The organism is Spirillospora sp. NPDC052269 (assembly GCF_040679435.1).
Taxonomy (GTDB): domain Bacteria; phylum Actinomycetota; class Actinomycetes; order Streptosporangiales; family Streptosporangiaceae; genus Spirillospora.
Map to the genome: position 1 here is coordinate 1 of NZ_JBFAUU010000030.1, position 55,348 is coordinate 55,348.

55 protein-coding genes and 3 pseudogenes (1 of these 58 cut by a window edge) are annotated in these 55,348 nt (G+C 68.9%); 30 read left to right on the forward strand and 28 right to left on the reverse strand.

All coding sequences use genetic code 11. The features are described from left to right. Nucleotides 1-142: 142 nt before the first annotated feature. The 5 genes from AB0L06_RS40520 (at nt 143) to AB0L06_RS40540 (ending at nt 3,793) form a co-directional block, all read left to right on the forward strand. The gene (locus AB0L06_RS40520; RefSeq protein WP_500236742.1) at nt 143-742 is read left to right on the forward strand and encodes a hypothetical protein; all 600 of its coding nucleotides are present in this window, start codon (nt 143-145) and stop codon (nt 740-742) included. A gap of 94 nt (nt 743-836) precedes the next feature. Then, nucleotides 837-1,145: an ArsR/SmtB family transcription factor gene (locus tag AB0L06_RS40525; protein ID WP_500236744.1), complete on the forward strand. Its 309-nt coding sequence runs from the start codon at nt 837-839 to the stop codon at nt 1,143-1,145. Between the two features lie 11 nt (nt 1,146-1,156). Beyond that, nucleotides 1,157-2,251 carry an ACR3 family arsenite efflux transporter gene (arsB, locus tag AB0L06_RS40530; protein ID WP_500236880.1) on the forward strand — a complete coding sequence of 365 codons (1,095 nt, stop codon included), beginning with the start codon at nt 1,157-1,159 and terminating at the stop codon, nt 2,249-2,251. 61 nt (nt 2,252-2,312) lie between these two features. Further along, nucleotides 2,313-2,729, forward strand: a complete 417-nt coding sequence (locus AB0L06_RS40535) for an arsenate reductase ArsC (protein ID WP_500236745.1) — start codon at nt 2,313-2,315, stop codon at nt 2,727-2,729. Beyond that, nucleotides 2,726-3,793 carry an ArsO family NAD(P)H-dependent flavin-containing monooxygenase gene (locus AB0L06_RS40540; RefSeq protein WP_500236746.1) on the forward strand — a complete coding sequence of 356 codons (1,068 nt, stop codon included), beginning with the start codon at nt 2,726-2,728 and terminating at the stop codon, nt 3,791-3,793. Before AB0L06_RS40535 ends, AB0L06_RS40540 begins: the two co-directional genes overlap by 4 nt. 79 nt (nt 3,794-3,872) lie before the next feature. On the opposite strand, the gene AB0L06_RS40545 is transcribed toward AB0L06_RS40540, so the two are convergent. From AB0L06_RS40545 to AB0L06_RS40555, 3 genes are all read right to left on the reverse strand, one after another. Then, entirely contained in the window at nt 3,873-4,628 is a 756-nt protein-coding gene (locus AB0L06_RS40545; RefSeq protein WP_500236747.1) for a hypothetical protein, read from the reverse strand. 245 nt (nt 4,629-4,873) lie between these two features. Next, nucleotides 4,874-5,416: a DinB family protein gene (locus AB0L06_RS40550; RefSeq protein ID WP_500236748.1), complete on the reverse strand. Its 543-nt coding sequence runs from the start codon at nt 5,414-5,416 to the stop codon at nt 4,874-4,876. Nucleotides 5,417-5,637: 221 nt separating this feature from the next. Continuing rightward, a complete protein-coding gene (locus AB0L06_RS40555; RefSeq protein WP_500236750.1) occupies nt 5,638-6,513 on the reverse strand; it encodes a recombinase family protein in 876 nt (291 codons plus the stop codon). A 794-nt stretch (nt 6,514-7,307) separates the two neighbouring features. Here AB0L06_RS40555 and AB0L06_RS40560 point away from each other — a divergent pair. Further along, nucleotides 7,308-7,952 (forward strand): annotated as a pseudogene (locus AB0L06_RS40560) (recombinase family protein); the annotation flags it as partial. Nucleotides 7,953-8,034: 82 nt separating this feature from the next. Here AB0L06_RS40560 and AB0L06_RS40565 read toward each other — a convergent pair. Next, nucleotides 8,035-8,961, reverse strand: coding sequence for a recombinase family protein (locus tag AB0L06_RS40565; RefSeq protein ID WP_500236752.1), 927 nt, complete (start codon nt 8,959-8,961; stop codon nt 8,035-8,037). Between the two features lie 218 nt (nt 8,962-9,179). Between AB0L06_RS40565 and AB0L06_RS40570 the strand changes: the two genes are divergently transcribed. From AB0L06_RS40570 to AB0L06_RS40585, 4 genes are all read left to right on the forward strand, one after another. Next, nucleotides 9,180-9,314 (forward strand): hypothetical protein, encoded by a 135-nt coding sequence (locus AB0L06_RS40570; protein WP_500236753.1) that lies wholly within the window; start codon nt 9,180-9,182, stop codon nt 9,312-9,314. A 289-nt stretch (nt 9,315-9,603) separates the two neighbouring features. Beyond that, complete coding sequence (locus AB0L06_RS40575; RefSeq protein WP_500236754.1) at nt 9,604-10,128, forward strand: PadR family transcriptional regulator; 525 nt, start codon at nt 9,604-9,606, stop codon at nt 10,126-10,128. Then, nucleotides 10,125-10,871: an ABC transporter ATP-binding protein gene (locus tag AB0L06_RS40580; protein ID WP_500236755.1), complete on the forward strand. Its 747-nt coding sequence runs from the start codon at nt 10,125-10,127 to the stop codon at nt 10,869-10,871. Before AB0L06_RS40575 ends, AB0L06_RS40580 begins: the two co-directional genes overlap by 4 nt. 4 nt (nt 10,872-10,875) lie before the next feature. Beyond that, nucleotides 10,876-12,711, forward strand: a complete 1,836-nt coding sequence (locus AB0L06_RS40585) for an FtsX-like permease family protein (RefSeq protein WP_500236757.1) — start codon at nt 10,876-10,878, stop codon at nt 12,709-12,711. 250 nt (nt 12,712-12,961) lie between these two features. Here AB0L06_RS40585 and AB0L06_RS40590 read toward each other — a convergent pair whose 3' ends face one another. From AB0L06_RS40590 to AB0L06_RS40605, 4 genes are all read right to left on the reverse strand, one after another. After that, the gene (locus AB0L06_RS40590) at nt 12,962-13,168 is read right to left on the reverse strand and encodes a hypothetical protein (RefSeq protein WP_500236758.1); all 207 of its coding nucleotides are present in this window, start codon (nt 13,166-13,168) and stop codon (nt 12,962-12,964) included. A 301-nt stretch (nt 13,169-13,469) separates the two neighbouring features. Then, nucleotides 13,470-16,505 carry a Tn3 family transposase gene (locus AB0L06_RS40595; protein WP_500236760.1) on the reverse strand — a complete coding sequence of 1,012 codons (3,036 nt, stop codon included), beginning with the start codon at nt 16,503-16,505 and terminating at the stop codon, nt 13,470-13,472. 430 nt (nt 16,506-16,935) lie between these two features. Then, complete coding sequence (locus tag AB0L06_RS40600; RefSeq protein ID WP_500236762.1) at nt 16,936-17,406, reverse strand: nucleoside monophosphate kinase; 471 nt, start codon at nt 17,404-17,406, stop codon at nt 16,936-16,938. Nucleotides 17,407-17,689: 283 nt separating this feature from the next. Then, nucleotides 17,690-18,124 carry a hypothetical protein gene (locus AB0L06_RS40605; RefSeq protein ID WP_500236763.1) on the reverse strand — a complete coding sequence of 145 codons (435 nt, stop codon included), beginning with the start codon at nt 18,122-18,124 and terminating at the stop codon, nt 17,690-17,692. Between the two features lie 922 nt (nt 18,125-19,046). Between AB0L06_RS40605 and AB0L06_RS40610 the strand changes: the two genes are divergently transcribed. From AB0L06_RS40610 to AB0L06_RS40625, 4 genes and pseudogenes are all read left to right on the forward strand, one after another. Then, nucleotides 19,047-19,184, forward strand: a complete 138-nt coding sequence (locus tag AB0L06_RS40610; RefSeq protein WP_500236764.1) for a hypothetical protein — start codon at nt 19,047-19,049, stop codon at nt 19,182-19,184. A 108-nt stretch (nt 19,185-19,292) separates the two neighbouring features. Then, nucleotides 19,293-19,337 (forward strand): annotated as a pseudogene (locus AB0L06_RS40615) (hypothetical protein); the annotation flags it as partial. A 162-nt stretch (nt 19,338-19,499) separates the two neighbouring features. Then, nucleotides 19,500-20,225 (forward strand): hypothetical protein, encoded by a 726-nt coding sequence (locus tag AB0L06_RS40620; RefSeq protein WP_500236883.1) that lies wholly within the window; start codon nt 19,500-19,502, stop codon nt 20,223-20,225. Nucleotides 20,226-20,458: 233 nt separating this feature from the next. Next, complete coding sequence (locus AB0L06_RS40625) at nt 20,459-21,469, forward strand: aldo/keto reductase (RefSeq protein WP_500236765.1); 1,011 nt, start codon at nt 20,459-20,461, stop codon at nt 21,467-21,469. 764 nt (nt 21,470-22,233) lie between these two features. Here AB0L06_RS40625 and AB0L06_RS40630 read toward each other — a convergent pair. Beyond that, nucleotides 22,234-22,404 carry a hypothetical protein gene (locus AB0L06_RS40630; RefSeq protein WP_500236767.1) on the reverse strand — a complete coding sequence of 57 codons (171 nt, stop codon included), beginning with the start codon at nt 22,402-22,404 and terminating at the stop codon, nt 22,234-22,236. Between the two features lie 334 nt (nt 22,405-22,738). On the opposite strand from AB0L06_RS40630, the gene AB0L06_RS40635 reads away from it, so the two are divergent. The 5 genes from AB0L06_RS40635 (at nt 22,739) to AB0L06_RS40655 (ending at nt 27,576) form a co-directional block, all read left to right on the forward strand. Beyond that, nucleotides 22,739-22,999: a tyrosine-type recombinase/integrase gene (locus AB0L06_RS40635; RefSeq protein WP_500236768.1), complete on the forward strand. Its 261-nt coding sequence runs from the start codon at nt 22,739-22,741 to the stop codon at nt 22,997-22,999. A 131-nt stretch (nt 23,000-23,130) separates the two neighbouring features. Continuing rightward, nucleotides 23,131-24,246 (forward strand): tyrosine-type recombinase/integrase, encoded by a 1,116-nt coding sequence (locus AB0L06_RS40640; protein ID WP_500236770.1) that lies wholly within the window; start codon nt 23,131-23,133, stop codon nt 24,244-24,246. Continuing rightward, nucleotides 24,246-24,578, forward strand: a complete 333-nt coding sequence (locus tag AB0L06_RS40645) for a helix-turn-helix domain-containing protein (RefSeq protein ID WP_500236772.1) — start codon at nt 24,246-24,248, stop codon at nt 24,576-24,578. Before AB0L06_RS40640 ends, AB0L06_RS40645 begins: the two co-directional genes overlap by 1 nt. Continuing rightward, nucleotides 24,575-26,995, forward strand: coding sequence for a site-specific integrase (locus AB0L06_RS40650; protein ID WP_500236774.1), 2,421 nt, complete (start codon nt 24,575-24,577; stop codon nt 26,993-26,995). Before AB0L06_RS40645 ends, AB0L06_RS40650 begins: the two co-directional genes overlap by 4 nt. Continuing rightward, nucleotides 26,992-27,576 carry a hypothetical protein gene (locus AB0L06_RS40655; protein WP_500236775.1) on the forward strand — a complete coding sequence of 195 codons (585 nt, stop codon included), beginning with the start codon at nt 26,992-26,994 and terminating at the stop codon, nt 27,574-27,576. Before AB0L06_RS40650 ends, AB0L06_RS40655 begins: the two co-directional genes overlap by 4 nt. Before the next feature lie 157 nt (nt 27,577-27,733). Here AB0L06_RS40655 and AB0L06_RS40660 read toward each other — a convergent pair whose 3' ends face one another. Continuing rightward, nucleotides 27,734-28,027, reverse strand: a complete 294-nt coding sequence (locus AB0L06_RS40660; RefSeq protein WP_500236778.1) for a DUF1330 domain-containing protein — start codon at nt 28,025-28,027, stop codon at nt 27,734-27,736. 426 nt (nt 28,028-28,453) lie between these two features. Between AB0L06_RS40660 and AB0L06_RS40665 the strand changes: the two genes are divergently transcribed. The 3 genes from AB0L06_RS40665 to AB0L06_RS40675 all read left to right on the forward strand — a co-directional run bounded on the left by AB0L06_RS40665 (nt 28,454) and on the right by AB0L06_RS40675 (nt 31,562). Next, nucleotides 28,454-28,816, forward strand: a complete 363-nt coding sequence (locus AB0L06_RS40665; RefSeq protein ID WP_500236780.1) for a MarR family winged helix-turn-helix transcriptional regulator — start codon at nt 28,454-28,456, stop codon at nt 28,814-28,816. Beyond that, nucleotides 28,813-30,261, forward strand: a complete 1,449-nt coding sequence (locus tag AB0L06_RS40670; RefSeq protein WP_500236781.1) for an MFS transporter — start codon at nt 28,813-28,815, stop codon at nt 30,259-30,261. The genes AB0L06_RS40665 and AB0L06_RS40670 overlap by 4 nt, the downstream gene beginning before the upstream one ends. A gap of 1,010 nt (nt 30,262-31,271) precedes the next feature. Then, nucleotides 31,272-31,562, forward strand: coding sequence for a hypothetical protein (locus AB0L06_RS40675; RefSeq protein ID WP_500236783.1), 291 nt, complete (start codon nt 31,272-31,274; stop codon nt 31,560-31,562). A gap of 84 nt (nt 31,563-31,646) precedes the next feature. Here AB0L06_RS40675 and AB0L06_RS40680 read toward each other — a convergent pair whose 3' ends face one another. Next, nucleotides 31,647-32,570 carry a YwqG family protein gene (locus AB0L06_RS40680; protein ID WP_500236785.1) on the reverse strand — a complete coding sequence of 308 codons (924 nt, stop codon included), beginning with the start codon at nt 32,568-32,570 and terminating at the stop codon, nt 31,647-31,649. A gap of 1,135 nt (nt 32,571-33,705) precedes the next feature. Between AB0L06_RS40680 and AB0L06_RS40685 the strand changes: the two genes are divergently transcribed. Beyond that, the gene (locus tag AB0L06_RS40685) at nt 33,706-34,197 is read left to right on the forward strand and encodes a HEAT repeat domain-containing protein (RefSeq protein WP_500236786.1); all 492 of its coding nucleotides are present in this window, start codon (nt 33,706-33,708) and stop codon (nt 34,195-34,197) included. Nucleotides 34,198-34,257: 60 nt separating this feature from the next. Here the strand turns inward: AB0L06_RS40685 and AB0L06_RS40690 are convergent. The 7 genes and pseudogenes from AB0L06_RS40690 to AB0L06_RS40720 all read right to left on the reverse strand — a co-directional run bounded on the left by AB0L06_RS40690 (nt 34,258) and on the right by AB0L06_RS40720 (nt 39,267). Continuing rightward, nucleotides 34,258-35,329, reverse strand: a pseudogene (locus AB0L06_RS40690) (IS110 family RNA-guided transposase). Nucleotides 35,330-35,888: 559 nt separating this feature from the next. After that, nucleotides 35,889-36,353, reverse strand: a complete 465-nt coding sequence (locus AB0L06_RS40695; RefSeq protein ID WP_500236787.1) for a hypothetical protein — start codon at nt 36,351-36,353, stop codon at nt 35,889-35,891. 20 nt (nt 36,354-36,373) lie between these two features. Next, nucleotides 36,374-36,910 (reverse strand): barstar family protein, encoded by a 537-nt coding sequence (locus AB0L06_RS40700; protein WP_500236789.1) that lies wholly within the window; start codon nt 36,908-36,910, stop codon nt 36,374-36,376. After that, nucleotides 36,907-37,308, reverse strand: coding sequence for a recombinase family protein (locus AB0L06_RS40705; protein WP_500236791.1), 402 nt, complete (start codon nt 37,306-37,308; stop codon nt 36,907-36,909). The genes AB0L06_RS40700 and AB0L06_RS40705 overlap by 4 nt, the downstream gene beginning before the upstream one ends. Next, nucleotides 37,259-37,495, reverse strand: coding sequence for a hypothetical protein (locus AB0L06_RS40710; protein ID WP_500236793.1), 237 nt, complete (start codon nt 37,493-37,495; stop codon nt 37,259-37,261). Before AB0L06_RS40710 ends, AB0L06_RS40705 begins: the two co-directional genes overlap by 50 nt. A gap of 858 nt (nt 37,496-38,353) precedes the next feature. Continuing rightward, nucleotides 38,354-38,914 (reverse strand): hypothetical protein, encoded by a 561-nt coding sequence (locus AB0L06_RS40715; RefSeq protein WP_500236795.1) that lies wholly within the window; start codon nt 38,912-38,914, stop codon nt 38,354-38,356. Nucleotides 38,915-39,144: 230 nt separating this feature from the next. Beyond that, nucleotides 39,145-39,267, reverse strand: a complete 123-nt coding sequence (locus AB0L06_RS40720) for a hypothetical protein (RefSeq protein ID WP_500236796.1) — start codon at nt 39,265-39,267, stop codon at nt 39,145-39,147. A gap of 192 nt (nt 39,268-39,459) precedes the next feature. Here AB0L06_RS40720 and AB0L06_RS40725 point away from each other — a divergent pair, with 192 nt between their 5' ends. Next, nucleotides 39,460-40,092: an FMN-dependent NADH-azoreductase gene (locus tag AB0L06_RS40725; protein ID WP_500236797.1), complete on the forward strand. Its 633-nt coding sequence runs from the start codon at nt 39,460-39,462 to the stop codon at nt 40,090-40,092. Between the two features lie 519 nt (nt 40,093-40,611). Here the strand turns inward: AB0L06_RS40725 and AB0L06_RS40730 are convergent. The 3 genes from AB0L06_RS40730 to AB0L06_RS40740 are packed head-to-tail and all read right to left on the reverse strand — an operon-like array spanning nt 40,612 to nt 42,798. After that, nucleotides 40,612-41,820 carry an RNA polymerase sigma factor gene (locus AB0L06_RS40730; RefSeq protein ID WP_500236799.1) on the reverse strand — a complete coding sequence of 403 codons (1,209 nt, stop codon included), beginning with the start codon at nt 41,818-41,820 and terminating at the stop codon, nt 40,612-40,614. Next, a complete protein-coding gene (locus AB0L06_RS40735; RefSeq protein ID WP_500236800.1) occupies nt 41,817-42,140 on the reverse strand; it encodes a YciI family protein in 324 nt (107 codons plus the stop codon). The genes AB0L06_RS40730 and AB0L06_RS40735 overlap by 4 nt, the downstream gene beginning before the upstream one ends. Nucleotides 42,141-42,186: 46 nt before the next feature. Further along, on the reverse strand, nt 42,187-42,798 hold the full coding sequence (locus AB0L06_RS40740) for a dihydrofolate reductase family protein (RefSeq protein ID WP_500236803.1): 612 nt from the start codon (nt 42,796-42,798) through the stop codon (nt 42,187-42,189). A 407-nt stretch (nt 42,799-43,205) separates the two neighbouring features. Between AB0L06_RS40740 and AB0L06_RS40745 the strand changes: the two genes are divergently transcribed. Together AB0L06_RS40745 and AB0L06_RS40750 are read left to right on the forward strand one after the other, a co-directional pair. Beyond that, nucleotides 43,206-43,715, forward strand: coding sequence for a hypothetical protein (locus AB0L06_RS40745; RefSeq protein WP_500236804.1), 510 nt, complete (start codon nt 43,206-43,208; stop codon nt 43,713-43,715). A gap of 91 nt (nt 43,716-43,806) precedes the next feature. Then, nucleotides 43,807-44,739, forward strand: a complete 933-nt coding sequence (locus tag AB0L06_RS40750; protein WP_500236806.1) for an NAD-dependent epimerase/dehydratase family protein — start codon at nt 43,807-43,809, stop codon at nt 44,737-44,739. Nucleotides 44,740-44,960: 221 nt separating this feature from the next. Here the strand turns inward: AB0L06_RS40750 and AB0L06_RS40755 are convergent, their stop codons facing one another. Beyond that, entirely contained in the window at nt 44,961-45,920 is a 960-nt protein-coding gene (locus AB0L06_RS40755; protein WP_500236809.1) for a LuxR C-terminal-related transcriptional regulator, read from the reverse strand. A gap of 124 nt (nt 45,921-46,044) precedes the next feature. Between AB0L06_RS40755 and AB0L06_RS40760 the strand changes: the two genes are divergently transcribed. Continuing rightward, nucleotides 46,045-47,187 carry a sialidase family protein gene (locus tag AB0L06_RS40760; protein ID WP_500236811.1) on the forward strand — a complete coding sequence of 381 codons (1,143 nt, stop codon included), beginning with the start codon at nt 46,045-46,047 and terminating at the stop codon, nt 47,185-47,187. Nucleotides 47,188-47,314: 127 nt separating this feature from the next. Here AB0L06_RS40760 and AB0L06_RS40765 read toward each other — a convergent pair whose 3' ends face one another. The 4 genes from AB0L06_RS40765 to AB0L06_RS40780 all read right to left on the reverse strand — a co-directional run bounded on the left by AB0L06_RS40765 (nt 47,315) and on the right by AB0L06_RS40780 (nt 51,198). Next, nucleotides 47,315-47,899 carry a tetratricopeptide repeat protein gene (locus AB0L06_RS40765; RefSeq protein ID WP_500236813.1) on the reverse strand — a complete coding sequence of 195 codons (585 nt, stop codon included), beginning with the start codon at nt 47,897-47,899 and terminating at the stop codon, nt 47,315-47,317. A 429-nt stretch (nt 47,900-48,328) separates the two neighbouring features. Then, a complete protein-coding gene (locus tag AB0L06_RS40770; protein WP_500236815.1) occupies nt 48,329-49,069 on the reverse strand; it encodes an alpha/beta hydrolase in 741 nt (246 codons plus the stop codon). A 215-nt stretch (nt 49,070-49,284) separates the two neighbouring features. Beyond that, on the reverse strand, nt 49,285-50,520 hold the full coding sequence (locus AB0L06_RS40775; RefSeq protein ID WP_500236817.1) for an epoxide hydrolase family protein: 1,236 nt from the start codon (nt 50,518-50,520) through the stop codon (nt 49,285-49,287). Nucleotides 50,521-50,784: 264 nt separating this feature from the next. Continuing rightward, nucleotides 50,785-51,198 (reverse strand): VOC family protein, encoded by a 414-nt coding sequence (locus tag AB0L06_RS40780; protein WP_500236818.1) that lies wholly within the window; start codon nt 51,196-51,198, stop codon nt 50,785-50,787. A gap of 91 nt (nt 51,199-51,289) precedes the next feature. On the opposite strand from AB0L06_RS40780, the gene AB0L06_RS40785 reads away from it, so the two are divergent. Further along, nucleotides 51,290-52,228, forward strand: coding sequence for a helix-turn-helix transcriptional regulator (locus AB0L06_RS40785; protein ID WP_500236819.1), 939 nt, complete (start codon nt 51,290-51,292; stop codon nt 52,226-52,228). Nucleotides 52,229-52,284: 56 nt separating this feature from the next. On the opposite strand, the gene AB0L06_RS40790 is transcribed toward AB0L06_RS40785, so the two are convergent. Beyond that, a complete protein-coding gene (locus AB0L06_RS40790; RefSeq protein ID WP_500236820.1) occupies nt 52,285-53,556 on the reverse strand; it encodes a peptidase inhibitor family I36 protein in 1,272 nt (423 codons plus the stop codon). On the opposite strand from AB0L06_RS40790, the gene AB0L06_RS40795 reads away from it, so the two are divergent. Next, nucleotides 53,555-54,097: a hypothetical protein gene (locus tag AB0L06_RS40795; protein WP_500236821.1), complete on the forward strand. Its 543-nt coding sequence runs from the start codon at nt 53,555-53,557 to the stop codon at nt 54,095-54,097. The two genes, AB0L06_RS40790 and AB0L06_RS40795, sit on opposite strands and share 2 nt — an antisense overlap. Nucleotides 54,098-54,136: 39 nt before the next feature. Further along, nucleotides 54,137-54,544 carry a peptidase inhibitor family I36 protein gene (locus tag AB0L06_RS40800; RefSeq protein ID WP_500236822.1) on the forward strand — a complete coding sequence of 136 codons (408 nt, stop codon included), beginning with the start codon at nt 54,137-54,139 and terminating at the stop codon, nt 54,542-54,544. Nucleotides 54,545-54,728: 184 nt separating this feature from the next. On the opposite strand, the gene AB0L06_RS40805 is transcribed toward AB0L06_RS40800, so the two are convergent. Next, nucleotides 54,729-55,348, reverse strand: partial view of a hypothetical protein gene (locus tag AB0L06_RS40805; protein ID WP_500236823.1) — the 3' portion only. The gene runs 226 nt beyond the window's last position; the window shows 620 of its 846 coding nt (coding positions 227-846); its start codon lies beyond the right edge, outside the window; the stop codon is at nt 54,729-54,731.

A 55,348-nucleotide genomic window follows, 5' to 3' on the forward strand; every position in this document is an offset into this window, starting at 1 on the left:
CCGCTACGACAAACTCGCCCGCAACTACCGGGCAGCGATTGTCCTGGTCACCGCCCTGCTCTGGATCAACACATGATCCATCGGACACGGCCTAGCCGTCGCCCACGACCACCTACTCGGCCTTCGCCTCTCACTGCGCTCGATGCTGCCTGCCTCGCCGCAGGGCAACGTCCATCTGGCCATCCACACCCAGTACACGCTGATCCGCGCGGGAATCGAGAACGCCGCACGCGCGGTATGGCTGCTGCAGCCAAAAGATCGGGCCAGCCGCGTCACCCGGCGGCTGGTGATGCAACGCAACGAGATCCGCGCCGCCCACCGGCTCCGCGACCTGCTGAACCAGCCCGGCGCCACGACCAAGCAGCAGGCCCTCGCCGACCTGCACGCCCTGCTCGCCACCGCCCTCGGCGTCACCGCCACCGAAGCCGAACAGATCATGAAGACCACTCCGGCGTCCTACAAGGACATGGCCCGCGACGCCGCACCCGCCGCCGGATACACCTCCGACACCGCCGAGGTCATCTGGAGCATCTGCAGCGCCCTGGCACACGGCGACACCCACGGCACCCTCAGCGCCCTCGACAAACAGGTCACCGCCGCCCGCTCAGCCAAAGGCAACGACATCGCCGAGATCCACCTCACCAGCCCGGTCAGCGGCCTGTACTGGTGCACCCTGGCCGCAACCTCCATGCTCAGCGCGGGTTTTGAGCTGTATGCCCAGCGCGCCAGGGCCCCCTTCTAGCCTCCCCTGATCACCGCGCGATAGTGCGGGTCGGATCTCTATCGGCCCGGCAATTGCACAGGTCAGCGGTCTGGTAACCTATCATTCTGTGGTGATGTCAGTGAATAATGATGTGTTGCGGCTGCTGGCCGATCCGCTGCGCGCGCGCATCGTGTCGCTGCTCGCCCGCGAGGCGCTGTGCACGTGCCATCTGGTCGAGGAGACCGGGGCCAAGCAGACGAACATCTCCAACCACCTGCGCGCGCTCCGCCACGCGGGTTTGGTCGACACCGAGCCGTGCGGCCGCTTCACCTACTACCGGCTCCGTCCCGAGGCGCTGGAGGACCTGGCCGCGCAGTTGACCGGTCTGGCCGACGCCGCCCGGCAGGTGTCCACCGACGAGCGAAAGAGGCCATGTACGTGACCGGCACCGATTTGGACAGCACCACCGTCGGCCGCGATGAGTCCGGGGTCGTCGCGGGGCTGTCGACCCTCGACCGGTTCCTGCCGGTGTGGATCATCGTGGCGATGGCGGTCGGCCTGGGGCTCGGGCGCGCGGTTCCGGGCCTGGACGACGCGTTGTCCAAGGTCGAGGTGGGCGGGATCTCGCTGCCGATCGGCCTCGGACTGCTGGTCATGATGTACCCGGTGCTGGCCAAGGTCCGCTACGACCGGCTCGACACGGTCACCGGCGACCGCCGGCTGATGGTCTCCTCTCTGGTGCTGAACTGGCTGGTCGGCCCCGCGGTGATGTTCGCGCTCGCGTGGATCTTCCTGCCCGACCTGCCCGAGTACCGCACCGGCCTGATCATCGTCGGGCTCGCCCGCTGCATCGCCATGGTCATCATCTGGAACGACCTGGCGTGCGGGGACCGCGAGGCCGCCGCCGTGCTCGTCGCCCTCAACTCGGTGTTCCAGGTCATCGCGTTCGGCGCGCTCGGCTGGTTCTACCTGCAGGTCCTGCCGGGCTGGCTCGGCCTGGACACCAACGACCTGCACTTCTCCACCGGCAAGATCGTGGTGAACGTGCTGGTGTTCCTCGGCGTCCCGCTGCTCGCCGGATACCTCACCCGCCGCTTCGGGGAGAAGGCCCGAGGGCGCGACTGGTACGAGTCGCGGTTCCTGCCGCGCATCGGCCCCGTCGCGCTGTACGGACTGCTGTTCACCATCGTGATCCTCTTCGCCCTGCAGGGGAAGACGATCACCTCCCAGCCCGCCGACGTCGCCCGCATCGCGCTGCCGCTGCTGGCCTACTTCGCGCTGATGTGGGGTGGCTCCTTCGCCCTCGGACGCGCCGTCCACCTGCCCTACCCGCGGACCGCGACCCTGGCGTTCACCGCCGCGGGCAACAACTTCGAACTGGCCATCGCCGTCGCGATCGGCACTTTCGGCGTCACCTCCGGACAGGCTCTGTCCGGCGTCGTCGGCCCGCTGATCGAGGTCCCCGTCCTGGTCGCGCTCGTCTACGTCTCGCTGTGGCTACGCCGCCGCTTCACCCCCGCGCCCCAGCAACTGGAGAGCCGGGGATGAACGCGGCCGTCAACCCGCTCGTCACCGACCTGACCAGCGCCCTGAACCCGTGAGGAATCCGATGACCGACAAGCCCAGCGTCCTGTTCGTCTGCGTCCACAACGCCGGACGCTCCCAAATGGCCGCCGCCTACCTCACCCACCTGGTCGGCGACAAGGTCGAGGTCCGCTCCGCCGGTTCCGAACCCGCCGACCAGGTCAACCCCGCCGTGGTCGAGGCCATGCGCGAAGAGGGCATCGACATCTCCGCCGAGATCCCCAAGGTCCTCACCGTCGACGCCGTCCGCGCCTCCGACGTCGTCATCACCATGGGCTGCGGCGACACCTGCCCCGCCTTCCCCGGCAAGCGCTACCTCGACTGGAAACTCGACGACCCCGCAGGCCAAGGCGTCGACGCCGTCCGCCCCATCCGCGACCAGATCCGCGCCCGGATCGAGAAGCTCACCGCCGAGCTGACCGGCGCTCAAGGGCAGGCGTGACCAGCTCGTCTCCGTCCGGCCCGGTGCTGGACGTCGCCGTCATCGGCGGCGGCCAGGCCGGGCTCGCCGCCGGCTACTACCTGCGGCGAGCCGGCCTAGCCTTCGAGATCCTCGACGCCCAGGATCAGCCCGGCGGTGCCTGGCCGCACGCCTGGGACTCACTGCGTCTGTTCTCTCCCGCCCAGTACAGCTCGCTCCCGGGATGGCCGATGCCGTCCACCACACAGCCGGGAAACCCGCCCGCATCCCATGTCGTCGACTACCTGACGGCCTACGAGAAGCGCTACCAGCTCCCCATCACGCGCCCGGTCAAAGTCGAAGCCGTGACCCGGGACGGCGACCTGCTACGGCTGGACAGCGGCCCCCGGTCCTGGTGGGCGAAGCACGTGATCAGCGCGACCGGCACCTGGTGGCGCCCCTACCTGCCCTACTACCCCGGCCGACGCGACTTCCAAGGCCGACAACTCCACACCGTCCAGTACCGAACGCCCGAGGAGTTCCGCGGTCAACGTGTGGTCATCGTCGGCGGCGGCAACTCCGCCGCCCAGATCCTCGCCGACCTCGCACCCCGCGCCACCACCACCTGGACGACCCAGCACCCACCACGCTTCCTGCCCGACGACGTCGACGGCCGCGCCCTGTTCGACCTGGCCACCCGCCGATACCTTGCCCAGCAGAACGGCGATCACGCTGACGAAGGCATCGCCGGGCTCGGCGACATCGTCATGGTCCCGTCCGTCCGGCAAGCCCGCGACAACGGCGCCCTCCACGCACACCCCATGTTCACCCGCCTCACCACCACCGGCATCGCCTGGGCAGACGGCCGCACCCAAGAGGCCGACGCGATCATCTGGTGCACCGGCTTCCGCCCCGCCCTCAGCCACCTCACTCCACTCGGCCTCCGCGACCACACCGGCCGCATCCCCACCGACGGCACCCGCGCCCTTGCCGAGCCACGCCTCCACCTCCTCGGCTACGGCGACTGGACCGGCCCCGGATCAGCCACCCTCATCGGCGCAGCCCGAACAGCCCGAGACTGCGTCCGCGCCATCACACGAACGTGAACTGCCTCCACCAGACCGCGCGCCCACCCATCGCCATGCCCTTGGCCGACTCGGACCTGGGCACCACCGGTCGCGGTGACTAAGCCTCCGTTCGAGCCTCGATCGGAGGGACACGCGGGGAAGGCAGCTCCGGCTCCGCGCCCTGCACCCAGCGCGATCCGGGCCGAAGCGAACGCTGCTTGCTGGTGGAGACCAGCCAGTCCTGTCGCTGCAACTTCCTCACCAAGAACTGCCCCTGAGCCCGTCTCCACCCGAACGCCTGGAACACCTCACTCCACAGCGGCCCCTGCCCGCATTCCTCCACATAGCGGGCCACCCAGCCGGCGACCTCGGCCTCTCGGCCATCCGCTGCGCGCTCCTCATCCGGGGTGAGCGGAACCTCGGGGCTCGTCCTGCGGGTCAGCAGTTCCTGCATGGCCGCTTCGGTCGGCAGCGCCCCACGCCGGACCAGCCTCCTCCAGATTTTCGGGTGACGGTGTTCTCCCGAAACCAGCGGCGCCAGATCCCTGATCGCCTCCGGAGTGATCTGGCGACCTGCCTGATCCAGCTTGACCATCGCCCTGGCCTCCGCAGGCAACACGGTCTTGGCCCCACCCTTGGGAGATGGAGCGAACATCGACGCCACCCACGCCTGCGCCGGGCTTCGCCCCTCCGGGAACGCCTCGGCGAAATCCAGCAGAGCAGCCCGCCACACCTCCACCTGGCCGACGATCTCCGACCCCGTCGGCACCTTTCCCGTGGTCCTCATCAGATGACGGAACGCCCGAAACGGCCAGCTGCCCCACGGCACCCGCCTGTTCATCACCACCATCGCCTCGACCCGGTCCGGCGACACCGGCAACCCATGGCGCCGCAACCACACCTCAGCGAACCCAGCAGAACTCCCCATGGCCCAACAGGTACCCGAGCACCAGCCAGCACCCCAGAACTGACACGCGGCAGAGGAGATCACTGACCAACACACAACACCGGCACCGGCACCGGCACCGGACGATGTCTACGCCGTGAAGGGCAACGCCGGCACCCTGGCAGGAGGCCACCGACGTGGCCTTCTGCCGCCCCTTCCTCACAGCCGCCAGCTCACCCTTGTGCGTCACCGAGGGTGAGCTGCTGGCGGTGGAAGTCGTAGTGCTGGGCGGGGTACCGGTAGATGTCGGCCAAGGTCATGTAGTCGGCGAAGAACGGGTCCCACCGCGCCGGGTAGTGCATCCCGTGGTTGAGGCCGGCCGCGCCTTCCTTCTGGACTCGCCGGTGCAGAGAGGTAATGACACGGTCGAACTTGGCCACCATGCGTCGACGACCGTAAATGTGGACTGCCAGGCAGGGGCCCAGATAGTTGAAGAAGTCGAACAGCCCGGTCGCCCGGTTCAACAGGCGCATGCATGCCCGGCTCACCCCAGTTGGCAGACGCCCGAACACCCGAACCAGGCCCAGCAACGTCAACACGATGATGTAGCCGAACAGCATGTGGAACAGCAGCTGCTCGTTGTTCCACCGCGTCCCGTTCGTCGGACGCGCCAGATCCTCAGCCGTCGCATGGTCCAGAAGCTCGTGAAAATCCCGCCGCACACGCTCCAACTCTGCATGCACCGCCTGCGCATCCCACTCCGGAGCCACAGCCATCGCAGCCACCTCCCGCCGGCCGACGCAACACCGACCCACTCACCACGGTAGGCCGCCCTCCACAAGCGGGCCAGTAGCCGGAGCTGCCGCCAGCGATCACCGGCCATTCGGCCTTCGTGCGGCCGATGGAGACCGAACCTGATCGGCATGAACACCGACGAGCAGAGCCGCCCCTGCTGCCGATCGTGTGACCCGCAGGCCGCCTTGACGCGTCTCCCGACTCAGATATCGGCATCGACGGTCGTGAGGACGCGGGCATCGTGATCACGCAGCATCCGCATCACGGTCGCCGCCGAGGGATGGCGTCCCTTCTTCTTCCCGGTGGTGATGACCAGCCGGGCCGCGATGTCGCGCAGGCTCATGCCCTGCTCGCGCAGATGCAACGCCATCGACAACATCGCCTCGTCCGTGACGGCCGCACCACCGATGGTCTTCCCGCGAGTACGCGCGGACTCGTGCCCCTCCAACGTCCGGTCGCGGATGTACTCGCGCTCCATCCCCGACAATGCGGCCAGCACGGTGAACACGATCCCGGACGGATCATGCGAGCCCTGCAACTCGCCGGTCAGGAACTCCAGACCGATGCCGGAAGCCTTGAGCTGCTCGGCCAACGCCGCCAACTCGATGCCACGCCCGAGCCGCTTATGCTCGTGCACCACCAGCGTGACCGCAGCCCCGGACGCGCGGACCTCACGGGCGAGAGCAACCGCCTTGTCGAGCTCGGGCCGCGTCGTGGCGCGCGTGGAGATCTTCTCGTGGAAGACCCGCGAGATCCCAGCGGCCTTGAGCGAATCCAGTTGGGTGTCCAGAGACTGACGCAGCGTCGAAGCCCGCGCGTACCCGATTCGCACATGCCCGGACGGCCTCGCGTCAGCGGCTGCAGGACGGGGTAGTTCGACCCACGGCGCCCCCGGCCTACGGACAGGCGGCACGGGCACATTGAGCACCTTGGCCAACGAAGGCACCAGACGGAACCGAGCGGTGTGATACTGAACGGCCACCTGGCCACGCGAGGTGCGACACGGCGACCCGGCGGGCGCCGTGCAGGAAGACATCGGGCAGTCGTGCGTTTCCACGCGCAAGAAGTCGTCACTCACCCGCGAAGCGTTTCATGAGTCTGTTGCAGTCATCCAGTCGTATGCAACAACCCATGCAACAAAGAACGCCCAGGACAGCGCGTCATCACGCCCGTGTTTCATAGGTGACCGCCTATGAAACACCCCTGACCGGCGCCGCAGCCCCACGCTCGCCCGACATCCACGAGGCGGACAACAACTTGGCGCGACTGGCGCACAACTTGGCGCGGGGCGGACAACAACCTGGCGTCGCTCGGACATCTACCTGGCGCCCAACACGACCTGCCCTCGTACGTGAGCGAGGCCCCCCGAAGATTCAAGTAGATGATAAGGGTCATTCTCATTCACTCACATGGAACCCGTGGCTTGAGTTTTAAAGTATGCGTATCTAGTTTCGAGATTTGCGAAACACTATGAATGCTTGAGGTGGGACGAGGTTGTGCGCGTGAAGGGGCGGCGAGGGTTTCGGCGATGGCTGGGTGGAGTGACGACAGGCCTGGGGGAGGCCCTGCGTTGCCGGGCATGGCAGTCGGCTCTGTCGGATGCTCGAGGTGTCGGCGGTTCCGTGGTGAGGTGTCGGTCGACGAGCCTGTGGCGGCTCTGCCGCCTGGATGCGAGACGTGGGCGATGGTGGCGAACGAGCAACGGCTTCGGGACCGGCGAGTACGACCGAGGATCTGGCCCGCGTCGCCAAGCGCTGCGCGGCATGTCGGTCAGCGCCGTGATGAGTTCCGGAGACGACGACGTCCTGCGCGCCGTCACCGGCCGCGACGACCTCGGACGACTGTGATGGGACGGATCTCGCCTACGCGCGGGTCTCCACCCGCGACCAGAACCCCAGCTCCAACTCGACGCGCTGGAAGCCAGCGGCTACGACGAACTGGTCACCGAGAAGGGGTCAGGCAAGCGCGGGGTGGCGCGGCCCGAATGGGAGGCGCTGCTGCCACGCCCCAGGTCGGGGACACGTTGAAGTTCTGGAAGTCCGACCGGTGAGGCCGCTCGGTCGGGCACGTCCTGACCACCGTGACCGAGCTGCGCGAGCGCGGCGTGAAGGTCACCAGCCTGACCGAGAACTTCGACCTGGACACCAGGAGGGCCGGTTCATGTTCGCGGTCCTGGCCGCGGCCGCCGAGTACGAGCTGGAGCTACACGCCGAACGCCAGGCCGAGGGCATCGCCGCCGCAAAAGCGACGCGAGGCCGAGGGCCGGATGCTGCCCGGCAAGCAGCGCTTCGGCCGGCCCGTATCCCCGGCCCGGCGGAGCTGGACACGCTGCGCCGCTTGGTTCATGAAGACGGCTGGTCGGTGACCGAGGCGGCTCGCACGTTGAAGATCGGCCGCTCCACCGCCTACGAGGCAATGGCCCAGGCCGCCGTCTCGGATCAAGCTCTGCTCTGCCGCGAAAGCGGCGCGGGGATCACCGCACCCGAGGTCTGCTGCCCGAACTGGGGGTGCCGGTAAGAACCGTGTCATGAGCCCCAAACGAGCCCGCGGTAGCGGATCAGTACGGCCAGGGGCTGGTGAGCCCGGCGGGGCGGCGTGGTTAGTTGCCGGGTGTCTTCTGCTGTTGAGCAGCTGTGATGCGGGTGGCGTACACCCGGTATGCCTTGCGTTCGGCCGGTCCGGCGCCCTCGGCGGCGAGGGCTGCGCTCCGGTGCAGCGCGGCGTGGTGGAGTTCGAGCGGCACGGTGAGGCGGATGGAGTAGCCCTTGCCGCGGCGGATGGGCCGCCCCCAGATGAGCATCTTGCGGATGGTGTCGTCGCCGACGGCCCGCAGGTGGTCGGCGAGCAGGCCCGGCATGTCCAGCGTCACGGGCGTGTCCGCGGCGGGGCCGGACGGCTCCTGGGGAACGGGGAGCGCGTCGAGCTGGTCGGGAAGTTGGCGGGCGCCAGCGGCGTCCAGGACGCGGCGGATGGTCTTGGGCGCGACCTCGTGCTCGCGGGCCAGGGCCTTGACGGCGGCGCCGTGAGAGTAGGCGGTGACGATCTCGGCGGCCTTGTCGGGGGCGAGCGCGGCGGGGCGGCCGAGGGCCTTGCCGGAGGTCTTGGCGGCGGCGACGCCCTGGCGGGTGTTCTCGCTGATCATGTCGCGCTGGAACTCCAGCACCGAGGCCAGTACGTTGACCATCATCTTGGTACCGGGATCGTCGGCGGCCAGATCGATCCCCGACAGCAGCCCCGACTCCACCCGCAGGTGCAGGCCGCGGCGGGTGAGGACGGGACGCAGGGCGAGGATGTCGGCGACCGAGCGGAACAGGCGGGCGGCGTCGGCGATGCGGATGGTGTCGCCGACGGCGGCCTCGTGCAGCAGCCGGGTGAACCCGGGCCGGTCCAGGGAGAGCTGTCGGCTGGAGGTGGCGGGGTCGTCGTAGACGGGGGCGCCGGAGGCGATCAGCGCGGCCAGGGCGTGCCGCTGGCGGGCGTCGGTCTGCTTGTCGGTGGAGTGACGCAGGTAGACGCGGTCGGCCATGCCCGATCAGGTTCCTTCCCCGCAGGTGGCCCGAGAGGTGTCCGGCGGGCTCTGACGGCCACCTTAGGGGGCGAAAAGGAGGGGCGGAAGCGAGGATCGGATCCGATTGGATCGGCGTCCGGTTTCGGCAGGTCGGACGCTGGGTGCTGATTGGATCGAGCATGGGGGCGTAGTCGACCGATTCCGCCCCCACCGTTGATTGGCCGTCGACTGCACAGATGACCGGCTCAGACCTTGCGCGGCCACCCGGGCAGCACCGCGCCGCCGCCCAGATCGACCAGGGCGTCCGCTACACCATCACCCAGCGCTTGGAACTCCTCGACCCCGCCACCGGCCAACCCATCCCCGACTGAACACCACCCACCCGAACGGTGACGGCGACGGCAACAGGCCCGACCCGATGCCCTGACCAGCCCAACCCACGAGCCCCCGGGAACCCAAGATCACGGCGCCGGGGGTTCCGCCGTTCCCGCCCCAACCAAGCAGCCCCATCATCAACCTGCAGCTCAGTCCATACCGCTAATTCTCGGCCGGATAGCCCCAGGTCGCCGGTCATACGGGCCCCCGTGTGGCGAGCGCGGCTTGACGCTCCAATAGGTAACCGTTATCTAATTGGCTAACCGCTATTTTGCGGGAGGGGTTGTGCAGGAAGTGGTACTGGCGTTGCTGGCGAAGGAGCCATCGCACGGGTACGACGTGCGCGCCCGGTTGCGGCAGGCGCTTGGCCCGCTCGGTGACGGGATGAACGCCGGTCAGGTCTACGTCACGCTCGGCCGGTTGGAGAAGGCGGGGCTGGTGGCCTGCGAGCGGTCGGCGGGCCTGCCGGACCGGCCGGACCGCAAGGTGTACTCGCTGACGGCGGCCGGGCAGCGGCGGGTGGCCGACTGGCTGGGGGAGGTGAGTTGGCCCAAGCCCGACCTGGCGGAATTTCACCTCAAGCTGGTCGCGGCGGCCGCGGCGAGGCTGGCAGATCCGCTGACGATCGTGGATGCGCAGCGCCGTGAGTTGCTGCGCCGGCTGCGGGATGCTCAGCGCGCCGCGATGGCCGAGCCCGTCCGCTCAGATGCTGCGCTGCTGTTGGAGGGCATTGTGCTGCGGCTTCAGGCGGACCTGCGCTGGCTGGAGGCATGTGAACGGATTTGGACAGGTCGAAGGGACGCGTCATGAGCTACACGGGCACCGCATCGGTTCTGTACGCCCGCGGGTTGCGTAAGACCTACGGCGCGGGGGAAGGGCTGGTGCGCGCGGTCGATGAGTTCGACTTGGACGTCGCTCCTGGGGAGACGGTGGCCGTGACGGGGCCCAGCGGCTGTGGGAAGTCTACGCTGTTGCATCTGCTGGGGGGCTTGGACCGGCCCTCGGGCGGAGAGGTGCGGCTGGCGGGGCAGCGCATCGATCAGCTGGGTGAGAGGGCTTTGGCACGGCTCAGGCGGGACGCGATCGGTTTCGTGTTCCAGGCTTTCCATTTGATGGATGAGCTCACCGCTGTGGAGAACGTTGAGTTGCCCGCGCTGCTGGCCGGGCGTTCGCCCCGGGCGGCACGTCGGCGGTCCGCGGAGTTGCTGGAGCAGGTCGGGCTTTCCAACCGGGCTGGCCATCTGCCCTCGGCGCTGTCCGGCGGCCAGCGCCAGCGGGTCGCGGTCGCCCGCGCGCTGGTCAACGACCCGCTGATCGTTCTGGCCGATGAGCCCACCGGCAATCTCGACAGCGAGGCGACCCTGGAAGTCCTCCGACTCTTCGACAGCCTGCACGAAGCCGGGCAGACGCTGGTCATCATCACCCACGACCATCGGGTCGCCGCCACCGCAGATCGGTTGATCTCCATGCGGGACGGGGCGTTCGTCGATGAGACCAGGCTGACCGGCGGCACCACCGGAAACCTCGGCGCCCTGACCGGGCTGGAGGACTGACGGCATGGGACGGTTCCTGCTCGTCTGCCGCCTCGCGGCCCGCGACCTGCGCCGACGCCCCGCCGAGGCCGTGCTCCTGCTGCTCGCGATCACCGCTGCCACGACCACACTGACGCTCGGGCTCATCTTGCACGGGGTGACCGACCACCCTTATCAACAGACCCGGGCGGCCACGGCCGGACCGGACGTGATGGCCGTTTTCTACCCGCCCACGTCAAAGACGAACTCACCCGTCGACCTTGCCGGCCTCACTGCGCTGACCCGCCGTCCCGGCGTCACCGGCCATAGCGGACCGTATCCGGTCACGATGGCTGTCCTTCAGGCGAACGGTCACACGGCGGGAGCAGAGGCAGTAGGGCGCGACCGGGCACCTGCCCAAATCGACCAGCCGAGACTGACCCAGGGCAGCTGGGTAGGCGATGGCGGGGTAGTGATCGAGCGCAGCTTCGCCGAAGCTCTCGGGGTCCACGCCGGTGATCCGGTTACCCTGAACGGCCGGTCATTCCGGGTCGCCGGTGTCGCGGTCACCGCCGCAGTCCCGCCGTACCCGCAGGTGTGCACGAGCGGTTGTGAGCCGAATACGCCGCGACAGGCAGGATCCAGTACCGGCCTGGTCTGGCTCACCCAGGCCGAGACCCGCAGTCTCGCCACGTCGGCGCATCCCCTCTACTACTTCTTGAACCTGAGGCTGGCAGACCCGGCCAGCTCACAGGCGTTCGCCATGGCATACATGAATGAGGCCGGACAGAGCCTGGGAAGTACGGGACCGTTCCTGAACTGGTGGCAGGTCATCAGCGAACAGGACGCCCATCTGGTGAAGGGCGAGCAGCAGGTCCTGGTGGTCGGTAGCTGGCTGCTGGGCGTGCTCGCGGTCGCCAGTGTGGTCGTGCTGGTCGGTGGCCGGATAGCCGACCAGACCCGGCGCGTGGGGCTGCTCAAGGCGGTCGGCGGCGCACCGGAGCTGATCGCCGCGGTGCTCCTCACCGAGTACGTGGCCTTGGCCGTGCTTGCCGCGGCGGCCGGGCTGACCGGCGGATGGCTGGCCGCTCCGCTGCTCACCAGCCCTGGTGCCGGCTTGGTCGGTACTGCGGGTGCCCCATCGGTCACCGTTTCCACGGTCGTGTTGGTCGTCGCGGTGGCAGTGGCGGTGGCGGGGGCAGCGACCTTCGTTCCTGCCCTCCGAGCCGCACGCACCAGTACGGTCCGCGCACTGGCCGACGCGGCCCACCTGCCGCGGCGCAGGGCCCGGCTGATCGCAGTCTCGGCGCGGCTGCCGGTACCGCTGCTGCTCGGACTGCGGCTGGCCGCCCGCCGCCCACGCCGCGTCCTGCTGAGCTTGGCAAGTGTCGCCATCACCGCCAGCGGGATCGTCGCCGTACTGATCGCCCACGCCCGCCTGAATGCCCAGCAACTCAGCGGATCTGCTGGGCTGGACAACCCAGAGACCGACCGGGTGAAGCAAGTGATGCTGGGCGTCACGATCATGCTGGTCGTCCTGGCTGCCATCAACGCCGTCTTCATCACCTGGGCGACGGTGCTCGACACCAGACGTTCATCAGCGCTGGCCCGCGCACTCGGCGCGACCCGCCGGCAAGTCACCGTCGGGCTGTCCGCGGCGCAGGTACTGCCCGCGCTGGCAGGTGCGCTTCTGGGCGTCCCGGGAGGCTTCGGGGTGTTCCTCGTCGTGAAACATGGCGGGACGATGGCATACCCGCCGTTCTGGTGGCTCATCGCCCTCGTCCTGGGCACTCTGCTCGTGGTGGCAGGGCTCACAGCCATCCCAGCCGGCATCGGCGCCCGCCGCCCCGTGGCCGAAATCCTTCAATCCGAAACCACCTGACCTCGGCCAGGAAGACAGGAGACGGCGGAGAACCTCTCCGTCGTGAACGCCGCCCCTCCCACAACGTCGGCGACTACTCGGCGTACTACCGGGCCCGGCGCACCGTCATCCCCTCTCGCCAGGGCGTCCGTCTCGTCGCCGAACCCCTCAACCCAAACGGTCGACCGGAAGGGTCGGTACATGATGGGGATCGACCGCGAATCGAAGTCCGCCGGCAGACGGCGGCTGTCCATCAGACGATCGGCTGCCGTCACCCACCTGATCGAAGACGGGAGGCCACGCAGTTGCCGCTTCCTGCCGCGGCGATGGTGGCGAGATGGATGGCCTCGACCACGTCGCAGGTGTAGGTGGGCATGCCGTCCGCGCGGGCGGCCGAGGGCCCGGCGGCGTGGACGGGCCCGGCCGCCAGGCCGAGCACGGCGGCCGCCCCGGCCAGGACGGCGGTGACCTTACGCATGATCTGCACTCCCTTCCGGCGCGCCCCGACGGCAACACCCCCCTTCCACTGCCCTCCGCATCGGCCTGTAGGCCGAAAGTGACGGGGTGTTCCGCTCCGCTCCCGCCCGTCCCGCCGCCGTCCGGCTGGCGCGCGCCGACCTGGCCGCCCTGGCGGCCGCGCTGGCCACCGGACCCCACGGCGGCCGGCGAGGTCGGGGTCGTTGTCGGTGGGCCGGGAGGGCTTGCGTCGCCACCAGTTCATGGTGGCGATGCTGGCATCCGCCCGGCCGGGACGGGGCCGTCTTCTGTCGATCTCGGCGTTACTGGGAGGCGGGCGCCTGCCCGGTCTGCGCCTGCCCGCCGAGCGGTAGGCGCTTGGCCACGTCCAGCCGCACCTCGCCGTAGGGCTGGACGTGCTGCCAGAACAAGGGCGTCAGGCCGCGCCGGTCGGCGGGCTTGAGCAGTGTGGCCCATTGAGGATCGGCGAGGACGTCTTGCAGCATCAGGGTGTTGATGTAGACGAGCGCGGCCTGCAGGATGCGCAGGCACAGCACGGTCATCTCCAGTTCCTCGCGCCGGTTGGTGGCGATGTCGCCGCCCTTGCCGTAGAGGATGACCGAGTTGGCGCCGTTGGATGCCTCCACGACGTTCAGCCCTTCCTGGATCTCCCGCTGGAGTTCGCGTAGGCGCAGGTAGCGGGCGACGAAGATGGTCTTCTGCGCGCGGCCGACCTCCAGCATGGCCTGGTAGACCGGGTGGGAGGCGGACTCGGTGAACCGGCGCAGGATCGCCTCGGTGGAGGCGGTGCGCTGTTTGATCGCGGTCGCGTATTTGATCATCTGGTCGTAGTTCTGCTCGATCAGCTCCCAGCGGATCGGCCGGGTCATCGCCGGCGACAGCCGCGGGTACCGGTCGCTTTCGCCGGCCTCGACGCGGTAGAGCTTGACCTTGTTGATCTGCTTGATGCGCGGCAGCAGGTCGAACCCCAGCAGCCGGGTCACGCCAAAACCGATCTCGGTCTGGCCGTGGGAGTCGACGTAGTTGCCCTCGACTCTCATGGTGGTGCCGTGCCGGACCGCGCCCTCGATCATCGCGTGGACCTCCGAGGCCGAGGCGCGCAGGGTCTGGGAGTGCACGACCATCGACCCGCGCTCGATGTGCCAGTAGATGAGGATGCCGCGGCCCCCGTAGCGGGAGTGCCACTCGGTGAAGATGTTCTGGTCGTAGGCGCGCACGTGCGTGGAGTCGGAGGCGACGGTGGTGGTGGCCTCGCCCCACAGCTCGGTGTCGCGGGCGGTGAAGGTCGCGTTCGCGATGGCGATCGCGATGTCTGCGGCGACCTGCGGGGTCAGGTAGCGGCGCCGCACGTAGCGGATGTCGTCCTCGCTGTGGGCGTGCTCGCCGGCGGCGACCGCCCGGATCCCGGTGTTGGTGCCGTACCCGAAGATCGCCAGCATCAGCCGCTCGGCCAGCACCTCCGGCTGAAGGCTGGAGGAGCCAGCCACCGAGGTGACGGCGTTCAGGCACCCGGTGCGCAGCACCGCCTCCTTGAGCATGTCGATCAGCGGCACCGACCCCCAGCGGCGTCCCACCTCGTTCTTGACCTTGCGGAGGTTCCGCGGTTCCTCCGCCGGGCCGATCTTCGTCAGCTTGATCGCGCCGGACTTGCGGTCCTTGACCTCCACCCAGTCCAACGTGGGCAGCGCGACCTCCAGCGCCTCCAGCTCGGCGCGCATCTCGGCCTTCAACTCGGCGATGAACACCGCCGGGTCCAGCGGCTTGCGCAGCTCGGCATAGTTGGCCGCGCGGCGGGCGGCGAAGTCGGCGGGCAGATCCTCCTCCGGGTCGCGGAAGGAGTCCGCGCCGACCACCCAAATCTCCTTGCACCGCAGCGCCTCGCGCAGCGCCTGGAAGGTGACGATCTCGTACACCATCCGCACCACCCGCCGACGGCCGCGCTTGTCGCGCTTGAACACCAGGTCCTCCCACGCCCCGGCGGTGCCGCGATGCTCGGGCACCCGCTCGCCGCGCGGGTAGTAGGTCGTGTTGCCCGCCTTGGCATACCGGCGGACCAGCTCCAACGCCTCGATCACCGGCTGGTAGGCGGTGTTGTTGCTCTTGAACTCCAAGGTGTCCAGCAACGCGATCAACCCGCGCCGGTAGTGGTTGGAGTAGGAGGCGCGCAGCGTTGTCTGCACCGTGGTGCGGTAGGCCGGGCCCTTGGTCTTGAACTCGTGCACCAGGTCCTTCAGCGTCTGCTCACCCCCGGTCACCGCCGGGAAGATGACCGCGCGGACCGGATCGTCGGGGTGCCCGAGCGCGGCGTCGGCGACCCGGAACAGGATGTTCTCCTTCCCGGTCACCCGCTTGAACGCGTTGATCAGCTCCTTGGTGACCTTGCTGTCGGCCCGCGCCTTGATCCGATGCACGGTCGCGATCAGCAACTCCACCAGCGTGTCGGTGACCTCCCGCTCCCGCTCACACACCAGCGCCGCCAACAGCAGAACCGTCAGCTCACGCGGGTGCGTGCGCATGTGCGACGGAGCCTCCACCGCCGCCCGGGCACGCCAGGCCGCCAACACCTTGGGCGCCACATCGGCGAACAGCCCCGGCGGCAACCCGATCGAACGCACCGCCTCCAACTTGCGGATCTCGGTCATCATCGACTCCAGACTCACGTTGCCCGGAGCCGACTTGATCAGCGCCAGCAGCCCCGAAGAACCACCGTCGTCCTCCGCCGCCGTCTCGGCCGCCTCACCCTGCGCCGCATCGTCCTCGTCGCCGGTCTCATCGCCGTCGTCGATGCCGACCAAGGCGTAGATGCGCCTGGTGGTCTCCGCACTCAACCGAGAAGCGATCCGCACCGACCAGGCGACCTCCGCGCTATACAGGGCCGAGGCCACGATCCGAGTGATCCGCCCAGGCGTCGGCGGCTCGATCCGCTCCTGGCGCAGTTGCTTGAGCAGCTCCTCCCTAACCCGCTCGGGCCGACGCTCGGCGTGCGCGACGTTCTCGGCCAGCCACACCGTGACCTTGTCCGCATCCGCGGTCGTGCAGACCCGAAAGCCCAGGTGCGTCCGGATCTGCCCCCGGTGGTACTCGATCGTGGAACCAGACCACTCGTAAAGCCCCAGCTCCGAGGCTGGCACCTGGACCTGCTTGGCCACGTGCTCCACGACCTCGTCGGTCAACTCCGAACGCCCTCGCGGGAACCGCCCGTGACGCGTATAGAACTTCAGCAAGATCGCGAAGCCGAGCCGGGTGGCGCCTCGCTTCCCGGCGATCAGCTCACGTTCCTCGTCCAGGACCGTCCAGTGCTCGACCAGCTCGTCGATGTGCATCGGGGGGTGCGTCATAGCCGCACAGCATCGACCAGCCAAATCACAACAAGATCAACGCCGTTTGGGGCTCATGACACGGTTCTTACCGGCACCCCAACTGCGGAACCGACGATCCCACGCCTCTGGCGCGTGACCAGCCTCAGCAGGTGTACGCCACCGAACCCGTCATCGACGGCCCGGACTGGCGGCACTGAGGAGCGGTTTGAAAATCCAGCGAGCTGATCTAGTGGCTCCTCATTCCAAGCCACGCCGGTGACTGGCTTGGATCGCTTGAAGCGCCCGTTGGGTGGCTTCCTCGGCTGTCCCGGTCGCGTCGAAGTCGAGCACGATCGTCTCGTGGGCGTAGAACCGCGCCAGGGCGGCGGATCTATCTTGGTAGGAGTGGGAGAGGGGGCGGAGGACCTCTTCCTTGTCGTCGTCGCGCTGGTACAGGGTGCCGCCGCAGTCACCGCAGAGGCCGTCCTGGATGTCGTCGGCGTAGACATGCCAGAGCCGCGCTCCTGCTGCAGGTGCGTCGGCCCGACTGCTGCCGGAGGACCTGCTCGTAGTCCACCGCCGGGCGCAGGACCAGATCCAGCCCGGCGTGGAACTCCGCGGCGAGCATCTGATCGAATGCGTGGGCCTGAGGCACTGTGCGGGGAAACCCGTCCAGCACGAACCCCTCACGGGCGCGGTCCAGCGCGAGCTGCTCACGCACCATCGCGATGATCAGCTCATCGGGCATGAGGTCACCGCAGGCCATGAACGCCTTGGCCTGCTGTCCGAGGTCGGTACGGTCGCGGAGATTGACGCGGAGAGCGTTGCCCGGCGAGATCTTCGGGAGGGATAGACGCGAGGCGAGGAGCGAGGCCGGCTGCTCCTTGCATGTTCCCGGGGCAGCGATCATGAGGATGCGCAGCTGTGTCGACGTTCCCACCTGGTCAACCTCGCTATCGCCTGGGGATCAAGCAGCCACAGGACAGGTGACGGTCAGATCACCACCACTTACCCAAAGATCATCTCAGATGCGGATCTGTGTCCCTGCGACGGAAGGTCGATGGTTCTGCCCTCAACCCTCACCACCAACCCGGCCTGAGCTGCCCCAAAGAGAGGGGACCGGGAAGCCGAAGGAGCGCTTCGGAGTAGGGCGTCTCAGATTCAGGCGAGCTTCAGTCGGCCTTCTCCGGGGCGCAGCAGCACCACCCAATGGCCGCTTGAGGTCAGCGTGTCTCCAGGTCGGTCGGGCGCGATCTCGGGTTGCGGCTGGTGATCAGCGTGCCGAGCACCACGGCCATGGCACACCACACGAGCGTCTTCCCCAGAACACCGCCCCAGTTGGTGTGCACCTCGCCGAGGACGGGGTTGTGGATGTCCATCGTCTGGAAGTCCCCACGGGCGGTCTTCGTGGCGTAGTAGGCGATCACGGCGGCGATCAGGAAGATGCAGCCGAACGCGGCCGAGGCCGTCCTCGACGTCTGGCTGAGGCCGACGGCGAACGCCAGCGCGGCCCATGCCCACCCCGCGGACAGGACGAGACTCGCCACCTGGCCGACAGTGCCGACGCCGCTGGAGAGCATGGGAGCGATGATGCCGAGCAACGCGCCGGTCACTACAGCCGCCGCGAGGGTCACGGCGCGGGATCGAGAGAACGACACGGTCGTCAACAGTTCCTTTTCCAGTTGCCCGGTACACGCGTGAATCCCGGTCCCCCGCCAGGAGTTGGCAAGCGACCGGGGTCCACGTTAGGGGATCAGTGATCCTTTTCAGCTGCTGTGCGCGAGAGTGAGGTGGCGTCCGTCCTCGAACATCTACCTGACCAGCCTGATTGCAGCTGGACGCGCCGGTCGGCGCCTTGGCACTGTCACCCGATCAGTGGGCGATCTGAAAGAGCTCGGTGCACGCCTAGTAGGTGGACCAGTAGGAGTCGCAGGTGTAGGCCCAGCCGGCGACGGCGTACGCATCGACCCATACCCCCGGCTAGCAGCCGCGACCGCGGAACCTGGGAACGGCGACTGACTGATTCCAAGGACGAGTTCGGGTACCGGGTACCGACGAGCTCGGGTACCAGTCAATGATCTCCTGGCCGCTGATCGCCGAGGAGTCCTGGCTCCGCCCTGTTGCCGGCGCGGCTACCGATCGCCGCGGACCAAGCGTCGTACGGCCTGGCCAGCTCCGGGCGCTCCTCGTTGACCTGCTCCTCGTCGCCGGGAACGCGGCAACCGGGGCGAAGGGCAGACCTCGGTCAGGCCCCGGCAGGTGGGTCCGGCAGTGGTGCCGGGAATGGCCGCACTGCATGAATCTATTCACCTCTGGAGCCCGGTGGCGTCCTGGACGGTGGGTGCGGCACTGGACGCGGTGCTGCCCGGTGTCGCTGGCGGCGGCAGGTTGGGTATGTGGTTGGTCATGTCGAGCTCGAACCGGCCGTAGAGGTTCAAGTGGGTCCAGAACAGCGCTGTGCAATGTCTCGCAGAACCTCTGTGTTGTGCGAGGGGGTTTTGCGAGACTGGCGGGGTTGAGCTGACGCCGGAGGAGGCCGCTGAGGCGGTCGAGCGGTTCGACTGTCCGCAGTGCGAGGTGATGGCGCCCTTGCCGTGCCTGACGCGAGGCGGGAAGGTCGCCTCCGAGTACCACACCGCGCGGTTCATCTTGGTGCCCGCGCTGCGCGAGCTGCTGGAGGTGCCGGTTCCGGGTGGACGGCGGCCGGGGGCGCGCTGACAGGCGCTGCCGCCGGTCGCGCACGCCGAGGTCGCGCCGTCGGCGCCGCCTCTCCGGATCGGGTACGCGCGGTGCTCGACCAAGTACCAAGAGCTGAACAGCCAGTTGGTGGCGTTGCGGGCGGCCGGGTCCACGCGGATCTTCGCCGAGAAGATCTCCACGCGGGTGAGGGTGCGACCCGAGCTGGAGACAGCGTTGGCGTTGTGTCGCGACATCGGCCGGCCGCGCCGGGGCAGGCGGTGGTGTTCTGCGTGCACGAGCTCAAGCGGCCCGTGCGCAACGCCGCCGAGTTCTGATGGCCGCTGGCCGACGAGGTTGCAGGCGGCAGGGATTCAGCTGGAGCTGCTGACCGGGCCACTGACGAGGATCTACGACCCGAACGGGCTGGGTGCGCTGCTGTTCGCCGTCCTGACCGTCAGTGCGCAACTGGATCGCGACTACGTCCGCGACAAGACCCTGGAGGGCCAGTCCGCGGCGGCCGCGCGGGGCCGTCACGGCGGCCGTCCGAGGGTATTCGACAACAACATGCTCGCCTTCGCCCTGGCGCTGCGTGCCAAGGGCGTTGGGGTGCCTGAGATCGCCGCCAAGCTCAGGATGACCTCGGCAAGAACGGGAGGAAGCCGCCGTCGGTGGCGTCGCTGTACCGGGCGCTGGCCCAGGCCGACCAGCGTCGCGAGGAACAGTGAGAGCAGAACAGCGACGCAGGTCAGATCGCGCGGGAGCGGCACCGCCGCCATCAAGGAGGACTCCCCGGCGCCGGAGCTGCCGGTCACCCTCGACATGCCGGGCAAGGTCGCCGACTTCCTCCGCGCCTGCGAACTGGACCCCGCCGAGCAGGAGGCGCTCGACCAGGGGGTGACTGTACGGCGTGACCAGGGCTACACCCTACGCGTCAGCGCCGCCCCCGCCGTGTACCTCGGACTCCTTGCCCGCTGCCAGCCGCTCGACGGCGGCCACGGCGTCCCCACGGTCCCGGCCCAGCGCAAGGCCCGCCGCGAGTACGAGAACCGCGTCAGCGCGCTCACACCGGCCGGACCATGATCACCGGCTTCCCGCCTGCGATCTACCGCGTCGCTTCGCGCGCCCGCCAACGGCCCGCCGGACCACCGTGTTCGTGACCGGTAGGCGCGAACCCTGCCGGCGCGTCGTGCAGCGACCTGCGGGTTGCCCCGGTGTCTCCGAACACCGTGTCCGAGGTTGTTCAACCGCACCTTGCCCATCCTCCCGCCTCCGAATTTGCGTTGGAGCGCACTCCAGCTCCTAGGTTCAAATGCGTGCGATACATCAAGCTCGGAACGACCGGACTGGAAGTCTCCGCCATCACCCTCGGCTGCATGAGCTTCGGCGAGCCAAACCGGGGCGGCGAGCCCTGGTCGCTGGGCGCGGACGCCAGCCGGGACATCATCAAGCAGGCCCTCGAGAACGGCGTCAACTTCCTCGACACCGCCAATGGGTACAGCGCCGGAAGCAGCGAGGAGATCGTCGGCCAGGCGGTCAAAGACTTCGCCCGGCGCGAGGAGGTGGTTCTCGCCACCAAGGTATGGATGCGGATGCGCCCCGGACCGAACGGCGCCGGACTGTCCCGCAAGGCGATCTTCGCCGAGCTCGACGCCTCCCTGAAACGACTGGGGACCGACTACATCGACCTGTACCAGATCCACCGCTGGGACTACGACACGCCGATCGAGGAAACCCTTGAGGCGCTGCACGACGCGGTCAAGTCAGGGAAGGTCCGCTACATCGGAGCCTCTTCCATGTACGCGTGGCAGTTCGCCAAGGCCCTGTACCTGGCTGACCTGAACGGCTGGACGCGGTTCGTGTCGATGCAGGACCACTACAACCTCATCTACCGGGAAGCAGAGCGGGAGATGTTCCCGCTCTGCGCCGACCAGGGCATTGGCGTGATCCCGTGGAGCCCGCTGGCGCGGGGCAGGCTGACGCGGGCCTGGGACACCGCGACGGCGCGTGCCGAGACCGATGCGGGCGACAAGATCCTCTACCGCGACGAGGATCAGGCAGTGGCCGAGCGCGTCCACGAGATCGCGGGCAAGCGGGGTCTGTCTCCGGCCCAGGTCGCCCTGGCCTGGGCCATGCGCAACCCGGTGGTGACCTCGCCCATCGTCGGGGTCACCAAGCCGGCCCAGCTGGCCGACGCGATCGCCGCGGTGGACGTCGAGCTCGACGAGGACGAGGCTACCTACCTGGAAGAGCGCTATCAGCCGCACGAAGCCGCCTACCTGCAGGAGTCCTTCTACAAGTCGCGCCCCGTGGCGAGCTCCCGGTAGTCCGGACTACCGTCGGGGCGGCATTCACGGCTGGCCTTGGTGATGACTCTCGTCAGGTGGTCGGGCCGCCGCTTTCCGCGCGGAGCCGAAGGCGGAGGGCGGCGCGAACGGCTCGCGCCGGCGGTCTTGTTCGATCCAATGTGCAACGGGGCCGCCGTCGGCCTGGGACCAGTAGCCGGCGTCCCCGATCCGGGGACCGATCGCTGCGCAGAACCGGTTAGCCAGGACCCATTGCCGACCACGGCCCCACGGGCACCACACGGCCGCATCACAGCCCCGGTGGCCCCGACCGACCGCTGCGCTCCGGTTCGAGACACCGAATCCGATGCCCGGGCAACCGCGGAGCATCCATCGAGCAGCCACGGTGGCAAAACGGGCCGACCGGGCGTGCCTCGGACCTGATCGGGACTGGTCGCGCTTGTGTTTGCACAGTTCAGAGGTGGCGCTCCCAGGGCGACACCAGCCGTTGCTACATGCCCGCGCCATCATGATCGGCACCCCCACCAGATCCGCCGAGGCGATGCTGGAGGGGTGGCGCAATCAGCGGCTCGCGCGCAACCTGGCGCTCTCCATGATCGAGGGACGGGAGAACGCGGTGAAGGCGTTCTCCCGTCACGCCGACGCGTTCCCGTGGAACTGGATGCCGCAGATGGCGGATGAGTGGCTGGGGGACTTGCGAACCGTCCGGCATCTGCGGCACTCGACGCTGCGCAACTACGCGGAAGCCGTCCGCTCGTTCTGCGCCTTCCTCAGCGATCCCGCGCCTACGGCTGGGCCGACGAATGCCAGCGCCGGTTCGGCACGCACCCGACCCAGGTCTGCACGAATGGAACACCGCCGTTCACCAGCAAGAGAGCGAGACCGATCCCGCCAAGCGCGCGTTCACCCGCGATGAGCTGCAGACCTTCTTCGACTACGCCGATGAACAGATCCATCGGGTTCACGGTGCCGGCCGCAAGGGCCGGCTGCCGGCCTTCCGCGACGCCACCTTGTTCAAGACCGCCTACGCCTATGGGCTGTGCCGACGCGAGACGCGGGTGCTCGACCTGGTCGACTTGGGCAGCAACCCACACGCTCACCAGTTCGGAGACTTCGGTGTCTGCTACGTCCGCTGGGGCAAGGCGACGAAAGGCTCACCGCCCAAACGCCGCAGCGTGCTGACGGTCGGACCACGCGACGGCATCGGAGGGATGGACTGGATCGTCGACATCCTCCAGCAGTGGATCGACGACGCCCGCCCGGGTTCACCCGCTCCGACTCCCCAGCGCTTTGGCCCCCGAACGCAGCCCGCGGATCGGATACTCACAGATGAACACCCGCTTCGCCGCCTACAGCGACGCGCTCGGGCTCGATGAGGGCCTGGACTTCCACTCCTTCCGCAGGTCTTGCGTCACGCACCTGATCGAGGACGGCTGGGACCCGCGGTTCGTCCAGGAGCAGATCGGCCACGAACGCGCCTCCACCACCTCCATCTACACCAACCCTCAGGAATTGCATCGGATGGGCTCGGATCTGCAGGTCGCCTGTTGAGCAGGGGTCGCCGAATTGGGGTCACGATGCTGCCGTTCATGCCGTTTGAGCTGAACTGCTTGCTAGGGGCTCCCGTCAGATGCATGATCCGACCCTCTGATAGGTGAGCATGGTGGGGCGGAAGGGGTGGTATGCGACGATCCGACCTGGCGGGTGCCTCGCATCTGGAGCTCGTCTCTGGTGTGGTCCAGATGCGTCCCGAGGACGCGATGTTCGAGGCGATGCTGCGAGGGTGGCGGGCGCAGCAGACGGCGCGAGGGTTGAAGGAGGACACAATCGGTGCGCGTGAGCGGTTGATGCGCCGGTTCGGGGAGTTCGCCGAGGTGTTCCCGTGGGCCTGGACGGCCGGTCAGGTGGACGAGTGGTCGTTGCATCTGACGGCGGAGCAGCACCTGGCGCCGTCGACGATCCGCAGCTACCAGTGCAGCCTGCGGATGTTCACCGAGTACTTGACCGACGGCCGCTATGGGTGGGTCCGCGAGTGCGAGCAGGTGTTCGGAGCGGGTGTTCACCCGGTCCCGGTCGTGCATGAGTGGAACACGATCTCCCACCTCAACGACTACGAGGGCAACCCGGAAGCGCGGCCGTTCACCCGCTCGGAGCTGCAACGGTTCCTGGACTACGCCGACGAGCAGGTCGAGCGGGCGCTGAAGGCCAAGCGGAAGGGCGCGCTGGCGGCCTATCGGGACGCGACGTTGTTCAAGGTCATGTATGGGTGGGGGTTGCGCCGCACCGAGACCTCCAAGCTGGATCTGGTGGACTGGGGCCGGAACCCGGCGGCGCCGGGGTTCGGGCAGTACGGGACGCTGAACGTCCGCTACGGCAAAGCCAAGCGAGGCCAGCCGCCGCGCCGCCGGAACGTCATCACCGTGATGGGGTGGGCGGTGGACGCCGTCCGTGACTACGTGGACAACGTCCGGCCGCGGTTCGGCTGTGCTGACTCACCGGCGCTCTGGGTGACCGAACGCGGCGGACGGATCAAACCCGCGGAGATCAACGCCAGGTTCGTCGCCTACCGGGACGCGCTCAAGCTGCCGGCCGCTTTGGTTCCGCATTCGATCCGTCATTCCTACGTCAGCCACCTCACCGAGGACGGCGTCGACCGGCGCTTTATCCAGATCAACGTCGGCCACGAGGCGGACAGTTCGACGGCCGTCTACACCCATGTGAGCGGCGACTTCATGAACACGGCGCTGCGCAAAGCCCTCGGCCCTGCGCTGGATGAGCCCACGGGAAGGGACTGGTGATGGCGCGGAACCTGGACTATCGGTGGCATCTGCGTCAGGTGATGGCCACCCGCGGCATGTTCGCGACCACCGACCTGATCGAGCCGCTGGCCGAACGTGGCATCAAGTTGTCGTCCAGTCAGGTCTACCGGCTGGTGGTGGAGCGGCCCGAACGGCTGAGCCTGAAGATCCTGATGGCGCTGCTCGACGTCCTGGACTGCACCATGGACGACTTGATTGAGCCCGTCACCGCTGCCGAGCCCGCGAAGAAGAGGGCGGTCGGAGATCAGGGTGGGGCCGGCCTGGGGACGCTGCGCCCGAAGCGGGCACAGATCACCCCCACAGACCAATGACCACGCCTTCCGCTGCCCAAGCAGAGCCGCTCCGCGCCATCGTCGAGCTGGTCAGCAGGGCCGACTCGGGAATCGACCAGGATGTGCTCGTCACGGTGATCGAGCGGGTCGGCGGAGGCCGGGCCAAACGCCGTCGCCTCGCCATCGACCTCGCCCGGGATCCATCCGTCCTGGCCACCGGACGTTCCCCGGCAAGCAAAGCCGTCGGGGACCTACTCCTCGCGCTCCGGGCCGCTGGAGCGACGGGGATCGCGCCGCCGCTCTGCGCGGAGTGCGGCCGCGTCATCGGGTCGATGCAGCGCCGCGGCGACCACTGGTACTGCTCACCCTGCTTCACACGCCCGAAGACCTGCGCCTCCTGCGGGAGCCAGCGAAAGCCCAGCTTCCGAGACAGGAACGGTCAGCCGCGTTGCAGCCAATGCCCCGACACCGACGTCCGTGACCCGCGCCTGCTGCTCCTGGACGTCATCACCACAGCCGACCCCACCCTGACCACCGACACGATCAACATCGTGCTCGACAAGGTGGTGACCAAGCCTGCTCACCTGCGGAAACTCGCCTGGACGCTGGAGAAGAACCCTGGGCTGCTCACCGGCGACGGCGCCAGCGCGCCGTTCCCGATGGTGCTCAGGCTGATCGAGGAGCTCTGCGCGGCCGGAGCCACCTCGATCAAGCGGCCGGCTTGCTCCGGCTGCGGACGTGTCATCGCGATGAGCAAGCAGCGGGACGGACAGCGGATCTGCCGCCGCTGCTGCGCCCGCGCCAAAGCCGTCCCCTGCGGCAACTGCGGCCGGAGCAGCGAGCCGGCCGCCCGCGACGCCGATGAGAACCCCTTGTGCTCCTACTGCCTGGTCAGCAACCCGATCAACCTCGAGGAATGCGTTCGGTGCCGACGGCGACAACGCGTCAGCACCCGCGGCCCCGCCGGGCCGGTCTGCGCCTCCTGCACCCCACGGCAGATCGCCGACTGCTCCGTCTGCGGACGGAACCTGCCTTGCATGACCTCCACGATCACCGGCCAACCCTGGTGCGGCGGATGTGCCAGAGCCTGGGCCCACTGCTCCCGCTGCGGCCAGCTCGCCCGAATTCGGGCCGGGACCCGCGACCAGCCGCTCTGCGCCACCTGCGCACAGCCCGGCAACGTCACCCTCAAGATCTGTCCGGGCTGCGGCACCGACGACCGGCTCATCACCGGCCCCTGCCGCCGCTGCCACCTGCACACCAAGCTCAACGAACTCCTCACCGACCCCGCCACCGGGACCATTCGGCCCGACCTCCACACCTTCCACGACGCCTTGACCGACGTCGACCGGCCGGAAAGCGCACTGGGCTGGATCCGCCGCGCGGCCGTCGCAGCCTTGATCGCACAGGTCGCTGCCGGAGAACGGCCACTCACCCACGAGGCACTGGATGACCTGCCCGACAGCAAGACCCTCCGGCACCTGCGCAGCGTCCTGGTCGCCGCCGGAGCTCTCCCCGAACGCGATGAGCACCTCGCCCAGCTCGAGCGATGGTCCGGACGGCTCATCAGCGAGCGGACCGACCCGCAGCACAAGCAGATCCTGCACGCCTACGCGATCTGGCACGTCCTGCGGCGCCTTCGCCACCGAATCCACGGCACCCGCACTACCGCCCAGCAGGCCACGGTCGCTCGCCGCAACATCAACGCCGCCGCCGCGTTCCTCAACTGGCTGGCCGACCGCCACCTGGACCTGGGCTCCTGCCCTCAAGCCGCCCTCGACGAATGGATCAGCAACGCCAGCATCGCTCAACGCGGCAACACCGGAAACTTCGTGCGCTGGGCCAAACGCCACAAACACACCCGCCTGGACCTCCCCGCCACCCGCTGGGACGGCCCCACCCGCCCGATCGACGCCGAGACCCGGTGGGCCAACGCCCGAAGGCTTCTCCACGACGACGCCCTCAACCCCGAAGACCGCGTCGCAGGACTACTCGTTCTGCTCTACGCCCAGCAAGCCGCCACGATCAGCCGACTCACCCTCGACCACGTCCGCACCAGCGGAGACGACGTCCGCCTACTCCTCGGCAAGGAACCCGTCCTCCTCCCAGAACCCCTCGATACCCTCGTTCTCCAGCTGGTCGCCACCCGTCGCGGCCACGCCACCATCGCCGACAACGGCACCTCGCCCTGGCTCCTGCCCGGCGGCCGCCCCGGCCAGCCCATCAGCCCCTACCGGCTCGCCGAACGCCTCCACCAGATCGGCATCCAGCCCGGCCCCACCCGCTCCACCGCCCTGTTCCAACTCGCCACCGGACTCCCGGCCGCGATCCTCGCCCGCATGCTCGGCATCCACATCAACGTCGCAGTCCAATGGCAACACGCCTCCTCCGGCGACTGGATGACCTACGCCGCCGACGTCAGCCGCCGCCCCCGAACGACAAACGAGAGCTCATGACCTTCCTCGAACACCTCCACCACCACGCGACCACCGCGATCGCCTCGATCCCGGTCACCGAAGCGAGCGAGATCTACGCGATCTCCTTCTGGATCGACGATGAGGACGACGACCCGCGACGGCCCACCCTGATCATCGGCTACAACACCGAGACCCAGGTGAAACAGACGATCCTCGAAGGACACGCCTCCGACCCCGCCGAAGCCCGCTGGAACTACGCATTCTGGCTCCAAAACCAGCTCGCCGTGATCGGAGACCGCACACACGACCCGGTCGGCGCCGCCGCCCGCGAAGCCTGGATCAAAGAGCTCGGACACTGGTACGACGAACCCACCATCGAGGCCGAATGGCTCACGACCGCCGGCCCACGCGCCCAGCAGATCGAGACCGCCTTCAACAAAGCCTGCTGCGACCTCTCCCGGACCCTCCACGCCACCGGCGTCCTCACCGCCGCCCTCGGTAAATCCGTGCCCGTCCTCGTCCATGAACTCGAGTACTACGAGCAGATCGCCCTCCGCACCGAAGCCGCCAACCCCCCGGGCCTCGCCGACGCCTTCACCTCATGGGTCCGCACCGGCTGACGCATTCGGACAGTTCCAATATCCGACGGTGCCGTTATGTGTCTCCTCCGACTTTCGCACCCGCACCCTGCTCAAAGCGATGCAGGACACCGCCACCGCCGTTCGGCATCGTGCGCGGATCAGGTGACGGATGCTCAGCGATGGCCGAGCCCGCTGGTCAGCCGATGCCTTCGGTGATGCGGAAGTCGCGCTCGAAGCCGTCGGGGAGGGCCACCAGCGCCTTCTGGTATGCCTCGCTCTCGTATGCCGCGACCGCCTGCTCAAAGCTGTCGAACTCGATCAGAATGACGCGTTGCGCCATTCCGGCCTCGTGGGCGACGACTCGACTGCCACGGGACAGGAGGCGACCGCCCGCAGCCCGGACAGCTGGACCCGCCAGCATGTCGTAGGCAGTCAGCTCCTCAGGGCCGGAAACGGAGGGATAGACACTGAGCCAGTAGCCCTTGGCCATGGAAATCTCCTATTTTCGGCCGGACTTGTCCGACTCCGAATTGACGTTCAGATTGCTCGACCCTGGCGACGGAGCACCGGGCTTTTGTGGGGACGTGCCGATACGGCCTGGTTCGATTCTGCCGCCCGCGGCTGCCGGCTCATATCCCGGCGAAGTCTTCCTCGGCGCCCCGGGCGCCTTCGGTGCGGTCTTCGGCGTACGCGCGGCGCACGGCGTCCTCCCTGGACGCCGACGGCGACCGCCGTCTGGTGCGCCGGGTGCTGGACTGAGACGCGGCGTTCGGGGCGAGAAGTACATAATGTATTTATATAAATATTGCATGCTTCACGCATGGGCTGTCAGGACGCCACTCGTGGCACATCGACTGTGATCGGGTCGGCTCTCTACGGACTGGCCACCAGGGCTGTGAGACGCCTTCCGCGCGATATGAGCATCACGTCCGCCGCCACCCTGGCCACCCTGCACAGGACCGGCCCGCGACGCGTCACCGATCTGGCCGTGAGCGAGGGTGTCACCCAGCCCGCGATGACCGCGCTGGTCCGGGTGATGGAGGAGTCCGGACTGGTCGAGCGGAGGGGTGACGCGTCCGACAGGCGGGTCACGCTGGTGTGTCTGACCGAGGCCGGCGCGTCGTACGTTCAGACGCGGCACCAGGCGGGCGTCGATGCGTTCGCGCGGCTGATCGACGAACTCACCGACGACGAGGTCGAAGCCCTGGTGGCGGCGCTTCCGGCGCTGGCGCACCTGGCAGAGCTCGAATGCCAGGACCGCGAAGGGCCGAAGCGGTGACGGAGCGCACCCCGGAGCGGTCCGAGGCGCGGATGCTGGTCCCCGCCCTGATGTTCATCGCGCTGGTCGTGGCGGCGGTCGCCAGCCTCGGGACGCCTCTGATCACCAGTGTGGCGACCACGTTCCACGTCTCGCTCGACAGCGCGCAGTGGACGCTGACCGTCGCACTGCTGAGCGGCGCCGTCGCCACGCCCGTCCTCGGCCGGCTCGGTGCCGGCCCGCACCGACGGCCCACGATCCTCGCCACGCTGGCGGTCGTCGTCGTCGGCAGTGCGCTGACCGTACTGCCGCTGCCGTTCGCGGGGCTGCTCATCGGCAGGGCGGCGCAAGGCGTCGGGGTCGGTCTGACGGCGCTGATGATGGGCGTGGCCCGGGACCATCTTCCCGAGGAGCGCAGCACGGCGACGATCGCCCTGATCTCGGTGGTCTCGATCATCGGTGTCGGCGTCGGCTACCCGCTCACCGCACTGCTCGCCGAGATCGGCGGCGTACGGGCCGCCTACGGCTTCGGTCTGTTCGTCACCGCCGTCGCCTTCCTGATCGCGTGGCGTTCCGTACCCGCGGCTCCCGAAGGACGCTCGGCTCACGTGACCGTGACGGGTGCGCTCGTCCTCGCGGGTGGACTGTTCCTTGTCCTGTTCCTGGCCGGCCAGCGGAGCCTGTGGAGCCGTCACCTCGCCGTGGCGGTGGTCCTCGCCGTCGTCGCCGTGCTCCTGCTGTGCGTCTGGACCGCCTCCGAGCTGCGCAGCAAGGCGCCCCTGGTCGATGTCCGGGCGGTACGGCACCCGGCGGTCGCCGGAGCGAACATCGCCATGTTCGTCGGCGGGAGCGGCATGTACCTCCTGCTCACGCTCATCACGCGGTACGCGCAGACGCCGCACAGCGCCGGCTACGGCTTCGGGCTGACCACCTTCGTCGCCGGCCTGGTCCTCGTCCCCTTCTCGGTGCTGGGGTTCGTCGCCGGCAAACTCACGCCCCGGGTCCGGACGCTGATCGACGCACCCGTGCTCCTGGCCGGCAGCGCCGTCATCGTCGGCGGCGGGTTCGTCCTCTTCGCCGTGGCCCGGTCGAACCTGGCCGAACTGCTCGTCGCGATGGGCGTGCTTGGCCTCGGCGTCGGCAGCTTCTCAGCCGCCATGCCCGGCGTCATCCTGGCCGTCACGCCCAAGAGCGAGACGTCGAGCGCGATGAGCTTCAACTACGTCGTCCGCAGCGTCGGGTACTCCCTGGGCAGCGCGATAGGCGGCCTGGTCCTGGCCACCGGCACCGACGCCGGTCATCTCTTCCCGAACGACCACGCCTACACCACCGCAGCGCAGGTCGGCATCGTCGCGATGGCGGTCACCGCCCTGACCGCCACCACTCTCGCCCGCCAACGCCCGCCCGAGATCACCCCCACCGCGGCCACGGCCAGCGCGCCGACTCAGGGCCGGTCGAGCCGATGACCGGCTCGCCGGAAGGGCGGCGGCCCCGCCGCCGTGGCGGTCACGCCGGCTCTCACAAACGGTCATTTGTGAGAACACGAACCGTCACCGTCGTCATTTGGAACTACCGTGCGGCCCCGGTCGAACATTCCCGAGTCCCGGGTCTTGCCCGACGCGATCAAGGCCGGGCTGCTGGTTGCTATGAGCGGCGTTCGTGACTGCGGAGCTGCCGGGACGCGAGTCGGGCCGCCTTGCGGAGCGCCGGGTCTTTGGGGACGAGCTCGCGGGCAAGGCTCGGCCGCTCGGGTCGGCCACGACAGCAGTCGCAGGCGTCGTCCCCGTTGATCCCCTCGCTCCATTGATCGCATCGGGCGCATAGCGCCGCGTCGTAGCGATCGGAGTAGTCCTGCTTGTGGCCGCACCGATGACAGAGTCCACCTGGTCGGCATTCCACGCTCTGGGCGCGCGGCCGCCTACGCGGCATCGTTCCTTTTGGTCAACGACATGTCCGGCAGAGTATCCACACATCCACAGACCGCAGAAGCCGGATCTTGAGGGAGATCCTCCCAGCGGTCTTCTGCGAGACCGTTCCGCAAGGTCATGACCTGCGCAGGCAATCTTCTGGGGCTGGTGTCACGGACCCGAGTCCCGGGGCCATCAAGGATGTGGGATGAGAAGGATTCCGGACGGCGCCCGGAGTGCTGCTGTTCGAGGCCGCCGCAACTACCTCCAAGATCCCCGCACTGGGCAGGCCCGCGTTCACCAAGTTGGCCGCGGCCGTCGCCCGGCAACACCGTGGCGGCTCGGAGCTGATCTGGTTGTGCCGGGACCTGGTCGACATTCACCAAGTACAGGCGTGGCGCCTGTCCTGTGGGGTCGTCCTTCGGGGTTGTCGGGTCCGCTGTCGAGCTTCGCCGACCTGACGGCCAAGGACGCGACCACGGACCCGCTCGTCAACGTCATCACGGCCGTCGGCCAGTTCCAGCAGGACCTGCAGAACGGGCTGACCACCGAGGAGATCGCTGCAAGCCGTGGACGAGGGCCGGTATTGGGGCTGGCCGCCCGCCCTGGCGGTCGACCAACTCGAGGAAGTCCGTGCGGCTTTCCGTGACGAGGGTGCCTCGATCGCCGCTCTCGCGCGCAGGCACGGAGCGAGCCGGGTCGCCGTTGGGACGGCGCTGATCGGTCTGCTCCTCGGCCTGGGCGTCCATCGGCGCGCCCGGGCCGAGGAGATGGTCAACGACCCCGCCGCCCAGACCCAGCTCAACTGGACGAGGGCCGACGAAGACACCCACGTGCAGGTCGACGACGCACTGGGGTAGGCATGTCAGCCCTCCTTCCGTAACCCACGGCACTGGTCAAGGCGAAAGGTGCCGTCTGGTGAAGCGGTCGAAGCGGCCTGGTGGTCACTGGCTGTGGAATGTCGCCGGATGCCGGTGATCGGCGGAGCAGCCGAAGAAGCCGCCGTGGCTGTAGCGGCCGACTCGCAGGCCGGTCGGTTCCCGGGCGGCCCGGTAGGCGTCGGTGCTGGCGTCGAGATCGGCGTCCTCCACCGGCCGCCAACGGGGCGGGCCGCCGTCGTGATCGGACTCGCCGCCCCATTCGGAGCTGTCCAGTTGCAGGATCAGGTGAGCAGGAGCGCCGCACCGCCCGCATTCCGGAGGCTCTCCCATGTCGGTGACGTTGAAGGCCATGCCGCCGCCCAGCTTGCAGCCGGACGCGATCGACAGTCCGTACTGGTAGGCGGGATAGCCGGCCTCCCAGTCGTCGATCGCGACCGCGATCTCCCGAGGGAGCTCCTCCGCGTACGGGTACTCGGTGATCGGCTCGGGGTCAAGCACGCAGGGGACCGGTATCAGCGACTCTTCGACCATGTGCGGCACCGGCGGGGCGGCGAAGACTGCGGAGACGTCGGCCGCGTGCCGCCACCGCACGCTGATCGTTTCATCGGGCCCGTAGCCGCCGTGGATAGGGCACCAGAGGATCTGCAGCAGGTCGCTGCCCTGCGGGAATGGGTAGGCAGGGACGTCGGTCGCGTAGATCTGCGCGACCGGCACCATCGCGATCGGCGCTCCGGCGGACCGTTCGGGGCCGTGCGGCCGGTCGCACAGTGGCCAGGGCTCGTCGATGGGCCACCACAGCGGCCCGCCGATACTGCTGTCGCGCGGCCCCGGGTTGCCTCGGCGAGGGTGCAACCGAACGGCGGTGCGGGCGTGAGCGGCCAGCGCGGGAATGGCTTCGGTGACGTTCACGATCGGCGGGCGTGTCGTATGCGGCATACCGGTCATCTTCATACCTGGCACCGACAAGACGACCTTGGCTTCGATCACACGACCGGGGGCGGGGCGCTAGACCCGTGCACAACCCTCTGGCACATGAGAGGCCAACCCCTTCGGGGCAGACCAAATAAGCCCGAAAGGGGCAACGGGACGGTCCGTCCGCGCGGGTCACAGGGCGTACGCTCCGCGCAGCCCGACGGGCGGACTCCAGCCTGGACACGGCGGGAGAGTCCAGCGCTCAGGCGGCGACGCGCTCTGGATATCCCCTCGGATACGCCTCGGCCGAGGTCGAATCCATGAAACCCACGCAGGTCAGGGGCCGCGGGCGGCCACCGGAACACCGCCGGCGCGGTGGTCGACTTCGGGCGTTCCGTCGAGACGGCTCTCACACGGGGCTACTTTCCGGCCGGTCGAACGTACCCGAGTCCCGAGCCAAGGCGGCTGTCGCCACTGGTCGTTCCGACCTTCCTCACGGGCCCTCCCGGGCGTCCTGCGGAGCGCTGGATGCCTGGGAGCCGGGATGCGCGGAGTTGTTTCGTGCCTGCGAGATCATCTGCCCGCGAGGGCAGGTGCGAACACAGGCCCGCCTCTATTCAGCCCGCCCATGCCAACCACGCGGAAACCGTTGTGGATTCCGCTGGCTGGGCTACAGCCGTCAGGTGCCCTACGCAGTTGGTAGTCCGATCGCCACCGACGTCCCGAACGCGATCAGCAGGACTCCGGTCAGCGTCGCGAGCGGAGCACGCCAGGGCCGCAGGCGTTCACTCCACTGCAGCACAGACGGGGAAACCGGTCTGTCGGCCGCATGTGAGTCGTCCGGGCCTTCCTCGCGCTTCCCGGCCGCCGACCCGACCCGCGCGCGGATCTGAGCCGCCAGCCACCGAAGCCGGACATGCTGTCGCGCGGCCAAGCCGAGCCCCACCAGGGGTCCCGGTAGCAATGACGAAGTTTCGGTCGGATATAGCCACGAGCTGCGGTGATACCGGGTCCGATTCTTGCAGCGGCGTCAAGAGCTCTACAAGAGGCGGGCCAGGGCCGTCGAGCAGGGCCTGGGCGGCAACCCGGAGGTCTTGCTCGTAGTCGGCTGCATTCGATGGTGCGGTTGGTTCGGCTTATTCGTCTCGGTATTAGGTGAGGTGGCAAGTTCCACTCTGGCTCGGTCATCCATACCTCGCCGGGGGCCTCTATGTTCTTCGTCAAGCGGGCAGGAGGCTTCGATCCAGGCCCGATGTTCTTGGTGGGGCATGAGACTATCCTGGTTGTGTCGGACGAGATGAGCGGGCTGCAGGCGGCCTTGAATGAGGCTTTGTCCCCTTCGTGGTCGCAGCGTGCTCGTGCTGGGCGCGATCTTGCTTCGTTCGCGGATGTTCCTGTAGCTGCGGAAGCGTTGGTGGGTCTGCTGCTGGACGTCGCGGACACGGCTGTGACCCGGCAGACGGCTGAGGCCCTGGCCCGGATGGGGACGATGGCCGCCGTAAGGCTCGTCGCTCTCGCGCTTGCCGGGGCCGACGACAGCCATGGCGACTGGATACAGACCGGAGTGCTTGACGCGCTCGCGGGACCGGAGGGTGTGCCGGATGTTGCGGCAGTCTGCAGGCAGCTCGCCCGGGACCCGGATGCAGCTGTGCGTCGGGGCGCCGTAGAGATCTTGGAGTGGGTAGATGGCACAACACGTTGATGCCGGATCAGCCAGCCGCTGAGTTGCTGTCTTGATGAGTCGAACTGCCTGTGGGCTGGTTCAGGCCGAGGCTGTCCGGGCGATGCGGAGTTCGTAGAAGGTTCCGTCGCGGAGCATGACGAACAGGACGCTGATGCGGTGCCAGGCCAGGCGGAGAAGAGCTTGTGTGTGGGTTTTGCCGCGGGCCCGGCATCTGTCGTAGTAGGTGCGGGAGGCGGGGTCGTGCAGGGCGGCGAACGCTGACAGGAACATCCCGCGTTTGAGCTGCCGGTTTCCGCCCCGGGGCGCGTGTTCGCCGTGGATCGAGGTCCCCGAAGACTTTGTCGTCGGGGCGAGGCCGGCGTAGGAGGCGAGGTGGGCTGCGGTGGGGAAGCTGGTGCCGTCTTGGACGGTGCCCAGCAGGACTGCGGCGGTCCTGACGCCGACGCCGGGCAGCGACGTCAGGACGTGGGAAAGAGGGTGAGCCTCCAGCAGTTCGCTGATCTGGGCTTCCAGGGCCCGGCGTTGTTCGTGGGCGGCCGCGAGTGAGCGGGCCAGGGACGGGATGACCACGTCGAGGGTGCCGGTGCCCGGGACGACGACGGTCTGCTCGTCCAGGGCGTCGAAGATGTCGTCGATGAGGCCGGTGGCCATGCGCGGTGCTTTGGGCCGGATCAGCTCGACGAGTCTGCGGCGTCCGGCTTTCCGCAGGGCGGCCGGGGAGCCGTAGCGTTCCAGCAGCCAGGTGACCGCGGCATGGTCGAGGCGGGGTCCCAGGACACGCTCCAGGCTGGGGTGGAACTGGGTGAGCAGGCCCCGTATCCGGTTGGACATGCGGATGGCCTCGGCGGCGAGGTCCTGGTCGAAGCCCACGAGAACGGTCAGCTCGGCGGTGATCTCGCCGGTCAGCTCCAGGGAGCGCAGGGTGTGCGGCATCGTTCGGGCTGCGTCCGCGATCACGGCCGCGTCCTTCGCGTCGGTCTTGGCCTCGCCAGGGTAGAGGTCGGCGATCCGGCGCATGGCAAGGCCTGGCAGGTAGGCGACCTGACACCCCGCGTCGCGGGCGACAGTCAGGGGTGGGCCCGTGGCCGTGGTGTGTACTCTTGCCGACGTCCAGGCCGAGGAAGACGCCCACGCTGCTGGTGTCGATCACCGTTTCCCCACTTGCTCGTAGCGGTGCTGGCCTGGGTGTCAGGGCCGTTCTCGCGCATCCACGCTATGCAGACCTGTCGCCCGCGGATGGCTGGGCATTGCGCCCGGCCGGGCGGTGGTCGGACCTCTCATCAGTGTCTCCGACGGCACCCCTCGGGCCCGGTGACACCACCCCCAAGGTCATCCGTTCGACAGGGGGACATGGTCATGCCGGGCCCGGAGGCCAGCGGCCCTCTTGCAGGACCGCAGAAGACACATCGGGTGCTCTGTGAGACCTGCTCGGGCGATTGGGATCTTGTGATCGCGCTCTGCCAGCTCGCGCTGCAGGTGCCGTACAGCGTCCTGGGTACTGGGGGCCTGGATGCCCACTTCTGCGAGCGAGGCTCGGTGCAGGTCACGGATGAACACGGGGTCGGAGCGCCGGTTCAGGCCGGCCAGTTCCCGTAGGGAGGTGAGTCGATTCCCCGGCCGAGCGTCTGGACGGCCCCTCCGGAAGGTCTTCGGTGAACAGTCGTCCGGCGGAGCGCCACAGGGCCACGTCGTGGAGAACATCCACCAGATCAGTCCTCCTGTTCCTCGATAGCGGCGATGTCGAGAAGGAGGGTGGCCAGGGCCTGATCGTACTGCGCTTGGTCGAACAGGAACGGCCCGAATGCCGTGTAGTCGCGGGCCGGGCGATGAACCTGCTCGAAGTCGTTCCACACCACCAGGTTCCCGGTCGACGTGATCTGAGTCGTCAGCGGCCGGCAGCCGACCTCGCCGCACTCGCAGGCCAGCACGGCCGTCTTGGGCCCGAGCCCAGGGGTCTCCTTTCCCAGGAAGTACTCATCGAGCGGCCCGTATCGGTAGAACGTGGGGATCAGGCCACCGTAGGCTCCGTCGGCCGGCCGCATTCTTAAGCCGGTCTCGAACTGGTCGATCAGCTCGAGCAGCGACCAGCCGTCGAAGATGGGCACCACCTCGTGGACCCGCCGTTCAGGCCGCTGCCGGACGGCGAATTCGATGGTGTGCAGGCCTCCGTCCATGCTGCTGGCCCCACGCGCCGTCATTGGGTCCGCCGCTTGGAGTCGAGACTTTCGGCGTCGTTCCACGTGACGGGCATCGCTCCTACCGGGTCGAACCGGGTGTTGGGGTCGCCGGTCTGAACCAGGCAGCACATGCGGTGCCCGAGCAGGGCGGCGCCTCGGGCCTGGTCGGCGATGATGTCCAGGACGACTTGGGCGGTACGCGGGAAGCGCGCGGTGAACTGGTCGTAGCCGGTGAAGGCGAAGACCAAACCCGTGGCATCCCGGCGGGCGCCGTACTCGAAGGAGGCGACGTCGCCGAGGCAGTCGTTGAGGGCGTCCAGGCTCCGGCCGTAGTAGTCCGGGAAGTCCAGCGCCTTGGCGATCGCCATGTGCATGTCCTGCTCCCGTTCCCAGGCGGAGGCGTCCAGGCGCACCACCTGATAGCCATGATCAAGGAGCCAGTCGATCGCTTCCTCCAGCAAGGCCTGACGCCAGAACAGGCGGACGAAGGAGGCGGCCATGAGCCGGAAGGCGACGTCTTGCGACAGATCCTGGTCCGGGTCGAACGCGCTCACGTCCGGTCCCCAACGCTCGCAGCGGCCCGGCCATGGACCCTGTACACCGTCGCCCGCCTGACGGAGAACACCTCCATGAGCTCGGCGATGGCGTAGTCGCCGGTGGCGTGCATCCGTACCAGTTCGGCCTGCTTCCGTGCGGTGAGTTTGGGTGCGCAGCCTTTGAGTTTGCTGCGGGAGCGGGCGATGGCCATGCCCTCGCGGGTGCGCATCTTGAGCAGGTCGGCCTCGAACTCGACGAGCACGGCCAGCATGTTGAAGGACCTCTTGCTCATGGGGTCGGCCGGGTCGTGGATGCTGCCGCCCAGCGACGGCCGGACGCCACGCTTGACGAGGGTGTCGCCGACGTCACGGGCGTCGGGCATCGACCGAGCCGGCCGGTCCAGCTTGGGCACCACCAGGGTGTCGCCGCCGCGGATGGCCGCCAGGGCCTGAGCGAGGCCGGGCCGTTCCCGAGGTGCCGGTGAGTCCCTTGCCGAGGTAGGTGCGATCCTCGGGGACGCCGAGGCCGGTGAGGATCTCGGCCTGCGCGGTCAGGCCCTGCAGCACGGTCGAGCACCGGGTGTAGCCGATCAGTTCTCCCACCCGCCGACCGTACTGCTACGCCCCCTCACCGGACACATTCGCGGACCACCTAATTGAGACGGCATCACCGCAGGTCGCGATCTCACGCAGCTCGCCATCCGCGTTCCGGGCATATGGCAGCCATCGTCGACAGCGTGATCGATCGCTGCCGCTGGGCCGGGCACGTGTTGACCACTGTGACCGAGCTACGCGAGCGTGGCGTGAAGTCATCAGCCTGGCCGAGAACTTCGACCTGGATGCCAAGGAAGGCCGGTCCATGTTCGCGGTCCTGGCGGCGGCCGCCGAGTACGAGCTGGACCTGCTGCGCGATCTGGTGGACCAGGCGCGTCGGTGACCGAGGCGGCCCACCGCCTGAAGATCGACGGGTCCACCGCCTACGCCGCGCTTGCCGCTGCTTCGGAACGGAGCCGACGATGACCACCTCCTCCACTGGCCATGGCGAGCTCGGTTCCCGGGACGCTCATGGTGTACGGGCTGGTCAGAAGCGAAGGCGAGCGGGTGCGTTGGATCACCCCCCGGGGTCGTGCATGACACCGCTGGAAGTCGATGATGTCGTGCGCGTACGCCTATCCCGTGACAACAGCGACCGCGTAGCCGTGACCTACCCCCAGAGTCACTTTGGGGGTAGGTCACGTTCGGGAGAAGACCGGCGAACGCCCCGGCGGCGCGGCGCGTGATGAAGCATTGGTGCGGCAGCCGGAATCCGGACGCGAGCGGTGTGCACGCTGCCGGGACGACGAGCGCGGCGGCCGTTGCGGCGGCGACGGCCAGGGGCGGCGCATGGCGGGACCTTGCTGATCGGGGTGTTCGCCGAGTGGTTGCTCACTCGGGTGGTCGTTGGGTGATGGACCCTTGAACTCAGCGAGGGGCGAGGGTCTTGCAGAGGTCCTCGGGATGCCCGCTGAGGTACAGGAAAGACTTGGTGGTGTGCCCGTTGACGGTTGCCGACCGGATGGCCGCGTAGTCTTTTTTGCCGATGATGTAGAGGTGGTTCGGCGGGTTGTCGCCCTTGTAGAAGATCTCCGCGATCTCGTTGCCGGTCAGGATGTGCGAGATCGAGTCGGGGTAGCTGAACGTCGCGTTGCCGCCGATCCAACGGGTAACCGTCTTGCCCGTCCACACGTTGCGCGCCCGGATGTTCAGCGGCCCGTAGCCGACGTCGTACACCGGCTGGCCCGCGTCGTTGGTCCACGACTCGATCGTCACGTCGCTGATCGGGGAGTCGAAATGGACGGGGAACGGACACACGTCCCCGGCCGCGAGGTCCACGGGCCCATAGACCGGGTGCGAGATGACCGGGCCATTGAAACCCCCGCCGGTAGCCGCGCGCTTCACCGCGTGTCCGCCCGTCGTCGCGTGGCCACCTGCCGTCGCCGGTGCGGACGCCGTCGCCACCAGTCCCACCGCCGTCGCCGCCACGACCAGCCAGGATCTGCGCCGCATATGCCACCTCCGCGTTGAGAGAACCCCATACCCACGCAAACCATCCCCTGCCACGCAATTGCCATGTCAGCGAACGGCGGCCGGTTCGCGCCGCGCCGCGCGCCAGGGCCGCGCGGTCAGAGTGGGAGGCGCTGCTGCCGCGGCCGCCGGCCGCCTTTCACCATCTCGCGGGCCCAGCAGCAAGGCGGCAGGGCCCGACCGGTGGGCTACGCCTCGGCACCGGGCTCGTGGAAGGGGCGCAGGCCCGTCTTGGGGTCGGCGTGGGTGAAGGCGTAGCGGCCCGGGAAGTCGATGTGCTCGTGAGCGATGGGTGAGAGCCGGGCGTACATGGCGTCGGTGGCGGGGAGGCCGTCCGCGCGGATCTGTTTGACGGCGGCGTCCAGGTAGGGGGGCCACCTCGCTGAGCGCCAGGCTGAGCGCGCTGGGGTGTGAGGCCGGTCTCGTTGCCTGACGTTTCCGGGGGCTGGGGTGTCGAACCGGATGAGTCCAGAACAAACGTCCTGACCACTTGGGGAGTCACCATGAGCCTGTTCCGACTTGATGCCAGCATCCTTCCCGGCAGCTCGGCCAGCGCCGAACTCGCCGACATCGTGGAAGCCGAATGGATCGCCGCCCACCCGGACGCGCCGGTGGTGCGCCGCCATCTGGGCACCGATCCGCTTCCGGCCGACGCCTGGGCACTGGCACACACGGGCGCGTTGACACCCGAGCCCGACCGCTCGCCCGCCCAGCGCGACGCGCGGAAGCTCGCCGAGTCGCTCGCCGCGGAACTGGAGGCCGCCGAGACCGTGATCCTGGCCGTGCCGCTGTACAACTTCGGTGTCTCCCAGCACTTCAAGACCTGGGTCGACCTGGTCATCTCCGGGGCGCCCCTGGGCAGCCCGGTACTCAAGGGCAAGCCGACCGTGCTCGCCACCGTGCGAGGCGGCGGCTACGCCCCCGGCACCCCGCGCGAGGGCTGGGACCACTCCACGCCCTACCTCAGGCGCATCCTCGCCGACGTGTGGCAGGCCGACCTCACCATCGTCGAACGCGAGCTCACCCTCGCCGCCACCAGTCCCGGCATGGAACACCTTCGCGACCTCGCCGCCGATCTCCACGTCCAAGCCCTGAGCGTGGCCCGCGACGCCGCTCGAGCGACCGCGGCCAAGTGACCACCTCCTGCGGTCTCCCCGCCCCCTCGGATTTCGCCCCGGCCGCGTGAGGAGGCCGCTGTCGAGGGCGGGCCCGGCGGCCGAGTCAGACCGTCCAGGTCACGTGAAGGGGCATCCAGAGCAGGCCGTCGAGAGCGGCGGGGGAGCGCCACGAGGATCACGCCGAGGCGGCGGGCGATCTCGGCGAGCTGCCGAGCGAGCTGGGACGGCCTTGGATACCCAGCCGAGGTGGTCGAGCGTCATGCCGGAGTTCAGCAGGACGAGCACCAGTCGGGCGTCCTGGCGGCTGAGTACGAACTCGAGCTGCGCGCCGAACGCCAGGCCGACGGGATCGCCGCCGCCCAGCGCGGCTGGCCGCGTGCATCATGTTGCTCGACAAGAAACACATCGGCCGGCCCGCCGTCATCGGCTCCTCCGAACTCGATGCGAAACGCATCAGCAGGATGCGTCGGGGCGGCCCCTGCTGTGCGAGGTTGGTCGAGATGCGTGGGCGCTACCGCAGTTGGTCGCGGCGGTGTGTCAGGTAGGCGGTCTCGGCGGTGTTGCCCGCCCCAGTTCGATGGCCTTGTCGTAGGCCGCGCGTGACTGCTGACTTCGGCCCAGCCGGCGCAGCAGGTCGGCGCGGGTGGCATGGTAGGCGTGATAGCCGGCCAGCGTGCCCTCAAGCCCGTCGACGGCTGCCAGCGCCACGTCCGGGCCGTCGAGTTCGGCGACCGCGATGGCCCGGTTCAGGACGGTGATCGGAGAGGGATCGAGGCGGACGAGCTGGTCGTAGAGGGCGAGGACCTGTGACCAGTCGGTGTCGCGGATGTCGCGGGCGGAGGTGTGCACGGCGTTGATCGCGGCGAGGATCTGGTAGCGCCCCGGAGCGACCCCGGCGGCGGCAGCGGCGAGGCGCTCGCGCACCAGCCGGTGCCCCTCGGCGATCAGCGTCGCGTCCCAGGCACCACGGTCCTGTTCGCCCAAGGGGACCAGTGCGTCGCCGGCCGAGACCCGAGCGGTGCGGCGGGCCTCGGTGAGCAGCATTAGCGCCAGCAGCCCGGCCACCTCACCGTCGTCCGGCAGGAGGGCACGGATCAGGCGGGTGAGCCGGATCGCCTCAGTGGTCAGGTCGTGACGTACCGGATCGGTGCCGGGGCCGGTCGCCAGGTAACCCTCGTTGAACACCAGGAACAGGACGGCGAGCACGCCGGACACGCGCGCCGGCAGGTCCTCCACGGACGGCACCCGATACGGGATGCGGGCCGCCTTGATCTTGGTCTTCGCGCGGGTGATCCGCCGCTCCACGGCGGTCTCCTGCGCCAGGAAGGCGCGGGCGATCTCGGGCACGGTCAGACCGCCGACCATGCGCAGCGTCAGCGCCACGCGGGTCTGCATCGCCAGAGCCGGATGGCAGCAGGTGAAGATCAGTCGGAGCCGGTCGTCGTCGATGGCGCCGACAGGCTCGGGCGGGTCGTCGTACACCAGCCGAGCCTCCCTGTGCTTGTCGTCGCGCTTGCTCTCGCGGCGGATCCGGTCGATGGCCTTGCGGTTGGCGGTGGTGGTCAGCCAGGCGCCCGGGTTGGGAGGGACACCGTAGGCCGACCACCACTCGACGGCGGTCGCGAACGCCTCGGCAGCCGCCTCCTCGGCGATGCCGAGGTCACCGAAACGCCTGGTCAGGGAGGCGACCACCCGCGCCCACTCGTCGCGGTGGGCCCGGGTGATCGCCTCCTCGACGCCGCTCACCGGAACGGCCGCACCTCGATCTTCCGATCGCAGACCTTCGAGGCCTCGGCGGCGAGCTTGAGCGCCACGTCCAGGTCGGGGGCCTCCCACACCCAGAAGCCCGCGAGGTACTCCTTCGACTCCACGAAAGGCCCGTCGCTGAACACCGCATGCTCGCCCCGGTTGTCGACGACCGTGGCCGCGTCGGTGTCCGCGAGTCCGCCCGCGAAGACCCAGTGGCCCTCGGCGATCAATCGTTCGTTGAACACGCTGATGGCAGGCTGCCTGTCCGTGCTGCCGGGGTCGCTCTTGTCATCGATCACGGATACGAGGTACTGCATCTGAAGATCATCTCCTGTGGATGTCGAGCCGGCGTGGTCGGCGACCTCAAGCCGTCGTGTACCGCGGGCGCCCGGCCGGCCGGTAGACCTGGGTCGACACACCCTTTGAGTCGACCCGCGACTCGACCAGGTCGAGCGCGAGATCCGGACCGGCCTCCGGGAACAGTCTCGCTCCCTGGCCGAGGATCACCGGGATCACGATCAGAGTCATCTCGTCGACCAGATCGTTCTCCAGCAACCACCGGGTCAAGGCGCCACTGCCGTGCACCTGCAGTTCGCCACCGGGCTTGGCCTTCAGCTCGCCGATGGCCGCCACGAGGTCACCGTGGAGAACGCTCGTGTCCTCCCAGCGCGGCGCGGTGAGTGTGGTAGAGGCGACGTACTTGGGGGCCTCGTTCAAGGCCACGCCGATGGGGTGTGCGCGCATCTGGTCGATCGCCCCCCAGGAGCCGGCGAACAACTCGTAGGTACGCCGGCCGAACAGGAACGCCTCGGCGCGCTGGTAGGTCTGCGTGATGAACACCCTGGTCTCGTCGTCGCCCTTCCCTCGGGCCCATCCACCGCGTTCGAATCCGTTCCTGCGGTCCTCGTCGGAGGCCTCGCCGTTTCCCTGCATCACTCCATCGATGGTGACCTGGGTCATGGTCGTCAGCTTCATGCTCGCGGTTCCCTGCCTTGGCGCCGCCCCTTGTGGACGGCCTCACCCCTGCTACGAACACCACCGCCCCAACCCGACACCACCCCCGGGACTTCTTGGAAGAACTTTCGGTACGCCGGTCGCCCGCACTCCGACGGCACCAGGACATCGGCCGCAACCGAGGCCACCCGGTCCGCCTCACCATCCCGTGCACCAGAGTGCCGCCCCGGACGCTGGGCCGGAACTCCAGCAAGGTGACTCCGTCAGGGACGCGCCTGCTATATGTGGATCTCCCCGCATGTCGTATCCGGTCGATTCTGTGAGCGTCCCTTTTGTCTGAGCCCGCAGCCGTCCAGTCAACTCCGCACGTTCCCCGGCATGGCCGTAGGAGCTGGCGGCAGTTGTTGTCGCATGGTGTTCCTGAGCTGGTGAAGGATCTGCCGGACGCCGATCGCCTCATGGTCGTGCAGGCGGTTCGCAGGGGCGCTCTTCCGATCGAGGACAGGCTGGACGAACCGGCGATGGCATGGATCGCCCACCAGAGGCGAGGCGGATCCTTGGGAGTCCGTGAGTGGTTCGCCCCTGGCCTGATCATTGCCGTTTCGCTCTCCGCTTTTGTCCTGGACAAGGACCTGGCGTTCGAGGTCGAGACGATCGGCGTTGGTCTGGGACTGGTGGGGCTCGGCTTGGCCGCGCGACGGCATGTCCGGCTTCGGTGGCTGGCGGCTCAGATCCGCGCGCGGGTCGGGCAGGAAGACCCGAACGAGCCGGACGATTCTCATACGGCCGACAGGCCGGTTTCCCGGTCGGCGCTGCGGTGGAGTGAACGCCTGCGGCCCTGGCGTGCTCTGATCGTGATGCTGGCCGGAGTCCTGCTGATCGCGTTCGGGGCGTCAGTGGCGATCGGGCTGCCAACTGTGTGGGGCGCTCGCTGGTGATGTGACCTGAATCACGGCCGGATCTTGTCAGGGATCGGCGGGCCGTCCGGTTCAGGTAGCGAATCCGAACCGGACGGCAAGGGAGTCGATGATGAGAATCCTGGTAGCGGGAGCGACCGGAGCGATCGGCAAGGAGCTGCTTCCGCGTCTGACCAAGGCGGGGCACGAGGTGTTCGCGATGGTCCGCAGTGAATCCAGCAAGGCCCAGGCGGCGGCGCTCGGCGCGGTGCCGGTCATCGCCGACGCGCTCGATCGCGCCCAGGTCGAGGCGGCCGTGCGCGAGGCCGCCCCGGAGGTGATCATCAATCAGCTGACCGCCATCGGGCACGTCGACACCCGCAAGTTCGAGCAGAGCTTCGCCGCCACCAACCGGCTGCGGACCGAGGGCAACGACAACCTCCTGGCGGCCGCGCGCGCCACCGGGGGAGTCCGGCGGTTCATCGCCCAGAGCGTCGGCGCGTTCACCTACGCCCGGACGGGCGGACCGGTCAAGACCGAGCAGGACCCCTTCGACCGCTCACCGATCGGTGCCGCGATGATCGCCGCGGTCGAGCACTTGGAGAAGGCCGTCCTGGGCGCCAAGTGGACCGAAGGGATCGTGCTGCGTTACGGCGCGTTCTACGGACCGGGGACGTCCATGGCGCCGGGTTCCGATCAGCTCGAGATGATTCGCAAGCGCAAGTTCCCGGTCGTCGGTGATGGCGGTGGGGTGTGGTCGTTCATCCACGTCGCCGACGCCGCTGAGGCCACGGTCGCAGCGGTGGAGAACGGCGGCCGGGGCGCCTACAACATCGTCGACGACGACCCCGCGGCGGTCGCCGAATGGCTGCCCGCGCTGGCGGAGATGCTGGGTGCCAAGAAGCCGATGCGCGTCCCGCGGTTCGTCGGACGACTGGCCGCCGGAACGGCCGGCGTCGTCCTCATGACCGAACTGCGCGGCGCGTCCAACGCCAAGGCCAAGGCCGAGCTCGGCTGGCACCCGACGCACCCCACCTGGCGTCAAGGCTTTCAGGTTGCGGCGTGACCAGCTGAGCATTGTTCGTCCCGCCTTGGTAGGTGTTCAGGGAGCCGAACGACTGTCGAAGGCGATCGTCCGGCAAGGGCGGCTGCCCTTCGACCGCGCCCGCCAGCAGCCGCGGCCGATCTGGCGACCCCGACGCGGGCTCGGGAACGTGCGACGACCCGGGTCCCCGGGCCGGAGCGGACGTCGACCTTGCCATGCGCATCGAGGTCGGCGGGGCCGGGTCAGGGGTTGTCGTTGAGGTGGCGGGCGGCCTGGAGGCCCGCCTGGAAGCGGGTGCGGGCGCCGAGGCGTTGCATCAGGTCGCTGACCCGGCGGTTGAGGGTCCGGACGCTGATGCCGAGCTGCCGAGCTGCCGCGTCGTCCTTCAGGCCCGCGGCCAGCAGGGTGAGCAGCTGCCGATCGAGGTCGGTCTCGACCGGGGCGTCCTGGCCGGGGAGGGGAATCGAGCTGGCCCAGAGCAGTTCGAACAGGCGGACCAGAGCGTCCAGCAGGTTACCGGCGTGGATGACGAACGCGCTGTCCACCATCTCCCGCTCGTCGCTGCTGAACGGCAGGATCGCGGTCGCCCCGTCGGCGATGGCGAGCTTGAGCGGGATGTCCACGTGCACCCGCGCCTCCTCGCCGGCCGCGATGGTCTGCCTGAACGCCTCGAACGCGCCCGGGACCTCCAGCGCCTCCGGGGCGTACAGGCCGCGCACCCGCACGCCGCGCGCGAGCATCTCCAGCTCCGCCTCGTTGGGCTCGGTGGGCTCCTGCGCGTACGGCGGACGGTCCAGGACGAGCACCTCGTGCCAGGCCGCCCGTTGGAGCCGGTCGAACCGCGCGGCGACCGAGTCCCGTCCGAACAGGATCTCCACCTGCTCCTCGGGACGGTGCCTGGCGTCGACGGGCAACTCGGCGAGCAGCGCGCGGGCCGTCGCACGGGCACTGGTCACGCGATCCTGCCAGCGGGTGGCCAGCATCTCGACCGCCGCGTCCGGCCGCGCGGCGGCGAGCCGGACTGGTGTGCCGGGAAGCCGGTTGACCAGGCCGAGCTCCTCGAGCCGGTCCAGCGCGGGACCGAGCTCGGCGGCGGCGAGGCCGGTCCGCACGGCCAGCTCCCCGCGGGTGAGCGCCGAGTGGCGCAGCAGCAGCCGGTAGATCCCCTCGTCGGCCTTCGCCACCCCGAACGCCTCCAGCATGGCGCGTTCCTCCCCAGGTTGACGTGTACTCGCCGTGGCGGCGGTCCGCCAACCAAGATCGTAGACGGGGCCCCGCGTGATCACGTTACCTCTCCTGTGACACCCCTGAACTGGAGGAGCTCACGTGAAGTCCCTCGTGACACTCATCGCAACGGCCGGCCTCGGCCTGTCCCTATTCCCCGGCACCGCCGGAGCCGCCGACGCCGGGTCCTCGTGGCAGCGGCCGGGCTGCAAGACGGTCGGGGGTGACGGGTCCGTCTCCTACACCCGCAACGACGGCCGGACCGTCGCCCCGACGGCGAACGTCATGCGCCCGACGAAGCTCGTGTTGGGTCTGGAGGCGCTCGCGCGTCCGAACCAGATGCTCTCCGTCGACGACCGCGGCCAGGTGGCACGGTCCACCGACGCCGGATGCTCCTGGCGCCCGCTCGCCTCGCTGTCGGGCGTGGACGGCGCCTGGTCGATCAGTCCCGCGGCCGACGGGACGGCCTACGTGTGGAGCTTCTCCGGCGACCGCGTCTACCACGTGGACGGGACGAACGTGTCCGAGGGCCCGGCGTTCGAGAAGACGCGGGGCGGCCTGATCGCCCTCACGGCCGACCAGCGGAAGCCGTCGCACCTGCGCGCCGTCACCGAGCAGGGGCTGGTGCTCGACTCCCAGGACTCGGGGGAGTCGTTCCGTTCCATCGGCGACGTCCCGGTCGAGCAGGCCGGGGACGACGTCTCCCTCTACGACGCGAAGATCGCGCCGTCCGACCCCGACAGCATCGTGGTCGGCAGCTCCAGTGTGGGCGCCTTCACCAGCTCCGACGCCGGGAAGACCTGGCGCCGCACCCGGATCGGGCAGGCCGGTGACCAGGTCAACGGCTTCGTCGTCGCGATGTCGCCGATCGACCCGCGGATCGTCTACCTCAAGGGGCTGAACGTCACCGAGTTGGACCGCAACGGTCCTGGCCGGGGACACCACCTGTACCGGTCCACCGACGGCGGGGCGTCGTTCACCCCGGTGGCCGACCAGGGCGGCGAGGTGGTGATCTACAACGGCGGCATGATCAAGCCCAGCGTGTGGGACCGCGACGTGGTGTACTTCGAGTTCGGCGACCCGGACATCGGGACCTCGCTGTACACCCTCAACACCCGCTCGGGCAAGCTGTCGATCGCCCACGACCCCCACGCCGGCATCAGGTCGATCTCGTTCAACCCGGGCGCCCGCGACGTCCTGTACCTCGGCTTCGTCGCGCTGTCCGAGGCCCCGGGCTACAACTGATCCGTGCCGCGATCCGTCACGGGCGTCCTCAGCCAGGCTGACCAGCGGAGCTTCGGCGGCCAACGTCTCGCACGTTGGCCGCTCCCGCGTCGTTCCATGGTGTTGGCGAGCACGAGTTCCGCTGAGGCTAGGTGCGCTCGGCCTGTTGTCCGCGGTGCCACTGAACGACTCGGATGGAGTGGTCGTCCACGCCGGGGACCGACGCGATGAGTTCGTCCGCCAGGTCGAGAAAGCGGAGGTACTCGGCCTGGTCGTCGAGGTCGTAGTAGTCGTCGACCAGGGCCACGATGGCCTTGACGAATTCCGGATGCGAACGTCCGTGGGTGTGGAAGCAGATCGCCATGTTCTGCTCGTCGAGGGGAAGCGCGTCGGCCGGGCGGCCGAGCTTCCGGTAGATCCCCGCGGTCTTCGCCTGAGCTTCACCGTGGGTGGGGTGCTTCCCGCCGAACTGCTCCGCGGTGATGGCCTGCACCCGGAGGAAGAACGGAAGAGCCTCCGCGGGTCTGTCGAGATTGGCGTAGGCGGTGCCGAGCATCACCAGGATCGGAAAGAAGTGCCTGCTGTTCGGGCCGAGTAGTTCCTCTCCGGCTCGCAGCGCCTGCTGGAACAGAGGGAGCGCTTCTTCGAGGCGGTTCGCCAGGCAGAGCTCGGTGCCCTCCTCATACGGGAGCCACATGGCGGCCAGCTGCGGATCCCGCTCGGAGTACTTCATCCGCGCTCCTCGTTCTTCCCGGTGAAGCGTGCGCGCGCCGCGGCCAGGTAAGCCGCCCCGGGGGCGTACTCCGGTCGCGGGTCTCCATGGTTCACGAAAGTGCCCATTCGACGGGGAAGATCTAGTTTCCGTTCCATAGGGAAGACCAGCGCGACCGCGTCGCTTTCGAGCTCGGGTCTGCGGGCTTCGCCGTAGGGAATCGGCCTACGATCCGCTGGGAAGCGATCACCAAAGCCTCGATCAACCCCTGTTCACCGTTCCGGCCGAATCGCCGATGCAGAGGGCCACGGCCGGTTCCGTCGTGGTCGGGGCGGTTGTACATCTGCCGGGCACCGCCATCGAGGAGGGACGGACCTGTCCTCGATGGCGGTGGCGTCCTGGTCGGCACTACCTACCTTCTGTTGCCGACCTGACGACGGGGGTGATCGGCTAGCTCAGGTGCCGGGCGAAGAACCGGGCCGCGTCCTCTCCTGCGAACTGCGGAACACCGGTGTGTCCGCCCATGTTGGCGTGCAGTGTCTTCTCCTTGGAGCCGAAGGCGTCGAACAGATCCAGGGACGCCTGCCGGTCGTTCCCTTCGTCATCCCACTGCAGCAGGACGTGCAGCGGAATGGTGACCTGCCGGGCCTCCTCGAGAATGGTGCGAGGCACGAAACTCCCGGCGAAGAAGCCGGCGGCCACGATGCGCGGGTCGACCACCGCAAGCCGGATGCCGATGGAGATCACTCCCCCCGAGTAGCCGACCGGGCCGCCGATCTCGGGCAGCGCCAGGAGGGCGTCCAGAGCGGCCTGCGATTCCGGGACGGCCTTGTCGACGAGCGGGAGGGTGAGGGCGTCGATGATCTCATCGGTGACCGGCTCGCCGGCCTCCATGACCCGGCGCAGGTCGGCGCGGGCCTGCTCGGCGGCGGCCCAACGGGGCCGATCACCGCTCCCGGGGAGCTCGATGGCGGCCGCGGCGAAGCCGTCCGCCGCGCAGTTCCGGGCCCGCGCCACCAGCCGGGGGTACATCTTGTGCAGTCCGAGCGGGGGGTGGCCGAGCAGGATCAGCGGCACCGGTGCGGACGCGGATGCGGATTCGGGCGTCCACAGGATGCCGGGAACGTCGCCGAGGGTGAATTCGCGTTCGAGGACGCCGTCGTCGAGGCGCTGCTCTGAGGTGAATTGCATGGTCGTGCCTTTCGGGAGTGCTCTTGAACGGCGCTCCCGGACGACCTATCGCCCGACCGTGACCTCAGAGAGGAGCACCCATGTCGATACGTTCATGGGTACCACCTCCTTGTTGTCCTTCACGGCCTCCAGAAGGATAGCAGTGGTCATCGTGGCCTGCCAAAAGGGTTTTGCGGGCCCCACTGGAGGTGAGGCCACCGGCATCCGTGGGGCGTTCAGGGGCGGCGGTTGCGGAAGGTGCGGCGCAGGTCGTCCACCCAGGCATCGGGGTTCTCCCAGGGGATGAAGTGGCCGCCGTGGTCGTGGGCGTTGACGTTGACGTGGTTGAACCAGTCGCCCTGCGGGCCGGTCTTGAACGCCTGGACGCGTTCGTCGGCCGTGCGGATGCCGGGCGGGTTCTCGTATGTGACGAAGGTGAGGCCGACCGGGGCCTGCACGACCGGGGTCCGGTCGTGGGCGGGGGCCCACGGGTAACGGTTGGCGTTGGCGTAGTAGCGCATCGACGTGCCGATGGAGTTGTTCGCCCAGTAGATCGTGGCGTGGGTGAGCAGGTCGTCCTTGGTGAAGACGGACTCGACGTCGCCGCCGTTGTCGCTCCAGGCGTTCCAGCGCTCGAGCAGCCAGGCGAGGAGTCCGGCGGGGGAGTCGCTCAGGCCGTGGGCCAGGGTGGCGCCGTCGAGCATGTGCACGGCGAGGTGCGACGCCGAGCGGTGGTCCATCTCGACGATCCGGGCGCGGACGTCGGCGGGCTGGTCGTCGGTGAGAGGCCGGTTCCGGGCGAAGTCCCAGGCCCGGGGGCCGTTGAAGAAGTCGAGCGGCAGCCCGGAGCCGATGTGGATGCCGTACAGCTCGTCGGCGTACTTGTGGCCGAGCTGGCTGGTGACGATCCCGCCGATGTCGCAGCCCCCGGCGGCGTACCTCTCGTATCCCAGGGTCTCGGTCATCAGGGTGTGCCAGAGGTCGGAGACCTTCCAGAAGTTGACGTCCGGAAAGCCGGTGAGCGGCCCGGGGAATCCGAATCCGGGCAGGGACGGCACGATGACGTCGAACGCGTCGGCGGGGTCACCGCCGAACGCGGCCGGGTCGGCGAGCGGGCCGATCACCTTCGACCAGTGCCAGAACGTCCACGGCCAGCCGTGGGTGAGGATCAACGGGATCGGGCGGGGGCCGCGGCCGGGCTCGCGCATGAAGTGCACCGGGACACCGGCGACGTTCACCTGGTAGTGCTCGTGGACGTTGACGGCGGCCTCGGCCTTGCGCCAGTCGTAGCCGTCCCGCCAGTAGGCGACCAGCTCGCGGAGATAGCTGTCGGGAACGCCGTAGGACCAGTCCTCGTTCCCTTCGTCCAGCGGCGGGCGGGTCAACGCGAGGCGGGCGCGCAGGTCATCGAGGACCTCGTCGGACACGTGGATCGGAACGGGCTTCAGAGGGAAGGCGTGCGGGGTGCTCATCGCGTGGGTCCTTTCCTGGACGTGCCGTCGGCCTGCTGGGCGGCGAGCCGCGATGGCCGTCCGCCAGGACTCTCCCGAAACCCGGCCGCTCCCCAGCCCGTCGGGATTTCAAGATCGTATTCCGCCGCCCGCGACCGTCCGCACCCGGACGCTGGACGGCGGCATCCGCCCGGTCGGTCTGGGTTCCAGGTGGGTCAGCGGCCGGCGGTTTGGCCGTCTCGATCGCGGCGTCGTCCAGGAGCAGGGCGTCGTCGGTCATCGCGGTCAGCCCTTCCGGCCCGCGAGGACGTCCATGTAGTGGCGGTTGGCCATGACGCCGAGGATGTTGCCGAACGGGTCGCGCACCGAGGCGGTGACGAACCCGGGGCCGCGCTCGGTCGGCTTCTCGAACGGGGTGGCCCCCATCTGCAGCAACCGCTCCCAGGTCGCCTCCAGGTCGTCGACGGCCCAGTAGACGATCGCCCCGCCGTCCTCGGCGCTCCAGCCGTCCGGAGCGAACCGCGCGTCGATGATGCCGAGCTCGTGCTGGTAGTCGCCCACGCGGAACTCCACGTAGGCCGGGTCGCCCTGCTCGGGCCGCTGGAAGTAGGCCCGCATGCCGAGGAACTCGGCGTACCAGTCGCGGGCGGCGGCGACGTCATGGGCGTGGAAGCTGATGGTGGTGAGTCCGCGGAGCATGTCCTTCTGCCTTCCGTTCGGTGGCTTGTGAGATCGATGCTTCCAGGAAAAGTGCTCATCGAATGAGCACTTTCTCTGGCATCGTCGAAGCATGAGAGCGGATCGTCTGGTGGCCGTCCTGCTGCTGATGCAGTCGCGCGGCCGGGTGACGGCGGCGGAGGTCGCCGCCGAGATGGAGGTTTCGGTCGCCACGGCCCGCCGTGACCTGGAAGCACTGTCGGCCGCGGGCATCCCCGTCTACCCGCAGGCCGGACGCGGCGGCGGCTGGGCACTGCTCGGCGGCGCCCGCACCGACCTGTCCGGCCTCAAGGCTTCCGAGGCCAGGGCGCTGTTCCTGCTCCTCGGCCCGGCCGCCGCGATCGCACCGGAGGCCAAGGCCGCGCTGCGCAAACTCGTGCGCGCCCTGCCGTCGACGTTCCGGCAGGAGGCCGAGGCGGCGGCGGACGCGGTCGTGGTCGATCCGGCCCGCTGGGGCGAACACCGCCGCGCGCGACCCGTGCTCGTCGACCTGCTGGAGGACGCGGTGGTCCGGCGCCGGAAGGCCCGCTTCGCCTACTCCGGGAGGGAACGCGTCGTCGCGCCGTTCGGCCTCGTCGACAAGGACGACACCTGGTACCTGATCGCCGGAACCCCCGACGGGCGGCGGACGTTCCGCGTCGACCGGATCACCGACGCCGAGGTCACGGAGGACCCGGCCGAGCGTCCGGCGGACTTCGACCTCGCCGCGGCCTGGGACGAGGTCGTCACCGCGATGGAGGCGCGGCGCGCCACGACCACCGCCACCGCGACCCTCGACGCCCGCTACCTGCGCGTCCTGCGCGACCGCTTCGGCCGCCACTGCGAGGTGATCTCCCAAGGCGAGCGGGTCCGGGTCACGCTCACCGCCCCGACCGCGTTGGACATCGCCCGCCAGCTCGCAGGCTGGGGTGGCCTCGTCATCGTGGAGGGCCCGCAGGCCGTCCGGGACGAGCTGGCGAAGCTGGCCGCCCAGCTCACCACGCTGTACGGCGGGCCGTCTCAGACCTCGTAGGTCCTCAAGATCCTGGGGCGCGACTGAGGCCTGCCGCCGGTGCCCTTGTCCCGCTCCTACGAGGGCGGGGGCTGGTGAAGGCGCAGGCTTGCGTCCTTGGCCGAATGGTCGTTGGTGAAGATGCGCTGCGACGAGATGGCATGGGAGTAAGGGGCCAGGTCCGGGTCGGTTTCGCCCGCGTGGACGCCGATCCAGCTTCCGTCGCCGCCGGACTCCGGGTACAGAGCCAGGTCGACGGTCATCTTGTTGGCCACGGACTCGATCGCCTTGTCGTAGGGAGGTATGAAGTCGTACGTCTGGTCCGGGACCTGCGCGAAGGCCATCCACCCATGCCGTCGGTTGAAGTCGCGGTGCTCGTAGAAGCACGCATAGCCCGTGGGGCAGGCCGCCAGGCCCGCGACATCGCGCGCGACCCAGAACTGGTTGAGGTTGGCCGGTCTTGCGACAACGGCCGACCGGTGGCGGTAGTCGAAGATGATGGGCTGACGATGCACGAGGGGCGCTGGCCCGTTGCCCGACGCTCCCGCTGAGGTTCCACCCGGTGTTCCCCTCGTGGTCGTTGAGGCCATGCTGATGACCGTCGCGGTCACCGCTGCGGCCACGACGGCCACCACCGCGACCACACCGCTCACGGTGGCCACGGGATGGTGGAACACCCAGTCGCGTGCACCGCGCAAAGCGCCGGCAGCGGGAGCGGGAGCGGGAGCGGCGGCCGGGGAAGTGACGACCGGCGCGTCGACGGCCGAGTCCGGATCAGGCGGTGCCGCGGACGCGGCGGCCGACGAAAGGGGGTCCGCCGGAGCGGCCATGGCGGCCTGACGAGCCTTGATCGCCTCCTGGCGCAGTCGCTCCCATTCGGGCCACGGCCGCGGCCGATAGGGCGTGGCGCCTGGCGTCGACAGGCTGTTGTTCTTCGCGTGAAACTGCAGGGCCTCGAGGAGGAACCGGAGCGAGCGGGGGTCGCTGGGGACCGACCTGCCGTTCAGCCAGTCGCTCAGCGTGGACACTCCCAGTCGCACCGGCGGCTTCTGCCGTTCGGCCAGCATCGTCAGCGACCGGTACGGAGGCCGTCCCGCCGCGAGGTAGAGACGGCGCAGCTCGGCGCTGAACTGCCCCGAACAATCGGAGGAAGTCGTCACCTTCGACATCCTCCCACCGAGGCGACCGAGGGTGTCCGTTTCGATGCGAACAGTGTCCGAACAAGGCGCACAAGTGCCACTGACCTGCCCGGATGCTGTTCGGCCGAACGCCTCCCGGTCGCTGGTCGAACCCTCGCCGTGGGCTACTTGAACCGCCCACCCACAACTCCATCCGAACAGGAGAAGCATGAACACCACGATCCCGACCGCCGGCAAGATCGCCGCCGGACTCGCCCTGGCCGCCGGCGCGGTCGCCGCCACGTTCCTCACCACGACCGCACACGCCGAGGTCAACGTGGCCGCCCTGGCGACCGCGTCCTGCGACGCGCCCGGACTGGACGACGGACGGTCCTGCGCCGGGGCGCTGGAGTGGGCGCAGAACCACATCACCAGCAGCAACGCGGGCTACTACAACCAGTGCGACCACGTCATGGGCCTGGCCTACGGCTGGGAGCACAGCGGCTCGGAGACCGCCATGGTCCACTGGCGGCAGATCCCCGGCCAGTACAAGCACGCCGGGGACGACCAGCCGCCCGCCGGCGCCCTGGTGTTCTTCTCCACCTCCAAGCCGGCCGGCCACGTGGCGATGTCCACCGGCGGCGACGGCGTCATCTCCACCGACATCGGCGGTCGCGGCTCCCTCACCCGCAGCACCATCGGCCAGATCACCGGCAAGTGGAACGCCCACTACCTCGGCTGGGCCAACCCCTGGTTCAAGGCCAACCACTGACCACCGGTCACCCGTTCACCTCAATCGAAGGGACACGAAATGCGCATCTCCATCGGACGCCTGGCCTCCACCGCGGTCCTGGGTCTGCTGGTCACGGCCCCCGGCGCCGCTCAGGCCGCTCTCATGACACCGGCGCACGCCGTGCCCGCGGCCGCGGTGACCGCCTCCGACGGCGACTGCCCCGACCTCACCTTCTGCGTCTGGGACGCCGAAGGCCACGCCGCCCACTACCGCCACGGCGCCGACGACGTCCGGGCGCAGGGGCTCACCGGTCCCGCGGTCCGGGGCTGGAACCGCACGCAGAGCACGTGGTGCATCTACGAGAGGACCAAGATGAACGACACCGACCTCACCGCCAAGGACGCCAAGGTCCCCGCCGGCGACAAGGGCGGCACCGGCTTCGGGTTCCTCTCCCTGCAGCCTGAGCACATCTTCCACATTTGCTAGCGGAGCCCGGCATCGCACGGCCGTTCCCGCCTTCCCTTCCACCGAAGGCGGGGACGGCCTGGCCCATGCCGGGCCAGGCCGTTGCGGGGGACCCGCGGTCCTACCTGCCCGAGGACGAGCCGGATGATCGCGGCGGGCAGAACCGGCTCACGGACGTCATCCTGCGTCCGCTCGGCCTCGGAGGTCACTGGTGGCAGAGCGGATGCTCCTCCCCGGCGGCGCACATGCCGTTGTCAAAGACCTCCCGCGGGTGGAGCTTGGTGCCCAGGACCTGGAGGATCTGGCCGTGGCGGTCGTAGGCGACGACTCGTGTCGGGTGTTCGGTCGAGGTTCGGGCTGCGCCTGCCGTCAGGTCGCCGGTCGCCGTCGGGTCGGGGACGGTCCGGCCCCAGTGGGCCGAGAGGAAGTACCCGTTGCGCAGCGATGCCGTGAGCGTCCTGCCGTCGGACCAGGTGACATCGATGCGCTGCACGCCGGGCTTGGCCCGGCCGGCGAGCAGGAAGACGATGTTGTTGGGCTTCCTGGAGACCGCGACGCTCACGGACGAGAAGATGTCCACGCGCATCGGCGTCTGGATCAGCTCTGGGTCCGGCGGGCCCACCGGGATCCAAGGAGCCGCCGAGCTGGGGCCCTCCATGTTGCCGATGTGCTCGTTCCCCGAGCACAGCATCAGCCGGTCGTTGTTGCCGACCCAGGCCACGAACCCGTCCGCGCCCAGGTCGATGCGGTTGAGCAGCCGGTAGGCGTCGGAGGCCCCGCGCAGGCAGCCGCGCGCCACGGCGCGCTCGGCCGGGGTGTTGTCCG

Excerpts from the sequence above, each read along its gene's own strand:
- AB0L06_RS40520 (WP_500236742.1), top strand. The coding sequence starts at position 143 with ATGCTGCCTGCCTCGCCGCAGGGCAACGTCCATCTGGCCATCCACACC.
- AB0L06_RS40525 (WP_500236744.1), top strand. The coding sequence starts at position 837 with ATGTCAGTGAATAATGATGTGTTGCGGCTGCTGGCCGATCCGCTGCGC.
- AB0L06_RS40535 (WP_500236745.1), top strand. The coding sequence starts at position 2,313 with ATGACCGACAAGCCCAGCGTCCTGTTCGTCTGCGTCCACAACGCCGGA.
- AB0L06_RS40550 (WP_500236748.1), bottom strand. The coding sequence starts at position 5,416 with ATGGCTGTGGCTCCGGAGTGGGATGCGCAGGCGGTGCATGCAGAGTTG.
- AB0L06_RS40565 (WP_500236752.1), bottom strand. The coding sequence starts at position 8,961 with ATGGCCGACCGCGTCTACCTGCGTCACTCCACCGACAAGCAGACCGAC.
- AB0L06_RS40570 (WP_500236753.1), top strand. The coding sequence starts at position 9,180 with ATGACCGGCTCAGACCTTGCGCGGCCACCCGGGCAGCACCGCGCCGCC.
- AB0L06_RS40580 (WP_500236755.1), top strand. The coding sequence starts at position 10,125 with ATGAGCTACACGGGCACCGCATCGGTTCTGTACGCCCGCGGGTTGCGT.
- AB0L06_RS40585 (WP_500236757.1), top strand. The coding sequence starts at position 10,876 with ATGGGACGGTTCCTGCTCGTCTGCCGCCTCGCGGCCCGCGACCTGCGC.
- AB0L06_RS40590 (WP_500236758.1), bottom strand. The coding sequence starts at position 13,168 with ATGCGTAAGGTCACCGCCGTCCTGGCCGGGGCGGCCGCCGTGCTCGGC.
- AB0L06_RS40595 (WP_500236760.1), bottom strand. The coding sequence starts at position 16,505 with ATGACGCACCCCCCGATGCACATCGACGAGCTGGTCGAGCACTGGACG.
- AB0L06_RS40610 (WP_500236764.1), top strand. The coding sequence starts at position 19,047 with ATGGCGCCCTTGCCGTGCCTGACGCGAGGCGGGAAGGTCGCCTCCGAG.
- AB0L06_RS40630 (WP_500236767.1), bottom strand. The coding sequence starts at position 22,404 with ATGGATCTGTTCATCGGCGTAGTCGAAGAAGGTCTGCAGCTCATCGCG.
- AB0L06_RS40640 (WP_500236770.1), top strand. The coding sequence starts at position 23,131 with ATGCGACGATCCGACCTGGCGGGTGCCTCGCATCTGGAGCTCGTCTCT.
- AB0L06_RS40645 (WP_500236772.1), top strand. The coding sequence starts at position 24,246 with ATGGCGCGGAACCTGGACTATCGGTGGCATCTGCGTCAGGTGATGGCC.
- AB0L06_RS40650 (WP_500236774.1), top strand. The coding sequence starts at position 24,575 with ATGACCACGCCTTCCGCTGCCCAAGCAGAGCCGCTCCGCGCCATCGTC.
- AB0L06_RS40655 (WP_500236775.1), top strand. The coding sequence starts at position 26,992 with ATGACCTTCCTCGAACACCTCCACCACCACGCGACCACCGCGATCGCC.
- AB0L06_RS40660 (WP_500236778.1), bottom strand. The coding sequence starts at position 28,027 with ATGGCCAAGGGCTACTGGCTCAGTGTCTATCCCTCCGTTTCCGGCCCT.
- AB0L06_RS40665 (WP_500236780.1), top strand. The coding sequence starts at position 28,454 with ATGAGCATCACGTCCGCCGCCACCCTGGCCACCCTGCACAGGACCGGC.
- AB0L06_RS40685 (WP_500236786.1), top strand. The coding sequence starts at position 33,706 with ATGTTCTTCGTCAAGCGGGCAGGAGGCTTCGATCCAGGCCCGATGTTC.
- AB0L06_RS40695 (WP_500236787.1), bottom strand. The coding sequence starts at position 36,353 with ATGGACGGAGGCCTGCACACCATCGAATTCGCCGTCCGGCAGCGGCCT.
- AB0L06_RS40720 (WP_500236796.1), bottom strand. The coding sequence starts at position 39,267 with ATGTACGCCCGGCTCTCACCCATCGCTCACGAGCACATCGACTTCCCG.
- AB0L06_RS40725 (WP_500236797.1), top strand. The coding sequence starts at position 39,460 with ATGAGCCTGTTCCGACTTGATGCCAGCATCCTTCCCGGCAGCTCGGCC.
- AB0L06_RS40735 (WP_500236800.1), bottom strand. The coding sequence starts at position 42,140 with ATGCAGTACCTCGTATCCGTGATCGATGACAAGAGCGACCCCGGCAGC.
- AB0L06_RS40740 (WP_500236803.1), bottom strand. The coding sequence starts at position 42,798 with ATGAAGCTGACGACCATGACCCAGGTCACCATCGATGGAGTGATGCAG.
- AB0L06_RS40750 (WP_500236806.1), top strand. The coding sequence starts at position 43,807 with ATGAGAATCCTGGTAGCGGGAGCGACCGGAGCGATCGGCAAGGAGCTG.
- AB0L06_RS40755 (WP_500236809.1), bottom strand. The coding sequence starts at position 45,920 with ATGCTGGAGGCGTTCGGGGTGGCGAAGGCCGACGAGGGGATCTACCGG.
- AB0L06_RS40765 (WP_500236813.1), bottom strand. The coding sequence starts at position 47,899 with ATGAAGTACTCCGAGCGGGATCCGCAGCTGGCCGCCATGTGGCTCCCG.
- AB0L06_RS40770 (WP_500236815.1), bottom strand. The coding sequence starts at position 49,069 with ATGCAATTCACCTCAGAGCAGCGCCTCGACGACGGCGTCCTCGAACGC.
- AB0L06_RS40775 (WP_500236817.1), bottom strand. The coding sequence starts at position 50,520 with ATGAGCACCCCGCACGCCTTCCCTCTGAAGCCCGTTCCGATCCACGTG.
- AB0L06_RS40780 (WP_500236818.1), bottom strand. The coding sequence starts at position 51,198 with ATGCTCCGCGGACTCACCACCATCAGCTTCCACGCCCATGACGTCGCC.
- AB0L06_RS40785 (WP_500236819.1), top strand. The coding sequence starts at position 51,290 with ATGAGAGCGGATCGTCTGGTGGCCGTCCTGCTGCTGATGCAGTCGCGC.
- AB0L06_RS40795 (WP_500236821.1), top strand. The coding sequence starts at position 53,555 with ATGAACACCACGATCCCGACCGCCGGCAAGATCGCCGCCGGACTCGCC.
- AB0L06_RS40790 (WP_500236820.1), bottom strand. The coding sequence starts at position 53,556 with ATGCTTCTCCTGTTCGGATGGAGTTGTGGGTGGGCGGTTCAAGTAGCC.
- AB0L06_RS40800 (WP_500236822.1), top strand. The coding sequence starts at position 54,137 with ATGCGCATCTCCATCGGACGCCTGGCCTCCACCGCGGTCCTGGGTCTG.